54 protein-coding genes (2 of these 54 only partly in view) are annotated in these 57,671 nt (G+C 38.3%); 17 read left to right on the top strand and 37 right to left on the bottom strand.

The window, feature by feature from the left end:
- The 6 genes from ACI3ES_RS04770 to ACI3ES_RS04745 form a co-directional block, all read right to left on the bottom strand.
- On the bottom strand, positions 1–614 hold the 5' portion of the coding sequence (locus tag ACI3ES_RS04770; protein WP_114667562.1) for an ABC transporter ATP-binding protein. Its footprint begins 19 nt before the window's first position; the window shows 614 of its 633 coding nt (coding positions 1–614); the start codon lies at positions 612–614; the stop codon falls past the left edge of the window.
- 2 nt (positions 615–616) lie between these two features.
- Positions 617–1,231, bottom strand: a complete 615-nt coding sequence (locus ACI3ES_RS04765; protein ID WP_114667561.1) for a hypothetical protein — start codon at positions 1,229–1,231, stop codon at positions 617–619.
- Entirely contained in the window at positions 1,228–1,929 is a 702-nt protein-coding gene (locus ACI3ES_RS04760) for a hypothetical protein (protein WP_142511462.1), read from the bottom strand. The genes ACI3ES_RS04765 and ACI3ES_RS04760 overlap by 4 nt, the downstream gene beginning before the upstream one ends.
- Complete coding sequence (locus tag ACI3ES_RS04755) at positions 1,926–2,672, bottom strand: hypothetical protein (RefSeq protein WP_407632033.1); 747 nt, start codon at positions 2,670–2,672, stop codon at positions 1,926–1,928. Before ACI3ES_RS04755 ends, ACI3ES_RS04760 begins: the two co-directional genes overlap by 4 nt.
- A 70-nt stretch (positions 2,673–2,742) precedes the next feature.
- A complete protein-coding gene (locus ACI3ES_RS04750) occupies positions 2,743–3,171 on the bottom strand; it encodes a DUF2712 domain-containing protein (RefSeq protein ID WP_242029774.1) in 429 nt (142 codons plus the stop codon).
- Between the two features lie 243 nt (positions 3,172–3,414).
- Positions 3,415–4,011 (bottom strand): histidine phosphatase family protein, encoded by a 597-nt coding sequence (locus tag ACI3ES_RS04745; RefSeq protein WP_142511464.1) that lies wholly within the window; start codon positions 4,009–4,011, stop codon positions 3,415–3,417.
- 347 nt (positions 4,012–4,358) lie between these two features.
- On the opposite strand from ACI3ES_RS04745, the gene ACI3ES_RS04740 reads away from it, so the two are divergent.
- Together ACI3ES_RS04740 and ACI3ES_RS04735 are read left to right on the top strand one after the other, a co-directional pair.
- Complete coding sequence (locus tag ACI3ES_RS04740; RefSeq protein ID WP_185912962.1) at positions 4,359–4,616, top strand: hypothetical protein; 258 nt, start codon at positions 4,359–4,361, stop codon at positions 4,614–4,616.
- A gap of 22 nt (positions 4,617–4,638) precedes the next feature.
- Positions 4,639–5,226, top strand: a complete 588-nt coding sequence (locus ACI3ES_RS04735; RefSeq protein ID WP_220149539.1) for a DJ-1/PfpI family protein — start codon at positions 4,639–4,641, stop codon at positions 5,224–5,226.
- A 211-nt stretch (positions 5,227–5,437) separates the two neighbouring features.
- Here the strand turns inward: ACI3ES_RS04735 and ACI3ES_RS04730 are convergent, their stop codons facing one another.
- Complete coding sequence (locus ACI3ES_RS04730) at positions 5,438–6,028, bottom strand: helix-turn-helix transcriptional regulator (RefSeq protein ID WP_181809852.1); 591 nt, start codon at positions 6,026–6,028, stop codon at positions 5,438–5,440.
- An 86-nt stretch (positions 6,029–6,114) separates the two neighbouring features.
- Here ACI3ES_RS04730 and ACI3ES_RS04725 point away from each other — a divergent pair, with 86 nt between their 5' ends.
- Positions 6,115–6,729: a flavin reductase family protein gene (locus tag ACI3ES_RS04725; protein WP_142511465.1), complete on the top strand. Its 615-nt coding sequence runs from the start codon at positions 6,115–6,117 to the stop codon at positions 6,727–6,729.
- Between the two features lie 25 nt (positions 6,730–6,754).
- Here the strand turns inward: ACI3ES_RS04725 and ACI3ES_RS04720 are convergent, their stop codons facing one another.
- The 5 genes from ACI3ES_RS04720 to ACI3ES_RS04700 all read right to left on the bottom strand — a co-directional run bounded on the left by ACI3ES_RS04720 (position 6,755) and on the right by ACI3ES_RS04700 (position 12,191).
- Positions 6,755–7,576, bottom strand: a complete 822-nt coding sequence (locus tag ACI3ES_RS04720; RefSeq protein ID WP_142511466.1) for an oxidoreductase — start codon at positions 7,574–7,576, stop codon at positions 6,755–6,757.
- Between the two features lie 129 nt (positions 7,577–7,705).
- Complete coding sequence (locus ACI3ES_RS04715) at positions 7,706–9,670, bottom strand: FtsX-like permease family protein (protein ID WP_260377977.1); 1,965 nt, start codon at positions 9,668–9,670, stop codon at positions 7,706–7,708.
- 1 nt (position 9,671) lies between these two features.
- Positions 9,672–10,427, bottom strand: a complete 756-nt coding sequence (locus ACI3ES_RS04710) for an ABC transporter ATP-binding protein (RefSeq protein ID WP_114667255.1) — start codon at positions 10,425–10,427, stop codon at positions 9,672–9,674.
- 62 nt (positions 10,428–10,489) lie between these two features.
- The gene (locus ACI3ES_RS04705) at positions 10,490–11,416 is read right to left on the bottom strand and encodes a sensor histidine kinase (protein ID WP_242029748.1); all 927 of its coding nucleotides are present in this window, start codon (positions 11,414–11,416) and stop codon (positions 10,490–10,492) included.
- Between the two features lie 97 nt (positions 11,417–11,513).
- Positions 11,514–12,191 (bottom strand): response regulator transcription factor, encoded by a 678-nt coding sequence (locus tag ACI3ES_RS04700; RefSeq protein ID WP_317211139.1) that lies wholly within the window; start codon positions 12,189–12,191, stop codon positions 11,514–11,516.
- A 190-nt stretch (positions 12,192–12,381) separates the two neighbouring features.
- On the opposite strand from ACI3ES_RS04700, the gene ACI3ES_RS04695 reads away from it, so the two are divergent.
- Positions 12,382–12,921, top strand: a complete 540-nt coding sequence (locus ACI3ES_RS04695) for a GNAT family N-acetyltransferase (RefSeq protein ID WP_142511468.1) — start codon at positions 12,382–12,384, stop codon at positions 12,919–12,921.
- A gap of 82 nt (positions 12,922–13,003) precedes the next feature.
- Here the strand turns inward: ACI3ES_RS04695 and ACI3ES_RS04690 are convergent, their stop codons facing one another.
- Positions 13,004–15,034 (bottom strand): KUP/HAK/KT family potassium transporter, encoded by a 2,031-nt coding sequence (locus tag ACI3ES_RS04690; RefSeq protein WP_317211141.1) that lies wholly within the window; start codon positions 15,032–15,034, stop codon positions 13,004–13,006.
- 251 nt (positions 15,035–15,285) lie between these two features.
- Here ACI3ES_RS04690 and ACI3ES_RS04685 point away from each other — a divergent pair, with 251 nt between their 5' ends.
- The 3 genes from ACI3ES_RS04685 (at position 15,286) to ACI3ES_RS04675 (ending at position 17,877) form a co-directional block, all read left to right on the top strand.
- Complete coding sequence (locus ACI3ES_RS04685; RefSeq protein ID WP_114667259.1) at positions 15,286–15,828, top strand: NADPH-dependent FMN reductase; 543 nt, start codon at positions 15,286–15,288, stop codon at positions 15,826–15,828.
- 188 nt (positions 15,829–16,016) lie between these two features.
- Positions 16,017–16,796, top strand: coding sequence for an SDR family oxidoreductase (locus ACI3ES_RS04680; protein WP_142511470.1), 780 nt, complete (start codon positions 16,017–16,019; stop codon positions 16,794–16,796).
- Positions 16,797–16,896: 100 nt separating this feature from the next.
- Complete coding sequence (locus tag ACI3ES_RS04675) at positions 16,897–17,877, top strand: LacI family DNA-binding transcriptional regulator (protein WP_407632032.1); 981 nt, start codon at positions 16,897–16,899, stop codon at positions 17,875–17,877.
- A gap of 134 nt (positions 17,878–18,011) precedes the next feature.
- Here the strand turns inward: ACI3ES_RS04675 and ACI3ES_RS04670 are convergent, their stop codons facing one another.
- The 4 genes from ACI3ES_RS04670 to ACI3ES_RS04655 form a co-directional block, all read right to left on the bottom strand.
- Positions 18,012–18,572 (bottom strand): hypothetical protein, encoded by a 561-nt coding sequence (locus tag ACI3ES_RS04670; protein ID WP_317211145.1) that lies wholly within the window; start codon positions 18,570–18,572, stop codon positions 18,012–18,014.
- A 21-nt stretch (positions 18,573–18,593) separates the two neighbouring features.
- Positions 18,594–18,728: a hypothetical protein gene (locus ACI3ES_RS04665; RefSeq protein ID WP_258552127.1), complete on the bottom strand. Its 135-nt coding sequence runs from the start codon at positions 18,726–18,728 to the stop codon at positions 18,594–18,596.
- A 186-nt stretch (positions 18,729–18,914) separates the two neighbouring features.
- Positions 18,915–20,177, bottom strand: a complete 1,263-nt coding sequence (locus ACI3ES_RS04660; RefSeq protein ID WP_260353831.1) for a glycoside hydrolase family 32 protein — start codon at positions 20,175–20,177, stop codon at positions 18,915–18,917.
- A gap of 16 nt (positions 20,178–20,193) precedes the next feature.
- The gene (locus tag ACI3ES_RS04655) at positions 20,194–22,140 is read right to left on the bottom strand and encodes a sucrose-specific PTS transporter subunit IIBC (RefSeq protein WP_142511473.1); all 1,947 of its coding nucleotides are present in this window, start codon (positions 22,138–22,140) and stop codon (positions 20,194–20,196) included.
- 159 nt (positions 22,141–22,299) lie between these two features.
- Between ACI3ES_RS04655 and ACI3ES_RS04650 the strand changes: the two genes are divergently transcribed.
- Positions 22,300–23,271: a LacI family DNA-binding transcriptional regulator gene (locus ACI3ES_RS04650; RefSeq protein WP_114667265.1), complete on the top strand. Its 972-nt coding sequence runs from the start codon at positions 22,300–22,302 to the stop codon at positions 23,269–23,271.
- A gap of 63 nt (positions 23,272–23,334) precedes the next feature.
- On the opposite strand, the gene ACI3ES_RS04645 is transcribed toward ACI3ES_RS04650, so the two are convergent.
- The 7 genes from ACI3ES_RS04645 to ACI3ES_RS04615 all read right to left on the bottom strand — a co-directional run bounded on the left by ACI3ES_RS04645 (position 23,335) and on the right by ACI3ES_RS04615 (position 36,197).
- Positions 23,335–24,069 carry a GntR family transcriptional regulator gene (locus ACI3ES_RS04645; protein WP_114667266.1) on the bottom strand — a complete coding sequence of 245 codons (735 nt, stop codon included), beginning with the start codon at positions 24,067–24,069 and terminating at the stop codon, positions 23,335–23,337.
- Positions 24,070–24,191: 122 nt separating this feature from the next.
- Positions 24,192–25,625, bottom strand: a complete 1,434-nt coding sequence (locus ACI3ES_RS04640) for a 6-phospho-beta-glucosidase (RefSeq protein WP_142511474.1) — start codon at positions 25,623–25,625, stop codon at positions 24,192–24,194.
- Between the two features lie 13 nt (positions 25,626–25,638).
- Positions 25,639–26,994 carry a PTS cellobiose transporter subunit IIC gene (celB, locus tag ACI3ES_RS04635; protein ID WP_114667268.1) on the bottom strand — a complete coding sequence of 452 codons (1,356 nt, stop codon included), beginning with the start codon at positions 26,992–26,994 and terminating at the stop codon, positions 25,639–25,641.
- Positions 26,995–27,018: 24 nt separating this feature from the next.
- The gene (locus ACI3ES_RS04630) at positions 27,019–27,510 is read right to left on the bottom strand and encodes a PTS cellobiose transporter subunit IIC (protein WP_114667269.1); all 492 of its coding nucleotides are present in this window, start codon (positions 27,508–27,510) and stop codon (positions 27,019–27,021) included.
- Between the two features lie 257 nt (positions 27,511–27,767).
- A complete protein-coding gene (locus tag ACI3ES_RS04625) occupies positions 27,768–33,176 on the bottom strand; it encodes a S8 family serine peptidase (RefSeq protein WP_317211151.1) in 5,409 nt (1,802 codons plus the stop codon).
- Between the two features lie 259 nt (positions 33,177–33,435).
- Positions 33,436–33,921 carry an Rrf2 family transcriptional regulator gene (locus tag ACI3ES_RS04620; RefSeq protein ID WP_004913506.1) on the bottom strand — a complete coding sequence of 162 codons (486 nt, stop codon included), beginning with the start codon at positions 33,919–33,921 and terminating at the stop codon, positions 33,436–33,438.
- Positions 33,922–33,980: 59 nt separating this feature from the next.
- A complete protein-coding gene (locus ACI3ES_RS04615; protein WP_142511476.1) occupies positions 33,981–36,197 on the bottom strand; it encodes a YhgE/Pip domain-containing protein in 2,217 nt (738 codons plus the stop codon).
- A 216-nt stretch (positions 36,198–36,413) separates the two neighbouring features.
- Here ACI3ES_RS04615 and ACI3ES_RS04610 point away from each other — a divergent pair, with 216 nt between their 5' ends.
- The 3 genes from ACI3ES_RS04610 (at position 36,414) to ACI3ES_RS04600 (ending at position 40,222) form a co-directional block, all read left to right on the top strand.
- The gene (locus ACI3ES_RS04610) at positions 36,414–37,697 is read left to right on the top strand and encodes an MFS transporter (RefSeq protein WP_142511477.1); all 1,284 of its coding nucleotides are present in this window, start codon (positions 36,414–36,416) and stop codon (positions 37,695–37,697) included.
- 36 nt (positions 37,698–37,733) lie between these two features.
- Positions 37,734–39,143 carry a glycoside hydrolase family 32 protein gene (locus ACI3ES_RS04605; protein ID WP_317211157.1) on the top strand — a complete coding sequence of 470 codons (1,410 nt, stop codon included), beginning with the start codon at positions 37,734–37,736 and terminating at the stop codon, positions 39,141–39,143.
- A gap of 116 nt (positions 39,144–39,259) precedes the next feature.
- Complete coding sequence (locus ACI3ES_RS04600) at positions 39,260–40,222, top strand: LacI family DNA-binding transcriptional regulator (RefSeq protein WP_142511479.1); 963 nt, start codon at positions 39,260–39,262, stop codon at positions 40,220–40,222.
- Positions 40,223–40,240: 18 nt separating this feature from the next.
- Here ACI3ES_RS04600 and ACI3ES_RS04595 read toward each other — a convergent pair whose 3' ends face one another.
- The 5 genes from ACI3ES_RS04595 to ACI3ES_RS04575 form a co-directional block, all read right to left on the bottom strand.
- Complete coding sequence (locus ACI3ES_RS04595; RefSeq protein WP_142511480.1) at positions 40,241–40,720, bottom strand: glutathione peroxidase; 480 nt, start codon at positions 40,718–40,720, stop codon at positions 40,241–40,243.
- Between the two features lie 75 nt (positions 40,721–40,795).
- A complete protein-coding gene (locus tag ACI3ES_RS04590; RefSeq protein WP_317211160.1) occupies positions 40,796–41,539 on the bottom strand; it encodes a fructosamine kinase family protein in 744 nt (247 codons plus the stop codon).
- 198 nt (positions 41,540–41,737) lie between these two features.
- Positions 41,738–41,872 carry a hypothetical protein gene (locus tag ACI3ES_RS04585; RefSeq protein ID WP_004913524.1) on the bottom strand — a complete coding sequence of 45 codons (135 nt, stop codon included), beginning with the start codon at positions 41,870–41,872 and terminating at the stop codon, positions 41,738–41,740.
- A 266-nt stretch (positions 41,873–42,138) separates the two neighbouring features.
- Entirely contained in the window at positions 42,139–42,780 is a 642-nt protein-coding gene (locus tag ACI3ES_RS04580; protein WP_142511482.1) for an RNA polymerase, read from the bottom strand.
- Between the two features lie 196 nt (positions 42,781–42,976).
- Positions 42,977–43,225, bottom strand: a complete 249-nt coding sequence (locus ACI3ES_RS04575; RefSeq protein ID WP_080519323.1) for a GlsB/YeaQ/YmgE family stress response membrane protein — start codon at positions 43,223–43,225, stop codon at positions 42,977–42,979.
- Between the two features lie 311 nt (positions 43,226–43,536).
- On the opposite strand from ACI3ES_RS04575, the gene kdsA reads away from it, so the two are divergent.
- Complete coding sequence (kdsA, locus tag ACI3ES_RS04570) at positions 43,537–44,388, top strand: 3-deoxy-8-phosphooctulonate synthase (RefSeq protein WP_004913534.1); 852 nt, start codon at positions 43,537–43,539, stop codon at positions 44,386–44,388.
- Complete coding sequence (locus ACI3ES_RS04565) at positions 44,372–45,328, top strand: SIS domain-containing protein (RefSeq protein ID WP_004913537.1); 957 nt, start codon at positions 44,372–44,374, stop codon at positions 45,326–45,328. Before kdsA ends, ACI3ES_RS04565 begins: the two co-directional genes overlap by 17 nt.
- A 48-nt stretch (positions 45,329–45,376) precedes the next feature.
- On the opposite strand, the gene ACI3ES_RS04560 is transcribed toward ACI3ES_RS04565, so the two are convergent.
- From ACI3ES_RS04560 to ACI3ES_RS04535, 6 genes are all read right to left on the bottom strand, one after another.
- The gene (locus ACI3ES_RS04560) at positions 45,377–47,047 is read right to left on the bottom strand and encodes a glycerophosphodiester phosphodiesterase family protein (RefSeq protein ID WP_407632031.1); all 1,671 of its coding nucleotides are present in this window, start codon (positions 47,045–47,047) and stop codon (positions 45,377–45,379) included.
- 14 nt (positions 47,048–47,061) lie between these two features.
- Positions 47,062–48,363: a chloride channel protein gene (locus ACI3ES_RS04555; protein WP_375792851.1), complete on the bottom strand. Its 1,302-nt coding sequence runs from the start codon at positions 48,361–48,363 to the stop codon at positions 47,062–47,064.
- Positions 48,364–48,562: 199 nt separating this feature from the next.
- Positions 48,563–49,042 carry a DUF1440 domain-containing protein gene (locus tag ACI3ES_RS04550; RefSeq protein WP_142511485.1) on the bottom strand — a complete coding sequence of 160 codons (480 nt, stop codon included), beginning with the start codon at positions 49,040–49,042 and terminating at the stop codon, positions 48,563–48,565.
- Between the two features lie 157 nt (positions 49,043–49,199).
- Entirely contained in the window at positions 49,200–50,159 is a 960-nt protein-coding gene (locus tag ACI3ES_RS04545) for a nucleoside hydrolase (protein WP_407632030.1), read from the bottom strand.
- 1 nt (position 50,160) lies between these two features.
- Positions 50,161–51,093 (bottom strand): ribonucleoside hydrolase RihC, encoded by a 933-nt coding sequence (gene rihC, locus ACI3ES_RS04540; RefSeq protein ID WP_114667288.1) that lies wholly within the window; start codon positions 51,091–51,093, stop codon positions 50,161–50,163.
- Between the two features lie 20 nt (positions 51,094–51,113).
- On the bottom strand, positions 51,114–52,337 hold the full coding sequence (locus ACI3ES_RS04535) for a NupC/NupG family nucleoside CNT transporter (RefSeq protein WP_080519320.1): 1,224 nt from the start codon (positions 52,335–52,337) through the stop codon (positions 51,114–51,116).
- Positions 52,338–52,482: 145 nt separating this feature from the next.
- On the opposite strand from ACI3ES_RS04535, the gene rbsR reads away from it, so the two are divergent.
- The 4 genes from rbsR (at position 52,483) to ACI3ES_RS04515 (ending at position 56,187) form a co-directional block, all read left to right on the top strand.
- Positions 52,483–53,481 carry a ribose utilization transcriptional repressor RbsR gene (gene rbsR / locus ACI3ES_RS04530; RefSeq protein WP_142511488.1) on the top strand — a complete coding sequence of 333 codons (999 nt, stop codon included), beginning with the start codon at positions 52,483–52,485 and terminating at the stop codon, positions 53,479–53,481.
- Positions 53,482–53,630: 149 nt separating this feature from the next.
- Positions 53,631–54,578 (top strand): ribokinase, encoded by a 948-nt coding sequence (rbsK, locus tag ACI3ES_RS04525; protein WP_142511489.1) that lies wholly within the window; start codon positions 53,631–53,633, stop codon positions 54,576–54,578.
- A 2-nt stretch (positions 54,579–54,580) separates the two neighbouring features.
- Positions 54,581–55,273, top strand: coding sequence for a ribose-5-phosphate isomerase RpiA (gene rpiA, locus ACI3ES_RS04520; protein WP_205435082.1), 693 nt, complete (start codon positions 54,581–54,583; stop codon positions 55,271–55,273).
- Positions 55,273–56,187 (top strand): DMT family transporter, encoded by a 915-nt coding sequence (locus tag ACI3ES_RS04515; protein ID WP_317211170.1) that lies wholly within the window; start codon positions 55,273–55,275, stop codon positions 56,185–56,187. Before rpiA ends, ACI3ES_RS04515 begins: the two co-directional genes overlap by 1 nt.
- A 51-nt stretch (positions 56,188–56,238) precedes the next feature.
- Here the strand turns inward: ACI3ES_RS04515 and ACI3ES_RS04510 are convergent, their stop codons facing one another.
- Together ACI3ES_RS04510 and ACI3ES_RS04505 are read right to left on the bottom strand one after the other, a co-directional pair.
- Positions 56,239–57,435 carry a cyclopropane-fatty-acyl-phospholipid synthase family protein gene (locus ACI3ES_RS04510; RefSeq protein WP_004913167.1) on the bottom strand — a complete coding sequence of 399 codons (1,197 nt, stop codon included), beginning with the start codon at positions 57,433–57,435 and terminating at the stop codon, positions 56,239–56,241.
- Positions 57,436–57,643: 208 nt separating this feature from the next.
- A protein-coding gene (locus ACI3ES_RS04505) for a cation transporter (protein ID WP_142511493.1) crosses the window boundary here: on the bottom strand, positions 57,644–57,671 show its final stretch. 884 nt of this gene lie beyond the right edge of the window; 28 of the gene's 912 nt are visible here — the last part of the coding sequence; its start codon lies beyond the right edge, outside the window — the gene reads right to left on this strand; its stop codon occupies positions 57,644–57,646.

Here is a 57,671-nt window from a genome sequence, read left to right as displayed (position 1 = left end):
CTCCCTTCTGCCATGACAATAATTTCATCAGCTAAGACATTCAGGTCTTCTGGATTATGACTAGCCAAAATAATACTAGCCCCTCGCTTTTTTTCCAACTCAAATATCTTGCGCATTTCTCTGACACCTTCCACATCAATAGCATTAGTTGGCTCATCTAATAAAATTAAATCTGGTTTTTCAAAAATGGCTTGCGCAATGGCAGCTCGTTGTTTCATGCCCAATGAAAATTGCCGAACTTTGCGTTTGTCATTAGGATTGAGCCCTACTCTTAAGATTGCATCGTCAATCATTTCATCAGTCGCAATTTTTTTAATTTTTGCCAATAATTGTAAGTTTTTCTTCAAAGTGAAGTCTGGTAAAACATTGTTATTTTCAATTAAAATACCTAAACTTTTAGGGAATGATATTTCTTTCCTAATTTGCTGATTGTTCACTAGTATGCGACCCGAATCTAATTTAATCAATCCAGCAATTGCTCTAAGTAGCATTGTTTTGCCGGCACCATTGCGACCACGAAGGCCATAAATTGTACCCTCTTTAAAATTTAGATTAACATCTTTTAACACAGTATTCCTACCAATTTTCTTAGTAGCTTGCTCGATTACAATCATGTCTAAATTCCTTTACCGTAAAATTCTTTTTGCTTTAACAATTGCCAAAACACTGTTACCAAAGTCATTGTCATGCATACTGTGAGCATTGTCTGATGGATGCATGTATCAGGTTGAAATACAAGTGTACCTAATATTGATAGCTTGATTTTACCTAATGCGATAAACAACAAAAGAGCACACATTGACAATACAGCTACAGTACTACTAAATAATAATTCAAATACCATATAGATCGATGTATAAAACATATAGCTAACAAATAAGTTAAAAACACCTTCTTCCGTACCATTAACACCTGTCATCAATGTATTGATTAACAAACTAACAAATACAATACCAAAAACACGTAATATGTTTATAAAATAGATGTTTATGACCAAACTGTATAATTTTACAGTTCTAACTAGCTGATTGAGGTACGATCCATTATGCCATTTGTCAATAGTTCCAACAATGCACAATAATGGCGCGCAAATTAAACCAAACCATGTAACTTTTGCTACTAAAGAACTCGTAGCATCTTCAATAAAATAACCTAAGGTATTATTTTTCTGTAAAAGAAAATTCAACATCACTACTACTGCTACAATGCAAATAAATATACTTTTTTTCATTTGTACCACTCTAACTTCCAAATATTCTGACCGATAATTAGTCGAAAAATCGGCAAAAGGACAGACATAAGCAAAGCAGTGCTGACAAACTTCACCACACCGGATTGATAGTTATTATTTCGGATCATTGCTGTAACTTGGGTGTCTGCAAATAAAGATTGATTCAAAGGCCATACATGCAACAATAGAACAATAATAATAAGAACTGACAATCCAGTTAAGATAATGTTTTTCTGCAAATATATGTGCACAATCAATACCAGTTGAAACACTAAAACTTCCCAGAAAACTGAAATGATTACTTGACAACTCCAACAAATAGAAAATAGAACAAATTGTTTCAAAGTCGTTTCATATACGATTATTCTGCAGAAAGGTATTGCCCAATATATAAAACCAAAAACGCCTGAAATTCCAAGTATTCTATTCATTAACATTTGACCAACTTGTTTATGTGTTTCTAAGCGCATCATCTTTTGCACCGGAATTTCATAATTGACAAGCCAGTAGAGTAAAAATGCAACGCTCAATACGACTTGCCAAGACCAGTTTTGAAAATAATTACCACTATTAAGCACCTCCAAACTTAACCAATCATCATAGTTTATTGCTTCCCAACTCATATTTAAAACAAAAAAAAAAATAAAGAAAAAAAGCAAAGCACAAGTAGAAAACCAAAATTTTCTTTCGTTAATCATGCTAACTCACCATGACAACGCCAAAGAAAAATCAAGCTATTAAATACTACAAATGCCGCGATAAGACACAACCAACTAAATAACCAATTCTGCCACGTAATTAGTTGGGCAAAAGATTGTAACATTTTGCCAATATCGAACATTTGACTGCCCAATAATATCGTACCTAAGCTAACCAGAGTTAAAATTTGATAAAAATTGCCAAACACTAAACTAATAGCAACCATAAACATCGTCGTTACAAAAGTTGATATCAAAAACACAAATAAGTAAGCCACAAATGTTAGTGCTGGATTTTCTAATTGCCACCAGACAAAGTGATATTTATCTACGTTAGGTAAACGTGATTTGTCAATTAATAACATCATTTGCCCATCAAATGTTTTTAGAGGACATAAGCGTATGAGCCAAATGACAATTAAATTCAATAACAAAGGTACTGCAAAAAGAATAGTTCCTGCTAAACCAGCAGCAATAAATTGACTGCTTAAATATTTTGCAATACCGACTCGACTCACAACGTTATATGATTGTCCTGTTTTAAAATCTTTCAATATGGAGAAACCTGCTCCTAGTAACAACCATATCGGGTATAAGCCAAGAAGAAAAGTAGTTAACATGTGTCCATACATGCCACCAAGACTGCTTGCCATAAAGGTGTTTAACCACATCGATTTAGCTAGTGAAAATCCGTTCAGCATCATTACATGCAGAATAGCATCAAAAATGGTGATAACAGACATGATAAACATTATGGTTAAAAATTGTTTCGTTTGTATAATACGATTCAGACTGTAGTTTAACATGACTTAATTACCAAGTCTCTTCATCCCAAGCACCAGTGATATATGGCGCAATTTTATTTGTCCATTCCGGGTTAAACATTACTAGCCTGACATTCGTTTTATTGGCATTTGCTTTTGCAGTTGTATAGACATAAGGATAACGGGGTCCTGTATAAACAGTTGCAAATGGTGAGGCCGCAGCACGATTTTTTTGTCCCATCAAATATGCTCTATAATAAGATCCGTTACCTTCCGCTGAGGTATAAACACCTACTTTCCAAGGATTTGCGTTCGAAGCTGTTTGGCGATAATGGTATCCCGTTGATGCTTCTTCTTGATACATACCTAATTTCATTTGAAAACCGTATAGATCATCAGATGCAATTACCGGTACAACAAGACTACCAGTTACCGTCCAAGCGATTGCAAATGCAATCAATATTTTTTTGAAGTTCATAATATCTCCCCCTGAGAAAAATTTTCTAATAGCCCCTTCAAGACTATTCAACAATATTATCATTTATCACTTTGACCATCTATCATTTTTAATAACATAATATTCTATTTTTGATAAAATTGTAGAAAAATAGGTTAGTTAACAACATAATGTCCAATCATAACAATGCTTTTCAGCGACACATTGTTTTTTTGATAACAAACAAAAAAGAGACATTAGCGTCTCTTTTTACAATATAATGGGCTAATCCAGCCCTTTAGATTTATCGATCACCAACACTTCATTTTGAGCAATGACTTTTTGATTTGTGCCAAATGTCACTTTCAAAATATACGGCGTGAACATCTCCAATCGTTTAAAATTTTGATAACCAAATTTATCATCGTAAAAATTGAGAATGGCGCTTAATGCTGCACCGTGAGTTGAAAACAGTATTGTTTGCCCAATATGCTGTGATAATATATCGGTTAATGCACTTATATTACGTTTTTGTAGACTATTCATTGATTCACCCAGTGGTTCATGAAAGTCAAAGTCCAACCAGCGTTGTCGCTGCAATTCATCCCCCTGATTTCCTAGTTCCCCCCTTACTCTTTCTTTTAATCTTTCATCTATTTTTAATGTTAACTTTTTTTGGTCACATATTGGTTTAATTGTTTGCCTTGTACGCATATAAGGACTGGAAATACAGAAATCAAAAGAAACATCTTTCAATACTTCTGCCACAACAACGGCATCTGCTTCTCCTTCAACTGTCAGTGGCATACTTCTGTCATCTTCCCAACTATAATCTGGTCGCGCATGTTGTACAAAATAAACTGTTGTTAGTTCTTCACTCATTGCAATGCAAACCCCCTTTGACTTTTTTAAAACAAAACACTTAAACTAGCACTCATAACGATAATTAAATATCATTATCAATCAAATCATCTACCATTGCAAGTGGCAATGAATGATCATGTTGATATCTAACTTATCTTATATCTTAATTTCATTTTTCCATCTATTAAATAGTCAACAATATTGTTGCCAATATGTCGTTAGTGCAAAAAAATAAACTCTTTGTATAAAAATAAGATTAAGTGCGTTATAATTTAGATTAAAATTATAATAGTGTATAGAAAGTGGGACACATCTTGTTCTTAACAATTTTAGTAAAAGTGATTATTTGCCTGTACGCATTTTTGATGGCTTTTGCGTCAATTAAAGAAATCAACTCTTCAGCACGCATCCCTAATTTGCTCAACATCATTTGTGCCATTATCTTATTGATTGCCTGTTTTCAAACAATTGATTGGTTCAAAAACACAGCTGTCATTGTGTTAGTCGTATTTCAACTCACTGCTATCACAAATGGTCTCAAAAATAAAAGTTTTCATTTTCAACATCATATTTTCCGTCTCATTTTAACAGCAATTCTAATCTTCTTTGTTTTTCTAACTTAAACGTAATATTTACAGGAGGCTTATGATGGATATCAATATCTTATTGTTTGACGAATTCGAACCCCTAGATGTTTTTGGTCCGGCGGAGGTTTTTCTACATGCAGAAAAGTTTAACGTTCAATATTTTACTTTGTCGAATAAGCGTGCAACTACTAGTTATGGTTTGCCTATTGTTGACCTACTATCTGATGAAGAAATTGACACGAGTGGTGTTCTTTTAATTCCTGGTGGGCCTGGTACGAGGCGCTTAGTCAATGACAAAAATTTTATTGAAAAACTGAAAATTTTAATTGATAAATCAACCTACTGCTTGTCCGTTTGCACAGGTTCAGCACTGTTGGCAATGACAACCATGCTTGATCAGAAACGCGCAACGTCTAATAAATTAGCATTTAATTGGGTAACCAGTTTAAATGCTAAAATTTTATGGCAACGACACGCACGTTGGACAGTGGATGATAAATTTTACACCTCATCTGGTGTTTCGGCTGGCATTGATATGAGCTTTGCTTTTCTAGAACATGTCACAACACGTGATTTTGCTGACAATGTCGCTCGCGACATTGAATATGTTCGAATTAGAGATAGTCAGTCTGATCCTTTTTCATAGGAAAAGGTATTGACTCAATTAAAAAACAACCTGCCACTAATTTCAGTCCCCCAAAGTTACTTTAACTTTCGGCATTGTTAGCAGGTTGTTTTTTATTCAACAAAATCACCAGAAACGCGTCTATTTTTGTTTAATTCATCCCACATCATTTCACCTTTACTTGTAACAGTTAGATGACGATCTTCGCTATTTCTCTTCACTAATCCTTCTGCTAAACATTTGTCCAAAAGCAGCCTTCCCAGTCGACCAGATAAGTGAAAACGGCGTTCTGTCCAATCCAAACATGGTTTAATAAAATTCGCGTCTTTTTTTCTTTTGAAATATCAATGCCTAATGATTGAAAAAATTCTTGCCCATTACTCGTTAATTGTAATTCATCTTGAAATCCCACCAGGAAACCGGAATTGATTAAGTAGTCATAGCAATCAACCCCCACCTTGCCTGCCATATGATTATAACAACTTCTGCAATAAGCAATTTTATTAAGAGCCACTCTTTGATGATATGATTGTGTCAATTTTTTAGGGCTAATCACCATTAATTGTTCAATTAAATGTGCAATATCTAAATTACTCAACTGATAATAAACGAACTTACCGCGTTTATAATAGTCCAACCAGCCTTCATTATAAAATTTCTTTAAATGATAAGAAGCTGTTTGATCCTTTATCGTGGCAACTTTGGCGATTTCATGAACTGTGTGAAATCGGCCATCCATGAGAAATGTTAGGATCGTTAGACTTGATTGATCAGCAAGTAACTTAGTCACATCAATCATATTTGGTAATCCTTGTTCTGTCATAAAATTCCTTTCAAAAACATATCGATGCGCATCGAACAATCTTTCATATAAAATAACTGTATCATATCGAAAAGGATGACAGCAAAATGTTCAAACAAATTCACAAAGACAGCCTCTACTATGGATTTCCAGTCACAATTTTAGCAACACAAAGTATTGATGGCAAAGATAATATTTCGCCTATCAGCTCCTCTTGGACGCTAAACAACCATGTTGTGCTGGGCATTAGTTTAGAGGGGCAAGCCTATAAAAACATACTGATAACGAAAGAGGCAACTATCAACGTTGCCGACAGTAAAATATGGGCCAATATCGAGCGTATCGCAAGAACAACTGGGAAATCACATATTGATCGTAATAAAAAAATGATGGGTTATCAATACTGTTCTGACAAATTCCAGCTTGGTGGTTTTACTAAAATTCCCAGCGCAACCGTCAAAACAGCTGCTATACGTGAATGCCCAATTCGAATTGAAGTAGCCATTGAAAATATTGCGCCTCAGGATGATTTTGCCATCATTATTTGCAAAATTAAAAGCATTTTCGTTGACACATCAATCCTATACGACAATAATCACATCGATGTCACCAAGTGGCAGCCCCTTCTTTATCAATTCCGATCATACACAACAACCTCCGCTAGTTTAGGACAAAATTTTCGATTTGAAGAATACTTGGATGCCACTAAACCAGACAACTAATCCGTAAAAGATATTGATGACACTATCAAACAAGTTTTTGAATGATCTTGTCAAACGCGCGTGTTGGCAAAATAGTATGTAACGCAACTAATGCCTTGGCACCGTAACCAACTAAATATCTTGCTTTTGTGCGTTTATTGATGACAGACTTCACAATTGTATCTGCTATCACTTCTGGGTTAGTTAGCTTATCTGATGAATAAAGTTGTCTCATACGTTCTGATGCCGCTAAAGCATGTTCTTGGTAAGCTGTTCCTTGAGACGTTTTTTTAAGATTATCAGCCGCTATTATACCCCAATTCGTTTTAATACCACCGGGTTCAATGAGCACGACATCAATGCCAAAAGGCTTTACTTCCATTCTCAGCGCATCACTAAATCCTTCTAGCGCATATTTTGTGGCATGATACCAAGCACCCATATAAGTTGTCATTCTACCAGCCATCGAGGAAACATTGATAATACGACCAGACTGTTGCGCTCTCATGTAAGGTAAGACTAGTTGTGTCAATTTGGCTAATCCAAATAAATTAGTGTCAAATTGTTTTTTAGCCTCCGAAATAGGCACGTTTTCAATGGCACCATAGGATCCGTACCCAGCATTGTTGATTAAAACATCAATTCGCCCAGACACCTCAATAATGTGTGCCACTGCTTTAGTAATTGCCTCATCATCGGTGATATCCATGTAAATTGGTGAGACACCTAGCTGAACCAATGGTGCCAGCCTGTCTACACGTCGAGCCGCACCATAGACTTTGAACTGTTGAGCCGCTAATTTTTTAGCTGTTTGATAACCAATACCACTGCTAGCTCCTGTAATCAAAACCACTTTTTGTGCTACCATCGTTTTTATCCTCCGCTTACTTGCCTTAGATTTTAGCATGTTTTGACAGACATAAAAAGCCACGACTCAGTGTTAACCTCATCATGACTAAAAATGAAAAATAATTTAAATGGCGTGTTTCATTACGATTTAATATTTTCGTGCTACTTGTTTAAAGTATGTTTTTGATGTCTTCAGATAGATACCAAAATATATTAGCACGACCCCAGCAATCGTAAGACCCATTGTTGTATAAACCACTGGCCCTACCGTAACACCGAATAGTTGCAGTATTTTGATTATCATTGGCATTGCAAAGCATAGGTGCGCAATTGCAACCACGACCGGCAATCCAAATACCCATACAACTTGTGATTTGACCGTATGTTTCACCTCGCTGTGAGACATACCTACTTTTTGCAAAATGTCAAACTGCTTCTTATCTGAACGTCCCTCAGAAATTTGCTTATAGTAAATAATTAGTCCTGTCGCCATGATGAAACTAATTGAAAAAATCAAACCAATAAAGAAGAATCCCCCATAGAAACTTTTTAACACAGACATGGTTTCTGATTTACTGTCAACAATAATATTTTGTTCACCCTTAAATGTTTTTAAGAACTTGTCTTTTTGCTTGTCTGAGCCTTTGATATCAAATAAAAGTTGGTTAGTATACGAAATAGATTGTTTATTCTCACCCAAATCATTGAATGCTGAACCAATTTTGTCTGTCACAGTCTTAGACGGTATCACAATAATCATTGAGTGAGTCATGCTAGCTTGCATACTTGGCACGCCATCGATTTTAGATAAATGTTTTTTGACATGATAGCTTTGATTCAAGAATTTGATCGTATTATTCTTAAATGTACCTTGCCTATCATAAGCATAGACTTCGTTTGCCGCTAATGTCTCACCATGTTGATTTGTCAACTGATTAAATTGTTGGATCGTCATAAATAGAAAGTCTGACAAATTATCAGCTCTTGTAACTGTTGTACCACTTAACGGCATTGCATGACCGCTGCTGGTTAAATAGCCCATGATTGGATTACTAATTTCCATGTGATACATTTTACTGAGCGCCACATCATTATCAGCAGCAGCTTGTTTCACCTTATTTTCCGATATGCTTTGATTAGCCACATTAGTCATCATAACATCACGTGGAAATTGTTTATTGACATAATCTTGCTGTCCTACAAACATTGATACGGTCGTGACAATCACAACTAATGCCATGGTAGTGAGCAACGAAATACTTGCCAAGCCGGTGGCATTTTGTCTCATTCGAAACAACATATTAGAAACAGTAATGAAATGATCTGTTTGATAATAGTAATTGGTGTGCCTTTTCATTGTTTTTAGCACAATAGTAGATGCCACAATAAATAGCAAATATGTCGCTATCACAACCATGATTACAGCTAAGAAAAACATTCTCATTGCCTTTAATGGCGAGTCCACAGTCAATGAAATATAGTATCCCCATGCCAACAGTAAAATGCCTAAACCAAATAATAACCAATGACTTTTAGGTTCACGCTCGACCTTTTGTGACGCTTGTAAGAGCGATATTGTTTTCAAACGCCATACGACCCAAATATCACTCAACAGCAGTAGCATGAATCCTAAGGCAAAAAATATCATCACAAAAATGATTGCACCCCAAGCAATGTTGAGTTGAAAGTTATTGCCCCCAACTAATTTAATAAACAGCAATAATAATAGTTTACTAAACAGCACGCCAGTTACAAGCCCAATCACTGTGACAATCATGTAGTTGATCAATTGTTGTCGCCAACTAATTTTGATGAGATCTCTTTTTTGCATCCCCAAAATACTGAACAGGCCGAATTCCGATTGTTTACGTTTATTCAAGAAGCTATATGTATATAGCAAAAAAATGACAGACAATAGACCAATAACAACTTGTCCAAACATGAGCAGCTCAATGACTGAGCTGCTAGCTCTTAGTGTTTGAACACCTTTTGAATAAATCAATAATTGAATGACCAAGTTCAAAGCCACCGCAGCAGTACCAGCCAACATAAAAGGTAAATATTCTAACTTATTTTTGATAATTGATTGCCAAGCTAATTTCCAATATAACATGTCACATTGCTCCCCCAAACAAATTTGTTGTGGCGTCATTAATCGTGATTAACATTTCTTGATCATTACGATTACCACGATAAATTTGATGAAAAACCATACCATCCTTGATAAATAAAACGCGCTTGGCACAACTGGCTGCTAAAGCTGAATGTGTGACCATCAGAATTGTCTGATTACTTTCATTGTACTTCCTAAACAGTGACAAAATTTCAGCCGCATTTTTTGAATCGAGTGCCCCAGTTGGCTCGTCCCCGAGTAAAATATCTGGATTGGTAATCAAAGCACGGCCAATCGCCACTCGCTGCATTTGTCCGCCTGATAATTCAAATGGATATTTGTTAAGCAAACCTTGAATGCCTAATTGCTCGGCTAATCGGTGCAGTTTTTCTGATTTATCTTTTGTCCTTTTTGCCAAAACGAGTGGTAAATAAATATTGTCTCTGACTGACATTGTGTCTAGTAAGTTAAAATCTTGAAAAACGAAACCCAAGTGATCACGTCGATAGCTTGCCAATGCCTTATCAGATAAATTGGTTAGATCCTCATCGTTAAGCATGATTGTCCCTGTTGTTGGCTTGTCTAATGTTGCAATACAATTTAATAGCGTCGATTTTCCAGAACCAGATTCGCCCATGATTGCAATAAACTCACCAGCTTCAACTTCAAAATTGACGTCAGCCAATGCCGTAACCGTATTGTTTTTAAATTTACCTCGATACTCTTTTTTGAGATGCTCAACTTTTAGTAATGTCATAAAATGAATTTCCCCTTTGTTATGTCTATATTCATTTTAAATGAAAAAAGAGGTGAGTTGCCTTACACCTCGTCACTAAAGCTTACAGTTTCGTAAGCTTGTGTTTTTGTCTGCTTAAAATCAATTGTTACCGTGGTGCCGCTCCCCACCACCGACGCAATTTTGATATCATGTCCAAGCTCACTTAAAATTTGCTTCACCATGAACAGCCCCAAACCACTACTGTTATTTTCAAGACGACCATTTAGTCCCGTATAACCTTTGTCAAATAATCTTGGTAAATCACTGGCTGCAATGCCAATACCAGTATCTTTAATCACTACTTGATGATGATTTTCAAATATAACCTGAATGCAACCTTGTGATGTATACTTAATCGCATTGAAAATAATTTGTTCTAATACAAATTGAATCCATTTAGGATCACTCACAACTGTAAAATCTTCGCCCGTAATTAAAACTGATAGATTTTGGCGAATGAAAAACAATTTGTAGGATTTAATCACATCACGCACAATTGCCTGCACATAGATAGGTTTGAACGTCAAGTCTTGATGTAAATTCTTGAGGCGAATAAATTGCAACATCATGTTCAAATATTGATTCACAATGAGCAATTGATTACTCGTTTCATATTTTTCAATCGTATTGGTTTGATTCATCAAATCTAACACAGACAGTGGCACTTTAATTTGATGTGCCCACATGGCATAGTAATCTTGAATGTCTTGCATGGCGTTAGCCTGATTGGCTAACACTTTTTTATGCTCAAGCGTTTGTTGCTTAAGCAAATTTTGATACAAGTGAGCCACGGAAGAAGTCGCTGGCAAGCTTAAATTATCGACTGACAATCGCTCATCGGATAAAACATTTTTTAAAATTTTTCGTGTTTGGAACCATCGCCAAAACAATAACAATGTCATGCCAAATAAAAAATACAAGCCCACATAAAGTGCATCGATTACAGCATCAATATCTAGAGAGCGCATCACAACGCTCCAAAATAAAGCGCCAAAAATGAAGACAAAAATCAGGTAAAAATACCAATAATCCATCAAAAATAACCAGATTGATTGCAGACATTTTTTAATCATTTAACGATAGCCCTTTCCCTTTAACCGTGACCAAAAACTTTGCAAATCCAATTGAGTCTGTTTTTTGACGTAAGCGTGCTAAAGTCACCGACAATGTATTACGATCAATAAAGATATCATTGTCCCACAAATTTGACATAATATCTTCGCGAGAAACCACTTGATATTGATGACTAAACAACAAGTGTAACAACTTGGTTTCATTTCTGGTCAAAGTTACTGAGCGTGTTCCCGTTTTGAGTTGATCATCAATAATATCTAGACTAAAATCTTGAAATTTTAGAACGCTTCGATCAGACACAAACGTATATTCACGACGCAAAAGCGCATTAATTTTGACAATCAACAATTCAATATTAAATGGTTTGGTGACATAGTCATCACCGCCAAAGTTCATTGCTAAAATTTGATCTGTGTTGTCATCACGACTTGATAAAAATATAATTGGAACCACACTATCCTTTCGGATTGCTTGTGTCCAAAAAAAGCCATTATGATAAGGTAAATTAATGTCCATTAAAATTAAATGCGGTGCAAAATGATCTACTTCTGTTTTGACGTGATTGAAATCATGGCACGCTTCAATTAAAAATCCCCAACTTGATAATGATTTTTTTAACAAATTCACAATTTCATGATTATCCTCGACTACAAATATTTTAAAAGCCATGACACCCTCTTTTTTCATCTTATTTCAAAACACTGAGCTTGTATTTCACCAACATTATTGTTATGTTATAGTTATTGATTTTCACTATACCTATTGTAATATATGATATACCAAATTGTTGCCTTTCAGGTCATCCGTTAGTTATCATTTATCACAAGTAACCCATATCACAGGAGAAATTATCCAAAGTATGATACCCATTGTAACAGAACGACTGATTCTTAAACCATTGCAAATAGATGACTACGAAAGTTGGTTTAATGGTTTTTCTAATCGCTACCCTGCCCAAACCCCTTATGATGAGGGCAAACTAGACATGAGCATTTGTACAGCAGATTGGTTTGCCAACTTAGTTGGTAAGCATAATCGGTTACGTGAAACTGACGATATTTTGATTTTGGCTATCTTTGATAAAAATCACAATCACATCGGCATGATTGATGTTGCAACGCTTGCTAGAACCAATATGGCGTGGGGAGAATTAGGCTACTTTATCCATAATCAACTATGGCGTCAAGGTTTTGCCTTTGAGGCTTTATCTGCGCTCATGACCTACCTTGCTGGCAACGCAGGATTTCATCGTATTGAAGCTCATGTCGCTTTGGAAAATTATGCTTCCCAAAACTTACTCAAAAAGCTTGGCTTCTCATTTGAAACAGTTCGAAAAGGATTCATGTTAGAAAATAATAAATGGACCGATAAAGCAGTTTTTTATCGTAATCTCAATTAAAAAGCGAGTGACACATTGAATGTGTCCCTCGCTTTTTGAGGATTGTAGAACTACCATTCAGTTTTTAGCGAATTAAATTGATTCAGTCATTGTCTTTTTTGACGACGTTTTTCAAATCACTTTGAATTAATTTAACCCTTTTATTATTATCCAAAAATAATGGTACAGTTTCTTCGATAACATCACTCAACTCAAGCCCATAAAAGCTACTTGGTTTGACAGTGTGACCTTGCAACCATAACCGCCCACCAATCAGGAAACGATCCCAAGGATGAATATTGGGCAAACGCAATAAATCAGCTGAATATTGATTAGCAATAACATACTTAAAATCACTCACACTACCGTGCTTATCAATCGCATATCTTGGGAACTGAGGTTTTAGAACTTCTTTTTTAATTAAGTCATTAGCAATTTGTTTGATATACAGATGAATTTGCGGCTCAACTTTAAAACCTAATCTGAACGTGACATGCACCATATGCGTTGTCCCCATCATATCAACTGAATAGCTTTTCTCATAGGGATCAGTTGCATCACGAACGGTGACAAACCAGTAAACAGCTGCACGCTTGGGCTTTGATCCTATCAATGAGTAAATAACGGATCGCTTCAACATGTAATTTTGATGGACGTTAGCAATATAAATAAGATTTGTTGCAAATAGCGGCTCATTTTCATCTTCAGATAAGTTGACTAATTGTTTACGATAATCTCGCAAAGACAAATAATCATCTTTTTTGGCAATTTGTTCACGACGTTTATTACCATAAAACCAAACGGTCATCATTAGCAAAATAGCCAACATGATAATCAGGGTGGCATAACCACCGTGTAAAAACTTACCAAGACTAGCAATCAAAAAGACAACTTCAATGAAACCAAACACGATCGCAAATACACTTGCCACAAGGCCTGACTGATATTTTTTCACAAATTCAAATAGTAGCACTGTTGTCATCAACATGGTAATCGTAATTGACAGACCATAAGCTGCCTCCATGTTGTGTGAAGTTTGAAACACCCACACAATGATTAAGCCTATCGCACACAAAATCCAGTTTACAGTTGCAATATACATTTGTCCTCGTTCATCACTTGGATAAAATGTCCTTAGCCTTGGAATCACTTTGAGATTAATGGCCTCACTAACCAGAGTATAGGCACCAGAAATCAACGCTTGCGATGCAATTACTGCCGCTAAAGTTGCTAATATAACCCCGACAAGCCGCCAAGAATGAGGTAAAATTTCGAAAAAAGGATTTGAGGCCTGCTTCAAAAGGTTTGCCTGACTGCTATGGGTCATCATCCATGCGCCTTGTCCCATATAATTCAGAATTAGCATTGTATAAACAAACGGCCAACTAATATAGATGTTATGTTTGCCGACGTGACCCATATCTGAATAAAGCGCCTCAGCACCAGTGGTAGCCAAGAAAACACTTCCTAAAATAAAGATACCGGTTTTATTTTCCGGACTTAAAAGTACCTGTATCGCATAAATAGGTGAAAGTGCTTTCAAAATTGATAAATCACTAAAAATATTAATCAACCCAAAGAAGCCAATAAAAAGGAACCAAACTAACATAACCGGTCCAAATAAATTACCGATCTTCTTGGTACCAGCCCGCTGAAAAGCAAAAATAACCACCAAAATCGCTGTTACCGTAATCATGACAACAAATTGATCATTTGGAAAGGACAAAAATCCAATTCCTTGACCTTTCAATCCCTCAATCGCTGTCGTTACGGTAACAGCAGGCGTTAGCGTCCCATCTGCTAACAAAGCTGATCCACCAATCAAAGCTGGGATCAGCAACCATTTTTTATTGATACTTTGAACACGACTATAAAGCGCAAAAATACCACCCTCTCCATGATTATCCGCGCGTAATGCAATCAAAACATATTTAATGGTAGTAATCAACATCAACGTCCAAAATACCAAAGAAACCGAACCAATAACAAACTCATTCAAATGTTGGGTACTTCTTGCACTATTTAAAATAGAATTCATCGTATATAGTGGCGATGTACCAATATCCCCATAAACGATACCCAAAGCGATTAGCGCACCAGCAGACGACCATTTAGTCTTTTTTTCTAAATCCATGTGTGATTCCCCTCTTCATTATGGATACTTTACTAATTGATGATTTGTCAATATTATAACAGTATTTATGATGTGAACACCAATGTCATTATCATGGCAAAATATGTCAGTTATCATTTCTTAATTTCAAACCACAAAAGTCAATTATTGTCCTTCTAACGCGTATGTCATTAAAATAACGAGAAAATGCTTGCAAAATCTTATTACAAGTTTTATACTTACTTTTAGTAATTAGAAAGAGGTAAAAAACCATGACAAAATTTGGTGTTGTAATTGGTTCAATTCGCAAAAATTCTTATTCAAAAGGTGTCGCGGACGCCCTTGTCGCTGGACTGCCAGAGGATGCAGACGTTACTTATTTGAATATCAGTAATCTGCCCATTTATAATCAAGATTATGATGAGAATTCACCCGAAGTTTACACAGCATTTAGAGAACAAGTGGCGGCGCAAGACGCATTCATCTTTGTAACGCCAGAACATAATCGGAGCATTCCAGCCGCATTGAAAAACGCATTGGATATTGCATCACGTCCTTGGGGACAAAATTCGTGGGCGGGTAAGCCTGCATTAGTCGCCTCACAATCAATTGGTGGCACCGCCGGTGTTTTAGCGCATCATGTCTTACGCCAATCATTAGTATTTTTGGATATGCCAACATTACAACAACCAGAACTTTACATTGGTAACACAGGCAATTTAGCCGATGAAACTGGTCAAATTACAAATGATGATACCAAAGCTTTCCTAGCAGATGCTGCCCAAAAGTTTGTGGCATTCGCTGAAAAGTTTTAATGGTCCCATCAAGCTAAGCAAAAACTAATCCTACAAGGGTTAGTTTTTTTGTCACTGCAAAACGATACACTCGTCCAAATCAATCACTTGAATAATAATTAACATCATAGTATGATTTGTGTATAAGTTTTACGTAAGCGTTTACGTAACTACAATTAGCTGTTACTTGATTAAAAAGGAGAATAGTTATGCATACAAAAGATTTTTCACTCGATGCCTTTAGCCTTGCTGGTAAAACTGCCTTAGTTACTGGTGGTGCATCTGGACTGGGCCGTTATTATACTGAGGCACTTAGTGCAGCAGGTGCCAATATCTTAGTCATTTCTCACAGTGAAAATGGTTGGTCTGAAACCAAAGAAGTTGTTGAATCCAAAGGGCAAACCGTTCACTTTCTCAAGCTCGATATTACAAGCAAAAATGTTGGGGATGCAGTGACAAAATTTGTTCATGATCACGGTGGTAAGTTAGATATTTTAGTTAACAACGCTGGTCTTCAAATACGACACGAGTGGCAAGCATTTCCTGACGATGATTGGGACGCTGTCATCAACTTAAACCTCAACGCAATGTATCATATTTCAAAAGCTGCTGCATTGATAATGGCAAAAGCCGGTGGTGGTAAAATAATCAATATTGGTTCAATGCAATCATATCGTGCTGGTAAATTTATTTTTCCTTATACTGCCAGTAAACACGGTGTGATTGGGTTAACAAAAGCATACGCAGATGCTTTGGCTCCGGATAATATTCAGGTCAATGCCATTGCACCCGGATATATTGACACACCAATGACCAAGGCTTTGCAAGAAGATAAAACACGAAATGAAGAAATTTTGAATCACATTCCTGCAGGTCACTGGGCCAATCCCAAAGAATTAATGGGAACAGTTGTCTTTTTGGCCAGCCATGCATCCGATTATGTAACCGGTGTCACACTGCCAGTCGACGGTGGTTATCTGCTCCGTTAATTTTGAATAATACTTGTCAAAGTTATCACAACGTTATGGTAAACTTAAAAAAGCAATACATTGTCTGTGTATTGCTTTTTTTAAGACGGAGATTATTTTTATGACAAATCAACAAAAACTGACCATTAGCGACATTGCCAAACTGGCTAATGTGTCGATTGCAACTGTTAGTCGATACCTCAATGGTCAACTGAATCAAATGTCTGAAGCTACGGCTCAAAAAATCAAAAAAATAATTACTGAAACTGACTATATTAGAAACTCGGCTGCAGTTCAACTCGCAAAAAAGCGATCAAACTTAGTCGCTGTTGTTGCTTCTAATATTGATGAGTATTTTTCGTCTGAATATTTTAAAGGCATTGTTTCAATTTTAAGCGCTTTTGGATATATTGGTGTCTTGCTTGATTCTGATTCCAATCTAAAAACAGAAAAAGCACACTTAGAGTCCGTCTATAACCAAAATTTTGCTGGGATTATTTTACAACCACTGACAACAGACAGTGCAGTGATTCGTAAATTTTTGAATCATAATATGCCAATTGTCCTAATTGATCGTGAGCTTGATGATTTAGAAATGAGCTCGGTAACAACCAATAACTTTGAGATCGCGAAATACGCCATGGCACAACTTTCTCCCGATTCTTTTTCTAGTGTGACTGTGATTACCGAACCAGTTAAAAAACTGTCGACACGTGTAGCGCGTGTTGCTGGTATTAAAACCGTGTTTGATCAAGTTAATGTCATTGAAACACGTTCTGAGCATTTTGATGTTAATCAACTCGCGACCACAGTTGATTTAAACAATCCCAAAAATTTACTAGTGGTTTTGAAGGAACGCTTATTGATTCAGTTATTGACACACCCTTCTTTTTTGATGCAAGCGCATCAGACGCAAAATATAACTGGCTTCATTGACACTGCGATGCCCCGTTACCTTGCACCGAATTTCAAATTCATTCAGCAATCACCCTATTTGATGGGGGCTTCTGCTGCGGAAATACTCATCAAACATTTGTCATCGGCGAACAACGATTACCAGCAGAATATTCAAAATATTATCGTTCCCTCACACTACAAATAGAGAAATATCAGGTGTCGAAGCAAAATATTTTCACCCATCAATCCGAGACAGTTCATTAATGATTTATTGCTTATGTTCAGGGCATTTTTTATGCGTAAAAAAGCTACCAGAAGGCTTTCTTTGATTAAAGATTACTACACGCGAGCGTTACTACCAACTATTTGTAACGGCATGAAGAATTTCGTGTCTTTGGCCAACTCTTCAAACAATTGATTGTCTAACTCATCTAATTGTGCCAAATGCTTCATTAAATTCATCTCATCGACGAGATGAATTTTTTTCAAATTTAAAGATGAAACTAATTTACCCAACGCTTGAATATCATCATTTAACATAAAAAATGGTTTTTCATTGGCTACTAAGTGAACATAAAGCGTATAACGAGAAGATAACAGTGCTAAAGGCGCAGTCCGAACTGCGGAACGGTAAATATCTATTTCCAAAAATGTAATCTGATCTATTGAAAAAGTTGCAAAGACATGCTTGGTTTCATCGCCAATCTTAATCTCATCATTTTTCAATTCAAGTAATCGGATTGGGAATGGATTAGAAGCTAACACTTTTGAAAATAAGCTATTTGATTGTGGCTGTTTCGGAAATAATTCACTATCTATATTGAAATCAATAAATGTTAATTTTTTGTCAATATTATTGCCTATGTCCAACATTGTTACCTGTTGCATAGTAGGTGTCATGTGTTTTCTCCCTGATAGCCATTACTTATTGTGACGATTACGCCATGCACTGATTCCTATCATCACGATTGCCACTAAAAAAGCAGCCAACAAAAAATAACGCATTAATTGGCCAACCCGAAAGCCTTCCTCGTATGCACTCACCAAAAATAACATAATGTTTCTCCTTTTCTCTCATTAAAATATCACCAATAATGATATTTTAAGACATATAATATCAACTCCACTTCAATTATGTAATCGTTTTCATAAAATGTCAAGATATTCTTGTACACATTGTATAGTTAAAAAGGACATCAGTTCTCATTTGAGCCGATGTCCTTTTATTAATAATGCTAATCGTTAAAAATACCGCGCCGTCAACGTTAGTTTATCGTTATCCGTGTAAACCTCAATAATGTCTTTGTCAACTACCAACAGCACTTCATCCAAATTACCGGTCACCTCACGACTTTCATATTGGTCACTTTCCCATTGCTTACGCGTCATGGTTAATCGATTTTCTTGACGTGATAAGATTAAATCATCACCGAAATTTATCAACCAGTCAGCTTGTGTGTTCAACGCGTATGCACCCACACCACTAACGTCTTCTGGATTTACAGATAGCGGTTGCACTAATTCAGCGATTGGTGCTTGAGTTAATTTGTTGTCATCAGTAATGTGTAAAACTCTTGGTAATGACAAGACATGAACCCAGTTGTCCTCTGCGATTGTCGGCACCTTGCTTTCACGCTCCGGGGTCATCATCCCTGCCCATCCCCACATAATACGACGGCCATCTGGGGCATTTAAGGTTTGAGGCGCATAAAACTCAAATCCACGATCGACTTCTTCGAATGGTGTTTCAGGTGTGAAATGAGCCGTTTTTTCATCAAAATGCCCCACCACATAACCAGTGTTATGAATATTTTCGTACCGGTGATTAATTTTATCCGGCGCAAGACCCTGTGGCGAGAACATGAGCACTTGTTTGCCATCAACTTCAATTAAATCAGGACACTCAAGCATGTAACCACGAACCTCAGCCAATTCACCGGTAATCAATGAGCCTCTAAATTGCCAGTTTTCAAAATCAGTTGATTCGTAAACAATAATGTCACCGATATTATTATCAGGACGTGCACCTAATATCATGAAAAAGTGTCCATTTTGACCTTGCCAAACCATTGGATCACGTACATCTTTTGTAAATCCTTCAGGATGAGGAAACAATTGACCTAATTTAGTGAAATTAAGCCCATCATCACTCACCGCCCACATTTGATGTGAGGCGACACTATGTCCAGCTTCATCACGTACATTGCCGGTATAAAAAACATATAATCGGTCATCTTTAACAAATGCTGTACCAGAATAGATGCCAGCAGCATCTTCAGCCAATGAGGGTTTCAAAGCTGTTTCAACGCGTTCCCAAGTGATTAAATCTTTAGAAACAAAGTGCCCCCATTCTTTATACTTGTGATTGCAAGCCTTGGGATTCCATTGAAAGAAAACATGATATTTTCCTTTGAAATAAACCAAGCCATTGGGATCATTTAGTAATCCCTGTGTTGGATATAAATGAAATTCCTCTCGGGAAATTGTATCGTTCTTTACTAACATTGAAACCTTCCTTTTGTTATTGTGCCTTAGGTACGATTGTCAAAATATCATCTGTCGTAATCACTTGATTTCCATATGGTGCATCAACGATTACCTGCTCAAAATTATTTGTGTTTGTCACTAAGACCATTGTCGTTACGGGATAGCCAGCGTCTTTAATAATAGCTGCATCAAACGTTCCTAGTTTATCACCTTTCGAGACAGTTTGTCCTTGTTTGACAAAGCTCTCAAAGCCCTTACCATCTAAATTAACGGTATCGATACCAATATGAATTAAAATTTCAACCCCATCTGCTGTGGTTAAGCCATAGGCATGTTTGGTGGCATAAGCAACAGTAATTGTACCATCTGCCGGTGCCACTATTGTCCCATCAGCTGGTTCAATCGCAGCACCTTTGCCCATCATACCACCGGCAAAAACAGGATCATTGACAGTCGCCAAATCAACTAATTGACCAGAAACTGGGGCACTAATTTCAAAACCATCAACAGTTGAAGCATCAGCCGAAACATCTGCGGTTGTTTGTGATGCACCATTATTTTGATTTGGCATGTGTGACTTACCATACGTTAATGTCACAACAAACGATACAATGAAAGCAACTGCTACTGCTAAGAAGAAACCAACCCATTTATTAGCTGGAATAGCAATAAAACCAATCAAGCCGGCAGGACCAAGTGATGATGACATCACGTGGAATAATCCCATAACCAAAGCCGCAATTCCTGACGAGCCTAACGCAATAAAGAATGGGAACTTATACTTCAAATTGACACCAAACATCGCAGGTTCAGTAATCCCAAGCATTGCCGAAGCACCTGCTGATGAAGACAACGCACGAACTTTTTCATTTCCTTTACTCAAGAAGTAAATGGCGAATGTAGCAGCGCCTTGCGCGACGTTTGCCACAGTAGCAATTGGGAAAATAAAGTCGCCACCCGTTTTTGCAACGTTAGCCAACAACTGCGTCTCAATTGCCGGGAAACTCTGATGAAGTCCTGTAATCACGATAGCTGAGTAGAATGAACCAAAGACACCATAGCCAATAAAGCCAAATGTTGTCACTAACCACGTCAATCCGTCTGTAATACCGTTAGATACTGTCCGTAAAACTGGACCAAGCACAATAAAAGTGATAAACCCTGTAATAATTAAGGCTAACATTGGCGTGAATGTAAAATCAATTGCGCCTTTCAAGTGCTTATGGAAAAACTTTTCCAATGTAGCCAGAATGAAAGCAACACCAATCACTGGCAACACTTGCCCTTGATAGCCTGCCTGTGCGACAGATAAACCAAACAAGTCCCAAGTTGGCATTTTTCCTGTCGCAACTGCTTCAGCAACATTATAACCATTAACCAGACTTGGCATCACCAACATCATGCCGGCAGCGGCACCCAGAATTTCGTTACCACCAAATCGGCGTGTCGCCGTGATACCAATCAAAATTGGTAAAAATGCAAATGGCGCTGAAGCCATCAAGTTGACCATCTCAGACAATCCCGTAATGCTTGGATACATACCCACCAATGATTTTGGGCCAAACATATTGGGCTGCGTTAAAATGTTGTTCAAGGCCATCAATAAACCACCAGCCACCAAGGCTGGAATCAATGGCACGAAAATATCAGATAAGACCTTAACCAAATCCATTAAAGGATTCTTTTTACCAGAAGCCACAGCTATTTTTTTAAGATCGTCAGTTGAAGCCTGCTTAACACCAGTTAATTTAACAAATTCATCATAAACACCATTAACATCTCCTGGTCCAACGATGATTTGATATTGACCATTGGCGTTATATGTTCCTTTTAAATCTGGATCATTATCCAAAGCAGCTTGGTCAATATTTTTAACATCCTTCACTACCAAACGTAGTCTCGTCGCACAATGTGCTGCGGCTACGATATTGTCCTTCTTGACTGCTTGCGCGACACGCTCAGCCACTTTCCTATAATCCATATTCTACTCCTTTTTTCAAATACTGATGAGATATTTGGAACCGTTTCCATTTCCTTAACAATTACATTGTAACCGCTTTCAAAAAATAATGCAATCTTTTTTTAAAATTAATTTTTAGAACTGAAATATTGTCTTGTGTATTTATGGTACGATAACCTTATGGAAAAAAAGATTACAATTGCAGACATCGCCAGAATGGCTAACGTCGCTAAAAGCACTGTTTCACGTTACTTAAATGGTGGCTCTGTCAGTGAGAAAACACGTCGCAAAATCGATACAATTGTTTCAGATTATAATTATCAGCCTAATGCCTTGGCTCAAAATTTGAAATTAAAAATTAACCACACGGTTGGTGTCATTGTCCCTCGTTTAGATTCAACAGCACAGGTGGAAATGCTGCGTGGCTTGGATGCTGTCAATGATGAGGACACTTTTTTGATTGTCAACACTTATCAATCTGTCGCGCGCGAGTTAGCAGCGATCGAAAAGTTGCGTAACCAGCATGTCAGTGGTCTAATCATTTTAACCGCTAATATCACTGATGACATTCGTGACGCACTGAAAGCTTTTGATGTGCCAGTCGTCATTCAGGGTCAAGATGAAGGTGATTTTCATCGCGTCTTAATGAATGATCGTCAAGCCGGTGACATCGTTGGGCAGTATGCCGTGTCTTTAACCCCGAAAAAAGTATTATTGCTGACAATACCTGAACAACAAGATTGGTCAATTGGTCATGACCGTTTTACGGGGATTTATCATGCTTTAGCAGACTACGACGTCACCACTATTCATACCAAATTTAGCATTGACGAAGCTAGAAATGATGCGTTACGTGTCATGTCCCAGAATACGTTTGATTTGGTGATTGGTGCCACTGATCGAATGACAATTGGTGCACTACAAGCGGGTATTGCCACTCATCAATCAGCCAAATATATTGGATTTGGAAAATCCGATTTAAGTACGACTGTCACCCCTCATCTCACTAGCTTTGAATATGACTTCTATGAAACAGGAAAACTCATGTATAATCTTCTAAAAAATGTTCGTGAAAATAACCCTTCAGAAAAGCAACGTCTTGTGTTTGATGGACAGTTAGTTGAACGTGAATCAACACAAAATTTTTATTGATTATTGCAACAAAAAAATGCTATGCACAAATCATGGTTTGCGCATAGCATTTTTTTGTATTCATTAAATCTTTTTAAATAAAAATAATTTAGTGTCTCGAGCATCATACCCTAACTTTGAAAAGGCAAAAAGTTGTCCAGAACTCAAATAAGAATCATCTCGCACACTCAATGTAGGACTTTTTTCAGCCATATCAAAAAATTCTGCCATTTCTTGACTCATTGATCCCGCTTCAATAATAGTATCTTGAAATCCGACTTTTAACGCATCATTTTTTTCTACAAAATTAAATAATGAGCCGTAAAGCGCTGTTTCAGGAATTTGATTAACAATGTTTCGCAAATAATAAGACTGTTCAAAAATAAATGGTTTATCATCAGCATATCTAAATCGTCGCACACTCCACAGCGGTGTGTTCGAATCTAATTGGGTGCCGATGGGTAGAAAAGCAGCTTCTGCAACTGTCGTGGCCTGTATCGTGGCATGCTTAGTTGTTAAATGACGCCCTTGGCGCGCCATTTCATCAGTCATCCCAACTGGATTTTGTAATGAAATGGCATGATTATTCATTCGTGGTCTCACAAATGTTCCAATACCATGCGCTTGGAAAGTATAACCCATTTGACTCAGATTTTTCAGCGCCTGTCTTAGTGTATACCTTGTGACTTGATAGGTTGCCATTAATTCGGGCTCTGGTGGCAATTGCATTGTGCCGGAACCGGTTGGTAACTGTTGAATATCATCCATTATTTTTTTTACTAATGTGTCTGTTGCAACAGAACGCTCTCCCTTTGCCATAAAGTTTCTTTCCCTTCCAGATTTCGTATTTTCTGACGCACTATCATCCATTATGCCTGAATTTAGCGTAAAACAAAAGACCTATTGCTCGGAAAGGCCGCCACAACAAGTCTTTGCTCAACTTAATTCAGATTATCACCATTTGTTGTAATCACCTGATTAAACCATGCGAAGGAATCTTTTTTCAATCGTTTTAAGCTACCCTCGCCAGCATCATTTTTATCAACATAAATCATGCCATATCGCTTATCCATTTGTCCGGTCCCAGCTGATACCAAATCGATGAAGCCCCATGGCGTGTAGCCAATCAGATTAACACCATCAACATTGATAGCCAACGCCATCTGCTCAATATGTTGACGGAGGTAGTCAATACGATAGTCGTCGTGAATTTGACCATCTTCAACCTTATCAAATGCACCCAATCCGTTCTCAACAATAAAGAGTGGCAATTCATAACGATCAGTCAGCCAATTTAGCATATACCGCAAACCGATTGGATCAATCATCCAACCCCAATCTGAAGCAGCCAAGGTTGTATTTGGAATTTCTGTTTTTTCATCTCGTGTTGTAAAATCGACACGCTCATCAGCGACTGCTTGCACAACATGGGAAGCATAATATGAAAAGCCAAGGTAATCCACTGTACCAGCCTGTAAGACATCTAAATCAGTTAATGTGATATCTAAATCAAACTGTCGTTGTTTGAAATACTGACGTAGCCAAGCAGGATAGCGCCCTTTTATTTGAACATCAGCATACCAAGTATTGACTTGCATCGCACGTTCTGCCTTCATGATGTCTTTTGGATCAGGACTAGCCGGATAGGCTGGCCCAAGTGCCAACATCGCACCAATTTGGAAATTAGGATTAATATCATGGCCAATTTGAACGGCCAATGCACTCGCAACCACTTCATAGTGACTAGCTTGATACATCACACGCTCGACATCCTCATCCGGTTTTACCACAATACCAGAATTTGTAAACAGTGACCATTCATTCATCATTGCTGATTGGTTATTGATCTCATTAAATGTCATCCAGTATTTAACCTTGTTACGGTAGCGTTGGAAAACCACACTAGCAAATTTTGTGAAGAAATCAATCATCTTGCGATTACGCCAGCCGCCATATTCAGTCACAAGATGATAAGGCATTTCAAAGTGAGACAAAGTAATAACAGGTTCAATGCCCTTACTTAATAATTCATCAAATAAGTCATCGTAAAATTGAAGTCCCGCTTCATTGGGTTCATCTTCGTCACCATTAGGGAAAATTCGTGTCCAAGCAATACTGGTACGGAATGCCTTTAAGCCAAGTTCGGCAAATAAAGCAACATCCTCTTTATAGTGATGATAGAAATCAATTGCCTCATGATTAGGGTAGTTTTCATCAGGCAAAATGCCATCTGTAATCCGTCGTTTGGTCTGATTATCGCCAGCCGTCATGACATCAGCTATGCTAACGCCCTTGCCATCTGCTTGCCAACCACCTTCAAATTGATGCGCCGCCACGGCACCGCCCCACAAAAAATCTTTTGGAAATGTACTCACAATTATCCTCCTATTAAGCATTCACTGCGTTTGTTTGTTCATCACGTACTAACTTACCATCATAAAACTTGATAAATGGATACCAAATAACAAATGCTACTATGACACAAACTAGTGCTAAGACGGCTGCCCGCCAATCACCACCTGATCCAATAAATCCTGACAAACCACCCGGCGTTGGCCAAGCAACCTGCGCAATCGGTGGATTAACCAGATGGAATTTGATAGCAAAGTATGCGACTGACATTGACGCCATTGGTGCTAAGAAAAACGGAATAGCTGTATAAGGGTTATACACGACCGGCATACCAAACAAAATTGGTTCGTTAATATTGAAGAATGACGGCACAATGGCAGCTTTACCAAGCGCACCTAGTTGTGCTGATTTGGCAAAGAAAGCAATGAATATTACCATACCTAGTGTCGCACCAGATCCGCCAATGGTAACAAACGAGTTATTAAATTCACCGGCAAAAGGAATATTAGCCCCAGCTTGGTTGGCTGCCATATTTGACAAGACAATTGGTGTCAAAAATGACGTGACAATTGTCGCACCATGAATACCAACAATCCAAAGTGCGTGCATCAAGAAGTAAATGACTAACAAACCAATCCATGTGTTCGTTAGATTCGTCACGAAACTAAATGGTACGGCAATGACTTTGAAAATATCAGTATTCAAAGCAACCAGTATACCGTTAATAATAATGACTGTGAATGCAATTAGTGCAGTTGGAATTAATGCCATGAATGAATTAACAACACCTGTTGGCACAGTATCTGGCATTTTAATCGTCCAATTTTTCTTCACACAGAACGTATAAATTTTCACAGCAATGATTGACATGATAATAGCTGTGAAGATACCAGTCGTACCCAAACGGGTGACACCACCACCCATTTCCCAGCCATCAATAATTTTGCTGTTTTTGCTAACAACATTAACTAATGTCATTGCACCATCCTTGAAAATAATTTCAGGGACACACATTATAAATGCCATCAGCGATAGTAGTACACCGTTTAGTGGATTAACATTAACCTTTTCTTCTTGTGCTTGAATTCTTGTGTATTCATAACCAAAAACAATACAGAAGTAAAGGGCTAAAATTCCCATCGTTGCTGTGTTAGCAATCATGTACAAGCTTGTTAATTTGTCAAATGACGCCGACCAAATGCCTGCTAAAGCAGGAAAGCTTTGGGGGATAATACTTACAATCAAAAACATTGAGCCAACAATTGTAAACGGAATGGACGCCATACCTGCCGCCATAACACCACGAACAATTCTCAACTGTGCTAACTTACCCATCGGTCCCATCAAATGCTTACTTAGAAACTGGAACATTTTGTTATCACTGTTATCCATGATTCACTCTCTTTTCTATTAAACTCATTGCAAACTTACTTTAAAGTCTTGAAGTAGCTTAAAATACTTATCTTGGTCTTGTGAAATTAAACGTGCCCGCCATTCCAATAACAGGCATAAGCCCATACCAACCAGTAAAATAATTAAAATAACTGATTGGCTTTGATCATTGATAAATGGCCAAAATGTACGGTTAAATCCAAATAACATCACCATCACTAGTGACATATTGCTTGCCAATTGAATCCAATATCCCGTCATGGTGAGGGTCAATTTGTGATTGGGTCGCCAATATTTACCCGTCTGTTCCACAGCAACCGCAATATCTACCAATAGCAACGCTGCAGGCAGTAACCAGTAAAGTCCAGTTCTACCAAACAATAAGAACATCCAGTACATATTGGTGAAAAAGAAACCTGCTGTCACATATCGAAAAATTAAAAAACGATTGAAAGCCATGCTTTTGATGCTTAGATTTTTTCGGCCACGATCCACCATTTCTGACATATCTTTCACAGTCAATCTCCTTTCGAAAAATACTTTAGCTATTCACTGACATTAAAAATTGTCATCACCGTATCCCCCAGTAAGTTAACTCATTCGAACGACTTAATTATAACATCAGTAATTAAAAATGTAAACGCTTTCTTTTCTTTTAAATCAGCTTTAAACACAAAAAAACACCTAATCGGAAACGCTGATTACCAGCGACATCCGATTAGATGAATTTTCTATTTTTTATAATTACCGTAAAGAATTAATACTGACAGAACTTAGTCATGTTTACGCTTAATTGTCACTACTGTCATAAAGATTAACGAAATAACCACACCTGCTGCTATAACAGACAAAGTAATCAATCCAGCTGTGTCTGGTAAAGCAGCCTTGCCAACATTATTGGCTTTTTTAGCCGTTAATGCGGTTGCGGATGCTGAACTTGTTGAATTGAACGGTGTCAAATCAGAACCAGTATTATGATTACCAGATACTTTGCCATTTTGACTCTCGCTGCTGCCGTTTGAACCTGAACCAGAACTATTACCATTGCTCGACGGTTTTTGATTTCCGGAAGGCTTTGCGCCATTATCAGCAAACAACGTCACCGTCATAACGCGACCAATATTACCAGCCTTATCAACTGTTCTTGCTTGAACAACTTGTTTTTTAGCAATAGTCAATGGCTTCTGATAAGCTTGCCAAGTTTTACCTTCGTCCAAACTATATTGAAGTGAAGTGCCCGCAACATCAGGATTAGGCAATTGATCCGTCATTCCTAATGATACAACAGCTGTCTTATGCGCAGCATCATATCGTGTTGAGATGGTAGCTTGTGATTCAACTTGAGGTACGATGTTGGTTACAGCTGTTGTAATAACTGCTGACTCATTTCCATAATCGTCCACAGATTTAAATTCAACCTTAGTATTTGCACCAATTGCAACATGATCGTTGTATTTTATCCAAGATTTGCCCTGATCGAGACTATATTCTGTATGAATATTATCATCGTTTGGGGCATCTGTTGTCAACTTTGCCGCTTCAGCTGTCAATGATACCGACTTGTTTGTTGGCGCTGTTGTGCTTGCACTGATAATCGGCTGGTCTAATGTTGCTTTATAATAGCGAACATTGACTTTTTTACTGGTTTGATTACCAACAGCATCACTAACCGTAATATCAGCGATATTGTCACCAGTCGTCAAATCTAACGGTACATTAAACTGACTCATCTGCCCGTTGTTACCTTTACTAAAGATAAATGAAAACTTTTGATTTTCAATCATATCGCCATTGATGTTAATTGCGAAACCATCATAATTATCATTAGCACTACCACTTAACTGATATGGTGACTGATTGGTTTTGATTTGATATGAGCCATCTGAAAGTCGTTGTAACGAGCTCTCATCAAACAAACTCAAATCAGGTAATGTTGTATCAATATAGAATTGCAGACTATTATCGACAATATTTTGTCCCTGATATTTCACCTGTACAGGTACAGATACTTTTGTATTTGGCGCTGCTTTTATCTTGGTCTCAAAAGTTAATGTTTTCGGATCATAGTTGACCACTGTACGCTTAGGTCCCGCAGTCTCACCAATCATCAAACCATTATCATCAACTGCGTGTTTCAAATGGCCACTAATTGTCAACGTCTGTGTATTTTTATCGTATGAACTCGTTGTTGATGACACAACATTCAAACCATAATTCAAATCATTGTCAAACGATATGACAGAACTTGGATCACTCATAAATTGTGCATCAGCTGAACTATTCACCGTAAATTTAACGACATCATCAACGTTACCATCTTTATCAGCTGCTTGTGCAACGAGTGTGTTATCACCAAACTGTAATGGCACATCGGCAGAAAATGAGCCTTTGTTGTCGCCAGTACTCTTAACATCCTTGGTAATGTTAGTAATCTGATTGGTAGACAAGTTACCTACTACCAAAGTGTCTAGCGAATCTAGATCGTCTAGAGTACCACTCATATTAAAGGTTGTTTGGTCGGTTGACAATTTTTCATTCGCATGATCTAAGTGAATGACTGGTTCAGTTACCGAAATTCTTGTTTGAACAACTCGAATCACATTTTTCCCAGCTTCATCCGTACTGAATATAAATTTACCATCTTCTGGCAACGGAATACCATTCTTGCTATCTGTCATATCAAACACTTGAGTCTGTGGGTCAACCTCAACCAGCTTACCATTGACATAAAAGTTTGAAGGATATGATCCCATTAAGGTTATCGTGTTGTAACGACGATGATAGATGGCTGAATTAGTTGTAATGACTTCATTATCATTTAGATCATAAAGAACGAGACCATAAGTTGTTTTATCCGGTGCTTGTACAAGTTCTTCAGCATCCCCAAAGTTACCGGCGTTGTCATAAGCAGCAATTTGAATACTATTTTTACCAGCTTGAAGCGCAGAAACTTGATCAGACTTCAATGTCACATCAATTGCTTGTTTCAATGTATGACTGTTTGACAATGGTTGATCATAAGTTGCACTAACACCGTTTATTGCGACAACAACTTTACCAAATGAAGCAATACCACTCAACTCATCTTTTAAAGTCGCCTTTAAATGATATGTGCCATCGCTGTCAACTGACAAACTAGATTTGTCAAAATCAATGGTTGGTGCAACCGTGTCTAACTTGATTGGCAAGGTCTGCGACTGTTTGTCAGTACTTCCCGATTCCGATTCAGCGGAAATTTTATAATAATACTGACCATCAGTTGCTGTATCGTACTGACCTGTTTTAGCGTTCCAAACTGTACCATCCCAACCCAAACTATTTCCTGTATAACTGGTGTAGCTTCCGGTAGATGTATTATAGTAAGTTTTAGTTACCTCAGGATCAATATAGAGGGTTCTAATTGGATTTTGGTTCGCGTTTTTATCATCATCCGGATCATTTTTATAGATTTGCGCCGTCAGATTTTTTGCATTACGCCACAAGCTCACAATAGGCGTCGCTGTATCTTGACTGTCATCAAAATTTGGTGAAAATGCGATATTACTTGGGGTAATATTATCACCTTTGGCGTTCAAACCTAAAATATTTTTTTCACCATCCATGAAATAGGAAGTACCATAGTAAGAATTTCCCGTCCAAATAGGATCATCAAATATTTTTTGACTATTCCATTGTCCATAATAACCAAGATATGGCACAACTAAGTTTTGAGCGCTTTTCGTCACACCATTATTTTCGGCTTGGAAGCCAATGTAACCTTCCACATAAGAATTCGTGGTTTGTTGTGGCAAAGTGAGTTTTATTTTAACAGTCACTGTATCACTTGCTGCAACAGTAATTTTTTGATTGCTATCTAAAACATTTGCACCTTTGCGATTAGTAGCTGACGCCAAATTAATGGCAGCGCCGCTTAACTTATCATCATAAGCATTTTGTTGACTAGTAGCACTATTTGTCCAAACACCACCATATTTATTGAAGGAATAAGTGGCCTTATCTTTACCATTGTTAGTTAATTGAACCGTCATAGTCTGTGTGTTACTAGTGATTTCTTTCAACGAAATCGACGCATCACCAGACGTAGTCGTCGCAAATACTTTGTTATCGACTGCTTTGTCAACTTGCACTAATCCCGCACCTTGACGACGTGGCGAGACAATTGCGTCAGGATGGTCCTTATCATAGAGCGGCACAGCTGTGTTCATCAAATCAGTTTTCACATATTGATTAATATTACTTGCTGCAACGCTTCCTGAAAGTGATTGTGTTACCAATGCAGAAACACCAGCTGTAAATGGCGACGCCATTGATGTGCCACTCATTTCTTGGTAACTATTATTATTTGCAGTTGACCAAATTTGACCTCCTGGTGCAGTAACATCAGGTTTTAATGTCAAATCAGGCGTTGGCCCATATGAACTGAAAGTAGACATTTTGCCAGTGCTAGCATTTGGTGTTGTCAAATTTTTAACTGCAAAATTATAAGTTTGATTACTATGGTCCTTAACGTAGGCTAACAGTGATTGCCCACCGTTATATAAAATAGCCATTGTTGTAATTGATGTGTTCATTGAAAAATTAAGCGCCGTTTCATCAGGTTTATTATTAATAATAATTAAACCTGCTGCCCCAGCATTTAGTGCATTTTCCTGCTTTTCGGTGAAGGCAATACTGCCTCGCATGACAACAGCTACCTTGCCTTTGACACCACTATCAAAGTCTTTAGCGTTACCAACACCAGGTAAACCGTCACTACCGTTTTTAGCCAAATAAAGGGCTTTGCCGTTCAGTTTAGTTAGATCAGCTTTATCTGAAAGCTGCGTGACAAGCGGATCTTTTAGTGTTTGCGCGCCAGATGCTGTCGTCAAATCTAACCAAGGTGAGACCATTGTTGTATTTTCTGATGACGCTACCGTAATTGCATCAGCCGCAACACCCGGCGACCCGACTGTACCATTATCATTTGTCAAACTAGTTGATTGATTATTCGTAGCATCAGCGGATGTCGACAAACCATTGTTTCCAGCTGAAATAACTGGTACAACGCCTTCTTTTGCTGCTTGATTAACTGCTTCTTGTTCTGGATCGTCTTGATCTTGGTTGCCACCAACTGAACCTAAGGACATGTTGATAACATTAGCCCCTAATTTAACTGAATCCTCGATTGCCGACACAATGTCATCACTATATGCCCCACCACCATTGTTAGAAAAAACTTTCATGTCTAGCAATTGTGCATTTGGTGCAACACCGACCACATATTTAGTGGTATCAGAACCAGTCTCAGCAGTTGACTTACCATTTGCTGCCGCGATACCCGCTACGTGCATGCCGTGCATTTCTGAGGCACCAGTATCGTAAACTGTATCACTAGTCCCATCAGCATAATTATATGCGAATGGCACTTTGTCAGAGTACCATTTACCATATCCAAATTTTTGGATGGCTGCACTCGATTCAGACTGCGTTAATTTTTCAGAACTATTATTATCCAACGTCAAATCTTTGTGCGTTGGGTCAATGCCTGAATCGATGATGGCAATCAATGTGCCCTCACCTTTTAACTTATACTTTGACCAAACTTGTGGTACGTTAGCAATTTCATTTGCCGATTGATCTTGTGGGGCATACACATTAGCAGGTGTGACAGCTTTAACCCCTTTAATCGCTTGAATGGCACTAATGTCACTCACCTTAGCATTGATTGAAAAACCATTCAGCAAATAGCCAAAGGTTTTTTTCGGCTTATTGCCTGTCAATGTTGCCACTTGATCACGAACTGGTTTCTGGGCCTGAATTGTCGATTGCGTGGCCTTATCAATCAGATTGATTGACTTGGTCGATCCCGTTGGCGATGCCGTTGACTGACTTGCCGCTTTTTTATCCAGTTCAACGATTACCGTGACAGTTTTGTTCTGCAATTCAGATGAGGAACTAGGAACTGTTAATCCTTTTGCTTTTAATTGTGCTTTGACTTTTTCCTCAAAAGTCGTTTTCTGATTCTTTTTTGCTTCCGACGCTGCGCTGTCTAGTGTCTTTTTAAGTTTGGCCTTTGAAACTTTATCAGTCAATCCTTTCGTCACATCACCAAAAACAGTGACGGATTGTGGATTAACAACAAATGAACTTAAAATTGTGCTCACTAAAAACAGCGAAGTCGTTTTCTTTCTTACAACTCCCATTACGCTCCCTTTCTTAAATGAAAATTAAATATAAAGTATATGTTATATTAAAAAAAGAATAATTTCAATTAGAAAAGGCGCCTGAACGGCGTATATTTTAATCTTTGTTTATTATGAACCATTCTATTGGTCATCTAAATTAGTAAATATGGGAAAATAATTATTTTCCAAAAATGAATATACTAAAAAACTACTCATGAACAATACAAATTCATGAGTAGCCGTTCAAATATAATTTTATTTGATTACTTTAGATTCATCACACAAAAGCCGTTTGATTTTGTGGTTCGTAATTACGCCAATCAATGCCATCGCTACCATCTTCGCGCAACTTCAGCAAGTCGAGAATTGAATACTGCTTCAATCGCTTTTTGAAATCTTGCTCAGCATCAAATATGATTGATAGGACTTCCTGTGTACCTGTTTCAACCGCTTTTTTGGCTGGGAATACTCTATCAGCTAGCTGTGTAGAATGAACAAAACTGTCCTTTCCCTCAATTGCTTCATAAACGTCCAACAACGTGATTGACTTTGTGGCACGTGCCAAACGAAAGCCACCCTCTTTGCTGGCAATTGCTTCTACAATATTGGCAACAACCAATTTTCGCATGGTCTTTTTTAAATATGAATCTGAAACTTCAAGATGCTTACTCAAAACGTGGCTCTTAACCGGCAAGCCATCTTTTTGTAGTCCCAACATGACTAATACAACTAAACTTTGCTCAACAGCACTAGACATTTTCATGGTGATATTTCTCCCATCTTTTTATGTACAAAGCCCCACGAATGAGGTTTATGAGTCATTTATTCCGCAGTTGATGATTGTGGAAATGATAATTGATTATGCCTTAATTTCACTTCGTAAACGCCCCAAGTTAAAATCATGGAGACAATACCCAAGCTCAATAATACGGTTAGATCCAATGCCACGCTGCCACCAATTGAAATTGTTTCACGTAGCGCGTGAACTGAATAAGTCATTGGCATCCATGGGTGAATCGCATTAAAGAAGCCATTTGAGAGTTCAATTGGATAAGTTCCAGCACTGGCACTCAATTGCAAAACCATTAGAATTAACATTATACCAGATCCCAGTTTGCCAAATGCAACATTGAACAAAATCACAAATTGATTAAAGGCAAACGATGCTACCAAAGCTACTATGAATGTCATGACTGGCTTTTGAGTTTGCATACCGTCAACGATAAAGAGCAATGCCGTCATCAACAGTGCTTGCGCAATCCAGACCGGTGCATTAACTGTTTGCTTGTCAGCCCACCAGAGGAAACCATTTTTCGGTTTCTTGCCAACAGTCATGAAATCAAATATCGCACTAAATGCAACCATACCAACAAACAGACCGACCGACATCATATATGGTGCCATACCAGTACCATTGTTAGCAACTTTAGATAAATCAGAATTATCTTTTTTAACTGGTTTTGACAATGCAGTCACATTAGATTTTTGATTATGAATGCTTGATAATTTAACAGCGCCATCAGCTAATTTTTGTGACAACGTTTGCGCGCCTGTGTTAGCTTGCCCAAGAGCAACGATTGCCTGATTTTCACCTTCTAGTAACTGTGTGGTGCCAGAATTGAGCTGCGAAGCGCCTTGATTAAGGGTGCCACTATTAGCATTTAGTTGACTCAATCCGGCATTCAATTGACTCGCACCTTGTGCTAATTGTTGTGCTCCCGGAACAGCTTGCGTAGCGATACCGTTGCTAACTTCAGTTAGACTCGCATTGAGGGTTTTGATGGCTTGTTGCGCACCCTTAGTTGCTTGCGTACCTTTAGACAGAGCTTTCAGTTCAGGAAGTTGGGCTTGTAATTTTTTTAGCTCTGGTAATGCTGCAATTAAGGGCTTCAAATCTTTGTTAATGTTTTGCGCTGCTAGACCACTTGCGGTTGCCGAAGTACCACTAACTTGTAGATTAGTATTTAAATCCTGAAGATTCTTCATTACTGTTTGCACACTTGGATCCGTTTTTAGTTGTGGGTTCTGTGCAATCAACTTTGATAAGCTATCAGATATATTTTTTACATTCTCCCCAGATTTTGTAAGACTTCCTCCTAATTGTTCCAGGTTGGTCGTCAAACTTTGTGCATTACTATTAATGTCATCAGAATTTACATTGATATTGGGTGCATCAATCTCTCCCAATTTTTCTAATCCCTGCGTCAGCTCCGTCAATCCAGCATCCAACTTTGCCAAATCAGATGCCTTTGCTTGTTGCTTTGCATTAATTTCATCACTGACTTTTTGAAGTTGTGTGGCGAGTTGTTGCGCACCTGCCACTAACTGGGTAGAACCAGAATTAGCTGATGAAACACCACTTGTATACTGCGACAAACCAGTTACAAGTTGGGCAGAACCACTTTGCAATGCGGTCGTGCCTGTTTGTAATTGCTTTGTGCCATCTTGCAATTGGGAGATACCACTACTCAATTTACTTGCACCCTCAGAACCAGTATTAAAACCATCCTTGGAAGCAGTCGTAGCGGTTACAAGTGTTTGACTATACACTTTTTGTAACGACTGTGACACTTTGGTTTGTAATTTCTCGGCTGCTGATGTTGTCATTTTTTCAGCAATAAATCCTTGACCTGTGTTGTGAGCAATTTTGATTTCTGGTTGCACAGGATTACTACTCAAAAGTGTGCCAGAATTCTCAGTGAAGTCACTAGGAATTGTGATGGTCATGTAATATTTACCACTTTTCAAACCTGATGCGGCTTGAGATTTAGTGGTTTTAATAATTTTTAGTTGCTTACCATCTACCAAATTTTTGGTGAGATTATTTCCTAAATGTTGCGTCTTACCGTTAATCTTTGCAGCGCGATCTTGGTTGACAATTGCCACTGGTAACTTGTTGACATTACCATACGCGTCCCACAATGATGACAAAAAGATAACCGCATAAAGGCTTGGAATGAGTGCAATTCCAATTAGTAATAATGGCAAACCGCGTATTTTTCGAACACGTTGCCACTCCGTACTTTTCCAAAATTTCATGAACTTTCCCGTTTCCTTTTTTTATCTATGGATAAATTATATAGCCGAAAGGAAGAATATGCAAGCTCTTTATTTTATTTGTAATATATCAAAAAACAAACATTCAAAAAATAAAACTGCCAATCGGTTGACATACTAAAAAATTGCAATTATAATCACTTATGTAAACGTTTACATTTTGGAACGCCATTTTAAGAAAGGTTAATGGACCAGCTAATGAATCATAATCAAAAAGGCACGCGCACCTTTAAAAACGCGTCTTATTTACAAAGTTCAACTAGCATGTTGTTGTTCTTTGCGTCATGGGGTATTTGGTGGAGCTTCTACCAACTATGGTTGACTTCCGACACAAATGGTCTGGGCCTATCTGGAAGTCAAGTTGGCACTATTTTTTCCGTCAATTCATTGATCAGTTTAATTTTGATGTTTGTTTATGGCACAATTCAAGACAAACTATTCATCAAGCGACACTTACTTATTTTTAACGCTGTTATATCTACGCTAATTGGTCCATTTTTTATTTGGGTCTATGCCCCTCTCCTCGTCAATCATTTTGCTATCGGTATGTGGGTCGGTGCTATCGTGCTATCGACAGGTTTTTTATCGGCAGTTGGCATACTAGAAGCGGTCACAGAACGATTTAGTCGTGTATTCTCATTTGAATATGGTCAAGCTCGTGCTTGGGGATCATTCGGATACGCTATTGTGGCCCTACTTGCCGGTGTTTTGTTTGTGATTAACCCTCATTTAAATTTCTGGTTTGGTTCATTATTTGGTGTGCTACTATTATTGGTTCTTATATTCTGGGTGCCAAAAGAAGAGCGTGATGCCAATCATGCTGTCGAAACGTTAGCCCGCGAAGATTCAGTACCAAAGCTGTCAGATATGTTACGTCTTTTAAAAATGTCTGAATTATGGCAGGTGATTATTTTCATCATGTTCACTTGGACTTTTTATAATATTTTTGATTCACAAATGTTTCCTGATTTCTATACAAAGTTATTCTCAAGTGTAGCAGTTGGCCAACAGACATACGGCACGCTCAACAGTATTCAAGTATTCTTTGAAGCGCTAATGTTAGGTATCGTACCAATTGTGATGCAAAAAGTTGGTGTCAAACGGACACTCATGATTGGCGTCGCTATTATGTTCTTGCGAATTGGCCTTTGCGGATTTAACGCCAATCCATACGCCGTTTCCGCCATTAAAATGCTGCACTCTCTCGAAGTACCTATGTTTACGCTATCAATTTTCAGATACTTTACCCTTCACTTCAACACCAAACTTTCGGCTTCTCTATATATGATTGGTTTCCAGATTGCAGCCCAAATTGGTCAGGTTATTTTATCAACGCCATTGGGCATTCTCAGAGATCGTGTAGGCTATCAAAATACATTCCATGTCATTTCTGTCATTGTCTTGATTGCTGGTGTTTACGCGTTCTTCATTCTCAAAAAAGATACACAACACGTCGACGGAACCCCTTTGGCTAAGTCGTAACGCCGCAACATCCAAAACATACTTTAAGGAGACAATATGTCACACACACTCGAAAAAAAATTCTCAACGGTAACCAATGATCGCTACCGCCCTGAATTTCATTTAGCACCAACCTATGGCTGGATGAATGACCCTAATGGTTTTGTATACTTTCAAGGCTATTATCATATTTTCTATCAAAACTATCCCTACAAACCTGAATGGGGACCAATGCATTGGGGGCACGCACGAAGCAGTGATTTAATGCACTGGGAAGACTTACCAATTGCATTAACCCCTGGTGATGATGAAGATACAGACGGTGTGTTTTCGGGAAGCGCCATTGTCAAAGATGGTCGCCTTTGGCTGATTTATACGGGTCATCATTACTACGGCGACAATGATCCCGAACATTTTTGGCAAAATCAAAATCTAGCTTATAGTGATGACGGTGTTCATTTTACAAAGTATGAGCACAACCCTATTATTGCTGAAGCGCCGTCTGATAGCACCCACCACTTCCGTGATCCTAAAATTTGGGAATATGATGGCAATTACTACGTCATTTTAGGTAACCAATCACAAGATGGACTCGGTCGTGCCTTAATCTATCAATCCGAAAATCTCTTTGATTGGCAATATCTAGGTGAGCTCGACAAATCACGAGCTGTCGCAACCGAAGGTGACATGTGGGAATGCCCTGATTTTTTCACCCTCAACGGTCGTCATATCCTACTCACCTCACCTATGAAAATTGAAACCCAGCCCCAAAAATTCCGTAATCTCTATCAAACAGGTTACTTTGTAGGCCATTACGATTACGCCAAAAATCAATTTGACCGTGGCGAGTTTCAAGAATTAGATAATGGTCATAACTTTTACGCCTCACAAACCCTTTTGGCACCGGACGGTCGCCGAATCGTTATTGGCTGGGCGGATATGTGGGAAAGCGAATTTCCTGAAAAAGCAGATGGCTGGGCAGGTATGCTCACATTACCTCGCGAACTTATCCTAGCCAATGACCGTTTATTGATGCGTCCAGTCACCGAAGTACGCTCTTTACGTGGACAAGTACTAAGCAGCGGCAGTTTGTCATCAGTACAAACGTTATTAAATGGTCATTCAGCAACTGTTGAAGTTCAGCTCAATCTCACCGCCCAAGATTTTAACTTACACTTTCAAAATAGCCAACAACAAGATATTATCGCGCTCAATTTTGATAATGCTAACCAGCAATTCCAATTAACACATCAGGATCATCCTCAAGATGATCGGTTTGCAACAATTGAACAATCATCACAAATAACACTTTCCTTATATATTGATAAAAGTGTCGTTGAAATATTCGTTCAAAACGGTGAAAAAGTATTCACAGAACGATTCTATACTGATGAGGCACCTACAATCAAAATTGACGGCAAGAATTTGTTAGGTCAGTTCACAACCTATCAACTCGAAACAAACTAAACAACATTCTCCCAGCAACATTATCAAAGTTTATCATCACTTGTAGTATACTTATAATTAGTTTTATAATGCTTATCAAATTAGGATAAGCATTTTTATTTTGTTTAGGTGATGTGATGAATTACAAATTAGAAGATGTTGCTGAAATTGCCGGTGTATCAAAAACGACAGTCTCTCGTGTTATCAATAAACGCGGCTATTTGAGCCAAGCCACAATTGATAAAGTACACGACGCGATGGCTGAACTGAACTATCAGCCAAATGCGGCAGCGCAACAATTGCAAAAGAAAAAAACAAATATCGTTGGTCTGCTTTTCCCGTCAATTGCTAACCCTTTTTTTGGCGAACTCGTCGAAACACTGGAAAAGAAATTATATCAAAAGGGCTATACAGTCATTGTCGGCGATGCAACTCAAGATGCCAAAAAAGAAGAGCATTATTTAAAACAATTACTCTCCCGTCAAGTTGATGGTTTAATTGTGGGAACGCATAACTTTAATATTCAAACTTACAATAAATACCACGGCTTACCAATTGTCTCAATTGAACGCATTCTTAATGATGAAATTCCTACGATTGCCGTGAATAATTATCAAGGTGGTGTGTTAGCAACGGAATTTCTGATTAAACAAGGCGCAAAGAAAATTATTCATACCACAGATCCGTTTTCCAACAATATGCCAAGTGACCAACGACATCAAGGTTATTTGGATACCATGGCAAAGCACCACTTAACACCCATTACATGGCAAATTGATTTTGAAATGAGCTATGCACAAAAAACAGCCAATTTCACCAAAATGCTGCAACAGCATAACGACGTTGACGCTATTTTTGCAAGTAATGATGTTGAAGCAACGCAAATGCTACCCTTAGTATCAAAAATGCCATCAAAACCTATCGTAGTAGGTTTTGATGGCACGCAACTCATTCAAGCTATCTTTCCAAACATGCCAACCATTGTGCAACCAATTGAACAGTTGGCTAGTGTCGCTATTGAAGTTCTTGAGAAAAGAATTGCTGGTGAAGCAACTAAGACAAAGTACTTACTTGACGTTACACTTTCAACCCAACGCTGATTGACCACAAAATAAAAATTAAGCACCAAGCAATTTTTCAATATCTGGAATCATTTCTTTAGGTGAAGTGTTTGGGGCAAAACGTCCAACCACTTCACCTTTTTGATTAACCAGAAATTTGGTGAAATTCCATTTAATTGCCGATCCAAAAGTACCTTTCGTGTTGTCCTTTAAGTACTTAAACAATGGATCGGTATTTTTGCCGTTAACAGAAATCAAGTGGTGCATGGGAAACGTCACGCCGTATGTCAAGCGACACGCTTCAGCGGCTTCATGACTCGAGTCCACTTCCTGTTTGAATTGATTAGACGGAAAGCCCAAAACGACTAAACCTTGGTCTTGATAAGTTTTATAAAGCGATTCTAATTCTTCAAACTGCGGGGCATAACCACATTTTGTAGCCGTATTAACAATGATAACGGGGCGCCCTTTTAAACTGTCTAATGAGTATGTTTCCCCATTTTCTTTGATCGCTTGAAACTGGTATATATTAGCCATAATTTCTCCTTCAATCATATTTTTTATTAACGTCATTATAGCATTAGATAAGTCAAACTAAATGATAGGCGCTCACTAGTCAGATTGTTGATTGATACTGACTAATTTTTGCTGTACTTGTGCCAAGTATCCGGCACCAAACTGTGACAGATGGAACATCAGATAATACAGTTGATAAAACAATATGCGTCTTTCATAACCCGAAGTCAATGGGTAAGTTGCTTGATAACCACGGTAAAACGCATCGGAAAAGCCACCAAAAACGGTTGTAATCCCAATATCAAATTCACGATCACCATAAAATACTGCGGGATCAATTAGAATGGGTTCACCATTTAACCCAAACATATAATTTCCTGACCAAAGATCGCCGTGTAATAGTGAGGGTTGCGCTTGATAATCCATCATCAAACGTTCAAATTGCTTGATAGCTGCTTGAAACGATAAATCTAACTCTTCTGGCCACAAGCCTTGATCTCGAACCATTTTTCGCAATGGCAATAAACGTTGCTGCACAAAAAATGTTGACCAACTTTTTTGCCAAGAATTATCAGCTGTGTAAGTCCCCATTGTGAATGATTCATCAAATCCAAATTGGCCTTGAGGACTAGTTTGCTGATGTATTCTCGCCAAAGCAGTGCCTAATGCAAAAGCATCCCCTTGCGATTGATGCGCTAAATAAGACAAAACGAGATAAGCATTATTACCCCACTCTCCTATCCGCAGGACTTGTGGCGTTTTAACAAAAGGTGCTAAACATGCTAGGCCATTGACTTCATGAGTAAAGAATTCTTTTTTATGATCCGGTTGCAGTAGCAAAAATATGGCCCCGTACTGCTTTCTAAACGAAACGCTTGATTGATATCACCGCCCCCAACAGGTGTGACTTTTGAAATTGTTCCCAAATTAAGATGTGATAAAAACGCTGCATCCATACAAACCCCTCTTTTCAATTAAAAAATAGCAATAGCCACAATCATTAACGGCTATCACTATTAAAATTTTATAGTATCAAAATCAACCATGTATTTTGTCTTCTAATTCATCACCTAACTCATCAATTCCCTTGGCGGCAAAAATTGTACCGCCAACAATCAAGCCACTGACAATCAGCGTGGAAGCAAGCATGAACTTCAAGATAGATTTCAACATTGTGAGTCTCCTTTTATAAAAAATGTGTTTGCACGGCACCTTAGGTAGTGTTTACGACTTTGTGCGCGATTGCTTAATTTCATGATAAAGGCTGAATAACAGTTGACCAACAGCCAACAAAATTGATAATTTACTCCAAAATCCTGTACTCTTTTTTACTTTTGCCATACTGAATCCTCCTAGGAATGGAATTTTGGTATTACTAACATTACGATTATTATACTTCCGTTTATTGACCAATGCAAAAAATATGCTCTCCCAACGATTTATTTTCCTTCACGAATGGCTTGGAGTCTGGCCGGTGTCACAACTCGCTGGGCGATTTGGTCCGTGACAGAACGGTGTTGTTCATCGTAGTAAGTCGCAACAGATGTGTTTAAAGATGTTGTAAATGGTTCTGAAATTGGTCTGGTAACTTGGATTTGGTCGCCATTGATATTAATTTTTGCTGACAAAATATCCGATATCCCAGCAAAACTGTCTGTTTGCGGTACATAACGCTGAATTTCGCCGTCATTTACACTGCCCGTCATTGCCCAGTAATTTTGTGTGAAATCAAATTGGGTATTTGGCTTGCCATTCTGACCAGCAAATGCAGCTTGTATCAAAATCGCAATTTGGTGCGTTAAATCCAGTGATGCCCAATTTGTCACGATACTACTGCTTTCGGCACTACTAGAACTACTAGAACTTACGCTATTACTGCTCGATGATGTTGTACTTGAACTCTCAGTGCTAGTTGATGATTGAGAATGATGGCTTGTTGACGTTGATTTGCTTGACTGGTGCGCTGATTGCGATTTTTGTATCGTGTGTGATTGGCTGTAAGCATACACGCCAATGCTGGCCATTATAACGACCAAAATTGCAGCAATAACTGCACCAATATATTTAGTATGTGATTTCATCCTCTCCCCTTTTTTTCATATAAAATTAACTTTAACTACATTTGTTACTCTCTCATCTAAAACATAATAATCTTTATAATATATGATACGCTTTGAAATCAAAATTGCTTATTATTTTGCTTGCGTAATTGCTGATAAACAAAAAAAGAGACTTTTCCTAAAAAGTCTCTTTTATCATGGTTTAGAAAGTTTTACCTTATTTATTAGCTCTGCCAACTAACCATGAAACAATTAGCACTAGAATAACAGCGCCAATGATTGATGGAATTAGTGCCATGCCGGCCAAGCTTGGTCCCCAAGAACCCAGCAAACTTTCACCCAACCATGAGCCAATTAAACCAGCAATAATATTACTGATCCAACCCATTGCTGCGCCACGACTAGTGATAGCACCAGCTACTGCACCAATGATTGCACCAACAATTAGTGTCCAAATTAATCCCATTTCTATATCCCTCTTTCTCATTATTTAATACCAAAAGGCGCGACTAACTTTCTAAGAAATGTCAATCAAACCCCTTGGTTAATGCCTTAAGAATAACAAATATAATATTTTATTGCAAATATTATGCTCACACTATTTGAAACGAAAATGTTAGATTGTCATTAGAAACCAATCGTTTTTGGACATGCTTTTCACAAACTCATGCTATAATATCCGTAATATTAATTAAGTATGGATAAGGCTACCCCAGACTCATAAATTAATAGCAAACACCCAACAAGAATTTGATTAAACTTAGGAGACAGAAAATTATGCCACAAATTAGTGATGTATTTCAAGATTACGGCTTTAAAAACGATCGCCTCACACTCCTCGCCGGTCCATGTGCCATTGAATCATATGAAACATGTGCTGAAGTAGCTGAGACGCTAAAACAAATTACTGATGAACTTGGGATAAATTACGTTTTCAAATCATCCTTTGATAAAGCAAATCGTAGTTCTATTGATTCGGAACGAGGCGCCGGTATGGCATCGGGCCTGAAAGTTTTAGCCAAAATTAAAGAGAACTATCATGTTCCAATTGTCACTGACGTTCATGAACCTTACCAATGTGAACCGGTGGCTGAAGTCGCAGACGTGTTACAAATTCCCGCTTACCTAAGCCGACAAACTGACCTGCTGTTAGCAGCTGGAAAAACTGGTCGCGTTGTCAATATTAAAAAAGCGCAGTTTATGGCACCAGAAGATATTCAAACAGCTGTGGATAAAGTAGCGACAAGCAATCCACATATTTTGGTAACTGAACGCGGCACTATGTTCGGCTATCATCAACTTGTTGTCGATATGACAAGTCTTATTCAGATGCGCGAAACAGGCTATCCCGTCATTTTTGACGCGACCCATTCTGTTCAAGTGCCAAGTGGTTATGGTAATCATTCAGGTGGCAATCGTGATTATGCCTTTCCTCTGATGCGCGCGGCACTAGCCATTGGTATTGATGGCATTTTTGCTGAAGTCCACCCAAATCCGCCAAAGGCAATTTCCGACCAAGATAGTCAATTATACTTGTCAAAAATTCGTCCTATCCTTGAAAATGCGAATCGGTTATTTCACGAACATCTTGAAATGAAGGCGGTGTATGCCCATGACGACTTACTTTGATGATGCAAAGCACACGTTCAACACTGAAATTGACGCGTTGAAATCAGTCCGAGATACTTTAGACACGAATTTTGATAGCGTAGTGGCAGCGATTTTACAGACCAAGGGACGTCTCATTTTTATTGCGATTGGTAAATCTGGTATTATTGCTGACAAAATTGCAGCCTCTTTTTCATCTGTCGGCGTTCCAAGTTTTTACATTGATGCTGGTACAGCCTATCACGGTGATCTTGGTCGCGTTGCCAGTGACGATTTAGCCATTTTCATTTCTAATAGTGGCGAAACTCAAGAAGTCATTCAAACACTAATTGCTTTGCAAGTGATTCACCACAATAAGCTCAAAACTGTGGCCATCACTGGTTCAGAAGATTCGTCATTAGCTAATAGCACCGATTTACTTTTAAAAGTTGATGTCGCTGAAGAAGCAGACCCTACTAAATTAGCGCCGACAAGCTCAACGACGGCAACACTAGTTATGGGCGATGCTTTGTTAATTGCGATTGAAAAAGAAAAATCATTCAAACGAGAAAACTTCGCCTTGTATCACCCCGGTGGCTCCATTGGCAAGTTGTTATTACAAAATGTTAAAAATGCCATGCACACAAAAATTCCTTATGTGCATACCACAACGCCAATCAATGATGTTATTTATCGTATCAGTGATTTTGCCGTTGGCATGACACTTGTTAAAAATGATGATGAAAAAGTTATTGGTATTGTTACCGATGGTGATATTCGTAAAAAGTTTTTGAATATTAGCCAAGTCAAAAACTCCACTGCCAAAGATTATATGACAGAAGGATTTATCAGCATTAACCAAGAAGCCCGCAATGGCGCTGCTTGGAAGAAAATGGCTGCACATAATATTTCCAACTTAGTTGTCCTTGATGATAATGAAGAAGTTGTCGGTATTATCACTATTCATGATGTTTTAGATTAGAAAATTAAAGCAGATATCACTCATTGTTGCATAAGTGATACCTGCTTTTTAAATCGCTGACTTTTGAAAGAATAATATACCGCGCAATGCATCACTATACGTCGGCTGCTTCACCAATTGTTTTAACTGCGTCCGCACCTGTTTTGGATGATCAGTGATGAAACCGCGAACGCCCATCACATAAGCACTGGCAACATCCGCTGAATCATTTACTGTCCAAACATATAAATCTTTTTTGTGCTGATTAATCGAACGTACCAACGTTTGATCGACGGCTGAATACTCAATCGCGTAAAATTGATTCGTTTTAGTATTATCAATCGTATTCTTAACTGGTGATAACAATCCGGTCCTGACTTTCAAATAGCGGCTTGCTCTTTTTAGGGCGTTCTGATTTAACGATTGAATTTCTGAATGATTCTTTTGAATTAATGGACCATACTGCGTCTCAAATTTTTGCAATTGCTCATTGGTAATTGTGTCATTAATTTTCAACTCAATTAGTAATTTCTGATGATACAAATTGGCTGTTTTAAGATAATCTTCAAACGACGACAGCTTGAATGTATGCCCTGCTTCTTTTATTTTTAAGGACTTTAAAGTTGACCATTTTGTCTGATTAATTTTGTAAGACTTACCACTTGTAGTCGTAACTTTTGTATTATGACTCAAAATATAAACATCATCTTTTGTTGGCTGAATGTCCATTTCAACGTAATCTGGTTTAGTTGCACTTACTTTTTTCAAGTTCTCAACGACATTTGGTGTTTGATTTAGGCTACTAATACCTTTGTGAGCAATCACTAAGTAACGACCACTCGGTTGATCTATCCATTTACCAGACAACCAAACGCTCAAAATGCTAACCACACACAAAATCAATAGGTTTTCCCAATGCCATGCCTCAGTTTGCAAATTTGTTGGCCGTTTTGAATGATTGGGTTGGGCATAATCAGCTAGTAGGTTAACAAATTTTGCGGTAATGACATAAAAAATGCCTGTCATCACCACAATCAATACATTAGCACCAACGTGCCTTATCGCGACCGACGTGTATGAATCCAATAAATGTTGAGCATAAATGCTCCCAAACAAACTAATAACAAGAATGATTACAACCAACAATAAATCGCGGTAAAACTTCAAATTAAACTGACTACGACGCCAACTATTTTTAAAACTTAATCCAACACGATCATGTCTAATGACTGTTTGGTGAATCAAAAATCTCATTTTCACAACCAACAGAAAATAGAGTACGTACACCACAACACCAATAGCCAACGCCCATTGACTATTCAAACTATCAAGAAAAATTTTAGGAATAGTCAAGTAATAAGACAACGGGAACTTAAAGCCAAATTGATTTAAAGGAATTGTCAAAATTAACAACAATGCAGCATATAAATGAACGCGTCCCTTTAACAAACCAGAGCAAAATTGTGACCATGTGATGTTTTCCCAAAGCCACAAGAACGCACCCAAACACAACCCAACGTACGCAAACCACAGGAATAGATAGACCAAACCGGTGATAGCATAATTAACCCAATAGTCACCAATATAGTTAAGTAACCTTGTCCAATCATTGGTCGGTATTTGATAGGTTTTAGGCTGATAACCTTGTACCCAATTAATTAGAAATTGCGCAACAACATTAAAGATAAAAATGATACTCACGATTATAATTGTTTGACGTGATATTTTTTTACTGTTCATAGTCAAATCCCCTTTCATTTAGGAACTGGTACTGTTTTGAATTGAACTTTGGTGTTGTATTTTTTTAATGTTTGACGAGAAATTACCATTGCAATTGCCACTCCAATTGCCATTGGCCAGAACACTGAGTAATTGAGGTGACAAATTTCAAGAATCATAAACATTGCCATGAAAGGTGCTTGTTGGGAGGCTGATAACAAAGTTACGGCGCCTAAAACAGCGCACTGCCAAATCACAAGATTAGGCCATATCTGTGATAAACCGATACCGATAATTGCGCCCATCGCTGCACCGATGGCAATGGCTGGTGTTAATGTACCGCCAGCTGCACCAAAACGGATTGTCAACACTGTCACAACAGCTTTTAAAATACCAACAGCAATCAAAAGCCACAGAAGTTGTGAGCTTTTGGTCCACATTGCCGTCTGTGCAAGTGCCCGGCCGTTGCCCATAATTTCCGGAAAGAAATACGCGACCACACCAGTTAAGAAAGCTACCAAAGGCAACTGCCACAAAATTGGCGATTTCTTAACTTGATTTTTTTCAGCCCATTGACAGATCACACGGAATAGCGCACCAGCAAATCCTGTAAATGGTGCAATAATAATAACTAAAATCAAACTGATCATCGAAAAATGCGCATCCCCAACTAAATAGTACGGGTGAAATCCTTTTATTAAAGATCCCATTAACATGGCTATCATTGACATCGTCAGACTCACTAACACGTTGCGTAATGATAATTTTTTTAACAATATTTCAACACAAAATAGCATACCTGTGATAGGGGCAATATAAATGCCGGCAAAACCAGCACCAGCCGCCGCTGCTATCAATAAACGACGATCATCATCAGTTAAATCTGCTAGTCCCAAATGTGATTGAAAGCGTATCCAAGTTTGGGCAAGCATAGCACCTGCTTCACGAGGCGCTAACTCTCGGCCAATTGATCCACCGGTACCAACATAAACAATTTGCGTGCAAACATGGACAATTGTTTGTAATACTGGCATTTTTTGACCATCCAACGCTTTTTTAATGCCAACCGTTGGTTGCGTTTTATTTCTCAAAAAGTACCACACAATAGCCACCAAAAGGCCACCAACTGTGACAGACAGAAGCCTGTGCAAAGGGCCAGCCGTTGGCACTGGTGATTGTGCTGTTTCCAAATAATTTAGAAATATTTTTTCGACAAATTCTAGTAATAGACTTAAACATATCGCGCTAAATCCAACAATCACACCCAATATAACGGTAGCAATCATTAATGATATATTCTCTCGTGTTGTCGATGATGATCCACTATTCTTCTTCATGGCACTAGTATCCATTTTATCTCTCACTTTTATAACTATTTTAACAGGCAATAACATACTCTAGATTACCACTCACTCTGCTAGTGCACAATGTAACATGGTTTTCCAAAAAACAAATAAAAAACGCGATTGCTTTAAATTCATCACGTTTTTGTAAAATGCCAGCCATTGGCACTTGAGCGTTATCAGTCACATGAACTTAACCTATCAATGCCACCATCACCAGATAAATACTCCATCCCCAGACGATATGTCCAAAAAATTCTGAAAAGTGCTCTGCAAATGGTTGCTTGGCAGGTGACGGAATCGTTTTTAGTAGTGGCAGTAGCACAATATGAAAAATGAACCAAACGACAATCCCATATACTGTTCCCTGCCCAATCGTGACAACATGATTAAATGCCTGTAAAAAAGTAAACAGCGCAGCAAATGTAATCGAAAACCCAAAATGCATGAATAGCGCCACAAAGTATATCCGTTGATCTGTGGCATAGGTCCAATAAGCATGCGTAAACGCTCTAGAAAACCCAAGTTGTTGTAAGAGCTGTTGGGGTGGATTAGTCTCATCTCTAGCTTGACTTCTAGGTGGCAAAATTGCTTCCCAACCAATTTTCACCATGCCAGATAGTAAACCAGCAATAATACCAACAAAAACCGTGTCTCCTATGATATGCGACATCTTCTCTCTACCACCTTTAAAAAATTACGTTATCAATATTCATTTTTAATTATAGCATAACCGTTACAATTCCCTGTTTTTGATACTTCTTTAGCTGGCGTGCTAGTCGAAACGAACGCAATAAAAAAGTACGGACGGGTCCGTACTTGAAAAGGTTTTAATCATTTAAAACAGCAATCATAAAGTCCATGAAGTCTCTGACAAAACGTTCAGTCTTGACACCAACTGCCACTTGCGTTGTTGTGTCTTCAAGCAAACGCTCTCGATCACCGATTGTGCGACCGTAATCACCTGATTCTTGATCGTATGTCACCCTCATATTCAATGGAATAGTCAAGACATAGCTAGGATCAATCGCGACCGCCACAGCGAGTGGATCATGTAAAGCAGCACCACGATGGTCAATGCCAAGTTGATCATAAGCTTCAATGTAATAATCCATCAAATCAGCATATATTATACCTGCTTTAGTGCCCAAATCACGCCATTTTTGAGTGTGCTTTTTCGTCAACAATGTCCGTAAGGTTACATCTAGGCCAACCATTGTCAAACGTGCTTGCTCTCTAAACACATGATCTGCAGCTTCTGGATCTTGATGAATATTAGCTTCAGTAAATGGCGTCACATTTCCTGGCACTGTCAGCGCACCACCCATTAAGGTTGTGTTACCAATTAGGTGAGCAATTTCTGAATCGATTGTCAACGCTTTTGACAAATTAGTCAATGGACCAGTCGGTACATAGACCAATTCATCTTGATATTGGTGCGCCATCTTGATCAGAAAGTCTATTCCACTCGTTGTTTCAACTTGTCGTGGTGAACGCGTTATATCAATATTACCAACACCATTATCACCGTGAATTGCTTTAGAAATTGGCATCACATCAAAACTTTGTGTTGTTGAAGAATGAGATTCGCCCAAAAATACTGGCACATTGTCTGCACCTAATAAATGTAACAAATCCAATGTATTTTGTGCGGCTGTTTCAACTAATGTATTACCATAAGACGCGATCACACCAATCAGGTCAGTACGCGGATCACAGACAGCCCATGCCAATGCTAACGCGTCATCAACACCTGTGTCTAAATCTAAAATCATTTTGACAGAAGCCATGTCATTCTTCTCCTTCTAGTTGTTTATTCATATTTGGAATTTGCGCAACAAACCATTTTTCGAAAGCTGCTGCATCAATGTCCGTTGCAACATGGACATTTTTTCTACCTTGCGACCAGCGATTTTGCGTGTCAGCCACAGTAGCACCTGCCGCGGGCCCTTGAGTAATGACATCAACCCAATAATCTGTCAACGTGTAAAATTCTGGTGCCAATAAGTAGCAGATTGTATTCACATCATGCATTGGTTTACCATCAGCTTCAGTATCACCATAAGCAGTCATCAACTGATGTAACATTTTGCCGGACTCACCAAGTTTGGCAACATCGTCAATCGTTTGCAAAGACAGTAGTGCTTTTAACGTAACATCTAAACCAATCATCACAATGTCGATACCACTTTTAAAGACAATATCAGCCGCATCAGGGTCAGTAAAGACGTTAAATTCAGCCACTGAAGACACGTTACCACCAGATAATGAGCCACCCATCAGCACGAAGCGTTTAATATGTGATAAAGCTTCTGGATATTGTTGGATGAGCTGTGCAATATTAGTGTAAGATCCCGTCGCCACGACAGTGATCGGCTCTACGGAAGCCATTAACGTCTCAGCCATTGCACTCACTGCATCTTGTGCAATCGCCTGATTTTTTGGTGTTTCGAAATCATAACCTGGCATACCTGAAGCACCATGGATATACGAAGCATCAACAAACGCCTTCTTGAGAGGCTTTGATGCACCTTTGGCAACAGGTACTTCTTGTCGATTAAAGAATGTGGTTAGCTTGAGTAAATTAGCAGTTGTTTTATCAACACTGACATTGCCAGCCACACTAGTCAACAGCTTAATGTCAAAATTAGGATTAGTTAAGGCAATTGACAATGCCACTGCATCATCAATGCCAGGATCCATATCTAAAATAATCGGTATCATGATTTTTCCCCCTATGATGTTTACCAAATGAACAGTCCGGCTGTAGCAGCTGAAAGAAGCGATACTAAGATTCCAGAAATTAACATGTATGGTACTCGAGAACTAATATAATCATTCTTTTCTTTATTAACAAGTCCTTTAAAGGTACCAATAATCATACCCAATGTGCCAAAGTTAGCAAAGCTTGTTAAGAAAATTGTCAGTACGGCACGAGCATGTTCATTAGCGAAAACGCCTTTTCCTGCCATGATTGACTTTGAAACTTCACCCATAACAACAAATTCATTCGTTACTAATTTAGTACCCATGAAGCGTGCCAAACGGAAAGCATCTTCAGCGCTGAAACCAAGCAACCATGCAAAAGGAAACATGATAACACCAAAAATATTTTCAAGTGTCAACCAATGGAAGCCAGTCAAACTAAACAATTGGTTGATTAAGGCTGCCAGAGAAACAAAGGCAATCACAGTAGCAGTAATAATCAAAATCAACTTACCAGCACCCAAAATTGAATCACCTAAGAATGAGAAGAAAGGTTCTTTCTTTTCACCTTTTTCAGTAATGTTAACAATTACATCTTCTTCCGCAGTTACCTTAGTTGGATTTAGAATAGCAGCGACAATAATAGCACCAAGAATGTTCAATGGAATCGCAGTTAGTACATACTTTCCCGGCACCATTTGTGTGTAAGCACCAATGACAGCAGAAGTGACACAACTCATTGACATCATAGCCAACGTAAAATTACGACGGGCTGACATACTATCTAGTTGTGACTTTGAAACGGCCAACACTTCAGTGTTACCCAAAAACATCATTTCAATTGAGAAAAATGCTTCAAATTTTGGCTGCCCAGTGATAAAAGCCAGACCTTTACCAATCCATTTGATGAGCCAAGGTAAAAATCCAATATAAGTCAAAATATCGAACAAAGGTACAACTAACAAAATTGGCAACAATGCCGAAGTCACAAAGTTTGGTCCGCCATTGTTAGCTGTCAACCAATCTGGCAATGCAAAAGCGATTCCCTGTGATGCAACTGAAACTAACCAATTAAAGCCATCAGCTGCACTTTGAACCGCAACTTGACCAGCTTTAAATTGTGTGAAAAATCCGGCAAGTGCAATTTCAAGAATTAACACAATGCCAACGGACCGCCACTGAATATTCTTTCTGTCATTAGACAGAAGCGCTGCAATGGCAATGAAAACAAAAATGCCAAGTAAATTAACAATTAAAAACATAACCTATTCCTCTCTTGCAAAACAATAATTTTTAAGTAAAACGTTTAACCGAAAACAGTGTAACATATTTATTTTGAAATTGGAAGCGTTTTCAAAAAAATTACTGGTACAATAGATACTAAGTATGAGAACAAGGAATGAAAAGATGCATAAGATATCCATTAAGGACGTGGCCAAAAAGGCCAATGTCTCAATTACAGCTGTTTCACAAATCTTGAATAATAAGGGAGAACGCTTTTCAGAAGAAACTATCAAAAAAGTGTTACAAGCTCGTGATGAGCTGGGATATGTGCCAAACAGTGCCGCTCGTAATTTAAAGGTACGGCATAGTCGTTTGATTGGCATTATCGTCCCCTCATTTAGAATGCCTTTTTTTGCTGATATCATTCAAAGTATGCAGGACAACGCACCTGAAGACGTTAACCTTGTGTTCATCGGATCTACTGCTGATAACTTGCAAAGTTCAATTTATTCATTAGTGGAACGTGGCGTTCAGGCTTTGATTTTTGGCCGTCCAATACCTAATCGCGATGTTGTGAATGCTTTTTTAAAGAAGCGCCATATTCCTTATCTTGTATTAGATCAGAATGCCGATATCAACGCACAAGACATGGTACAAACCAATGAATTTACCGGTGGTAGCTTAGCAGCAAGCCATCTACTGTCGTTGGGCCACCGAGATATTGCCCTCATATTACCCAATGAATTAACCGATAATATGCGCCAGCGTCGCGCCGGATTTTTAGATACACTGTCAGCTGCTAACGTGACGCCTGTGTCAGTTATTTCATCAGCGCTCTCTAAACACGGCGGGTTGGCTGTCGTCCACCAATTAATACAAAGTCAGGCAACAGCTGCTTTTGTATTAAATGATGAAATGGCAATTGGTGTCTTGCGTGGTTTAACATGGCAAAATGTTAAAGTACCTGAAAATATGTCAATTGTTGGTTATGATGATACTGACTACGCTGAATTTATGGTGCCATCATTAACCACTATCGCGCAACCAGTTGCCGAAATTGGGCAATCAGCACTGAATATGATTTTGCAACGTCTCGCCCATCCTAATCTTCCTTACCAAACCGCGTTTTTCGACGTTAAACTAGTCGTGCGTGAATCTACTGCCAAACTATTATTGGACTAATCAAAACAAAAACATGTTATGTTTCCCCGAAATCTAAAGTAGTTTTCGGGGATTTTTATTTGCTTGACTTAAACATTTTTTTAATTTATAATAAAGTCCTAACTCAGGTAAAACGTTTAACCTCATTTTATCTTAAGGAGTAAACTATCATGACAAATAAAGTTGTGATCATTGGTAGTCTCAATATCGACACCATTCAAATGATTGAACGCATGCCACAACAAGGCGAAACAATTGCGGTTCAAAATCAAGCTAGTACCTTTGGTGGTAAAGGCGCCAATCAAGCTGTGGCAGCTGCACGTCAAGGGGCAGATGTTACTTTCATCGGCGCAGTCGGTGATGACGAACGTGGCCGTGCCTTTAAGCAATTATTAGATGACGAAGGTATCAGCACAAAGTATATTTTTACTAAAAAGCAACCAACTGGTTCAGCAACTATTATGCTGGAAAATGATGGTCATAACACAATCATGGTATACGGCGGTGCCAACATGGCCCTTAGCGTAGCTGATATTCAGCAAGCCAAAGAAGCTATTGCCGAAGCTGATGTTGTTGTCGCGCAATTAGAAGTACCCACTGCTGTTGTGGCTGAAGGGTTTGCCATTGCGAGAAAACATGGCGCACTGACTATTTTAAATCCAGCCCCAATTACGTCACATTTAGATGATACAATAATTCTAAACACTGATTTAATCATCCCTAATGAAACGGAGGCAGCAGCACTTGCGGGCACTGAATCAACAACCGCCCCTGAAAAATTACCTGCACTCGTTGACCAACTGAAAGCAAAGGGATTACACAACACCATCATCACGCTTGGGGGCGATGGCGTGTACTATAACGTCCATAATCAACACAATCAATTACCCATTTTCAAAGTCAAAGCTGTTGACACCACGGCAGCCGGAGATACTTTTATTGGTACGGTTGCCGCCAATATTTCTGCAAATATGACTGATTTAGATATGATTGTTACACGCAGTTGCTTCGCAAGTTCGTTGACAGTCAGTCGGTCAGGCGCAATTGTATCCATTCCCAACAAACAAGAAGTTGACGCAGGACTTGCTAACCAAGCAAAAGTGACGACTAGAGGCTAATAATGACTGATAAAAACTTACAAAAAAAGCAAGCTGCTGAAGCGGCCTTACAATATATTAAACCAAACATGATTGTCGGATTAGGCACAGGCTCGACTGTGTCATATTTCCTAGAAGCATTGGCAAAAGCAGATATCAATATTGTCGGCGTCACAACTTCACAAGTCACTAGCCAGCACTGTGCTGAGCTCAACATTCCCATTGTGGATATTGACGAAGTCGATCATATTGATGTGACTATCGATGGCGCTGATGAAGTTGATACATATTTGAATGGTATCAAAGGTGGCGGTGCTGCCCTTTTAATGGAAAAAATTGTCGCTAAAAACTCTAACGAAAATATTTGGATAGTTGACGAAAGTAAGGTTCACGCAACTTTAGGTAGTTTTCCGCTACCTATTGAAGTGATTCCTTACGGTAATGGCCAATTATTCCGTCAATTTACCGACCGAGGATTCTTTCCTAAATTAAGACGCCAAGCAAATGGTGACCCTTTAGTTACTGATGCGGGTCACTACATTATTGATTGCCATTTAAATAACATTAACAATCCTTATGCATTAGCGGAATATTTAGAAGGTCAAGTAGGCGTTGTCGAGCATGGCCTGTTCCTTAATATTTGTGATCGCGTCATTATTGGTGGTGAAACTGTGACAATCAAAGAACGTCAAAAGACGAATACGGAGCAAGTTTAATGTTATTTTTAATCATTGCTCTGGGCGCCGGATTAATTTTAGCCGCACAAAACGCTATCAATGCGGAGTTAAGCGCCTGCCTTAAATCCCCAATAGCCGCCAGTTTTCTAGGCTACATCGTTGGTACACTATTTCTATTCGTATTAACAATTATAATTGGTGACTTTGCTAAAATTGCTGATCTCTTTTCAGCACCATTGTGGTTACTCAGTGGTGGCTTGTTTGGCTTAATCTTTGTCACAAATTGTATCATACTTTTTCCAAAAATTGGTGCGGTTGAAACCGTCATGTTACCCACACTAGGTCAAATTGTCGCTGGTATGTTATTTGAAACAGTTGGCTGGTTCAACGTTGATATTATTCCCATGACGTTACTGCGTATTGTTGGTCTGATCGTGTTATTATTGGGAACTTACATTGCCGTTGTATTAGCCACTCAAAGGAAAACGCTCGCCAGCCGTACGCAAAACAATCAAACATCCTCACGCTTGGTCTTGCGTTTATGGGCGTTTGGTGCTGGTGTCTTATGTACTGTGCAATCAACTTTCAACGGACAACTCGGCAGCCTAATTGACAGCCCAACAGTAAGTGCACTCTGGGCGTTTGTGATTGGTCTCATTGTACTCGTTTTCCTCAAACCCAACACATGGCAAGTCTTCATTCGTGGCGTTAAAATGCCACAATCTTGGTCAGCCGGTGTTGCTGGTGGTACATTTGTGACCCTAATGTCACTCCTAATTCCTAAATTAGGTCCCGGTTTAACCGTCAGCATTTCAACACTAGGTGTTATGGTTGGTGCAATGTTAGTGCAACAATTCGGACTGTTCAAATCATCACGTCAAAATGTCTCAGTGACTCAGGTTATCGGCATATTGATTATGTTGAGCGGCATTATTTTAATAAAAATGTTTTAAAAAACTGTTCAATTTTAACGTTAGTGTCACGTTAAAATTGAACAGTTTTTATTATTTAACACCACTTGCTACATCTGCATGATAAATATAAGAACGTGTCATTGGTAAATTAGTGCTTGAGGCACCTTTCGTCAACAAATACTGAACAACGTCAATATTGCCTGATTCAAATGACGCAGCACAAGCTTGCAAATATAGATCCCACATACGATAGAAACGCTCACCGTATCGAGATATCACACTTTCACTGACATCGTGAAAGTTGTCGGTCCAAATTTCAAGCGTTTTTTGATAATGTCGGCGTAGCGGCTCCAAATCATCAACCTGCAAATGGGCGTCCATAATATGGTCAATATTCTCTGCCAAATTAGGAATATAACCGCCCGGGAAAATGTACTTATTGATCCATGCATCCACACCAGCACCTTTATGTTGGCCAGTGATACCATGAATCAAAGCAGTACCATTTTCAACAAGTAATTGGTCAATTTTTGAAAAATAGGCCGCTAGGTTTTCTTTACCAACATGTTCAAACATGCCAACTGAGGTAACATGATCGTATTGCTCTTTTAGCTCGCGATAATCTTCTAGATACACATTTACTTGACCCGTCAAACCTTCTGCTTTAATTTTGTCTGAGACAAAGTCATACTGTTGCTGACTTAGTGTTACACCAGTAGCTTTTAGACCGTACTCTTTGGCAGCTGTGAATAACAAAGTTCCCCAACCGCAACCAATGTCTAGTAGTGTTTCACCCTCTTGGGCATGCAACTTGTTGAGAATGTGACGTACTTTATTCATCTGTGCAGCTTCCAAAGTATCACTTTCACTGGCAAAATAAGCACAAGAATACGTCATGGTTTTATCCAACCACATCTCATAAAAATCATTACCAATGTCGTAGTGACTTTGCACATCATTTTTGCTGACTTTTTCAGAATGTGAGTGCTTAGGTATTAATTTAGAAAACTTGCTGTTATTGAAAAAGCTATCCTGTGAGCGGTAAGCCAACGTAACTAGTTCTTGCAAGTCACCTTGAATCTCGATTTTGCCATCCATGTAGGCTTCACCAAAAGTAAGTGAAGCATGGGCGACAATTTCCTTGATGGGAATGAGTTCATGCATAATGATTTTGGCAATTGATTCGCCTTCCCCAAAATGCACTGTTTCACCATCCCAAAATTCAACGTCGATTGGGGCGTCAAAACTGGACTTTAAAATTTGCTTGTAAATCGCTTTGTCAATCATAAATTCCCCTTTTCTAACATAAAGCTATTTTAGAAAAGCATGAATTCAAAGTCAAATCAAAACAATATCACAATACCAATTCTTAAAAATTAAGATATCAATAAATAATACAAAATTCGAAATTTTTCTGGCGTCCAGTCAGTCAAACACGGTTCATTACGATAAAAAATTCATTTTTTGTCAATAAATTAACAATGAGATCACGATGTTAACTGTCGTAAACTAAATCGAGATTC

It is taken from the genome of Leuconostoc falkenbergense (genome assembly GCF_045801155.1).
GTDB lineage: Bacteria > Bacillota > Bacilli > Lactobacillales > Lactobacillaceae > Leuconostoc > Leuconostoc falkenbergense.
Note: the sequence above shows the minus strand (reverse complement) of the source record. Positions and strands in the feature narration are given on the sequence as shown.

What these genes read in the sequence shown, in the direction of transcription:
- ACI3ES_RS04655 (WP_142511473.1), bottom strand. Translation starts at nt 22,140, where the DNA reads ATGGATTATAGGAAAGTGGCTGAGCGTGTCGCGCAAGCAGTCAAGAAG.
- ACI3ES_RS04710 (WP_114667255.1), bottom strand. Translation starts at nt 10,427, where the DNA reads ATGACATTACTAAAAGTTGAGCATCTCAAAAAAGAGTATCGAGGTAAA.
- rihC (WP_114667288.1), bottom strand. Translation starts at nt 51,093, where the DNA reads ATGATACCGATTATTTTAGATATGGATCCTGGCATTGATGATGCAGTG.
- ACI3ES_RS04725 (WP_142511465.1), top strand. Translation starts at nt 6,115, where the DNA reads ATGTTCAAACAAATTCACAAAGACAGCCTCTACTATGGATTTCCAGTC.
- ACI3ES_RS04730 (WP_181809852.1), bottom strand. Translation starts at nt 6,028, where the DNA reads ATGACAGAACAAGGATTACCAAATATGATTGATGTGACTAAGTTACTT.
- ACI3ES_RS04575 (WP_080519323.1), bottom strand. Translation starts at nt 43,225, where the DNA reads ATGGGATTAATTTGGACACTAATTGTTGGTGCAATCATTGGTGCAGTA.
- ACI3ES_RS04545 (WP_407632030.1), bottom strand. Translation starts at nt 50,159, where the DNA reads ATGGCTTCTGTCAAAATGATTTTAGATTTAGACACAGGTGTTGATGAC.
- ACI3ES_RS04705 (WP_242029748.1), bottom strand. Translation starts at nt 11,416, where the DNA reads ATGCGCTCTCTAGATATTGATGCTGTAATCGATGCACTTTATGTGGGC.
- ACI3ES_RS04565 (WP_004913537.1), top strand. Translation starts at nt 44,372, where the DNA reads ATGACGACTTACTTTGATGATGCAAAGCACACGTTCAACACTGAAATT.
- ACI3ES_RS04510 (WP_004913167.1), bottom strand. Translation starts at nt 57,435, where the DNA reads ATGATTGACAAAGCGATTTACAAGCAAATTTTAAAGTCCAGTTTTGAC.
- ACI3ES_RS04560 (WP_407632031.1), bottom strand. Translation starts at nt 47,047, where the DNA reads ATGAACAGTAAAAAAATATCACGTCAAACAATTATAATCGTGAGTATC.
- ACI3ES_RS04535 (WP_080519320.1), bottom strand. Translation starts at nt 52,337, where the DNA reads ATGTTTTTAATTGTTAATTTACTTGGCATTTTTGTTTTCATTGCCATT.
- ACI3ES_RS04600 (WP_142511479.1), top strand. Translation starts at nt 39,260, where the DNA reads ATGAATTACAAATTAGAAGATGTTGCTGAAATTGCCGGTGTATCAAAA.
- ACI3ES_RS04550 (WP_142511485.1), bottom strand. Translation starts at nt 49,042, where the DNA reads ATGTCGCATATCATAGGAGACACGGTTTTTGTTGGTATTATTGCTGGT.
- ACI3ES_RS04580 (WP_142511482.1), bottom strand. Translation starts at nt 42,780, where the DNA reads ATGAAATCACATACTAAATATATTGGTGCAGTTATTGCTGCAATTTTG.
- celB (WP_114667268.1), bottom strand. Translation starts at nt 26,994, where the DNA reads ATGGATAACAGTGATAACAAAATGTTCCAGTTTCTAAGTAAGCATTTG.
- ACI3ES_RS04555 (WP_375792851.1), bottom strand. Translation starts at nt 48,363, where the DNA reads ATGAAGAAGAATAGTGGATCATCATCGACAACACGAGAGAATATATCA.
- ACI3ES_RS04745 (WP_142511464.1), bottom strand. Translation starts at nt 4,011, where the DNA reads ATGAGTGAAGAACTAACAACAGTTTATTTTGTACAACATGCGCGACCA.
- rbsK (WP_142511489.1), top strand. Translation starts at nt 53,631, where the DNA reads ATGACAAATAAAGTTGTGATCATTGGTAGTCTCAATATCGACACCATT.
- ACI3ES_RS04645 (WP_114667266.1), bottom strand. Translation starts at nt 24,069, where the DNA reads ATGGCAAAGGGAGAGCGTTCTGTTGCAACAGACACATTAGTAAAAAAA.
- ACI3ES_RS04620 (WP_004913506.1), bottom strand. Translation starts at nt 33,921, where the DNA reads ATGAAAATGTCTAGTGCTGTTGAGCAAAGTTTAGTTGTATTAGTCATG.
- ACI3ES_RS04660 (WP_260353831.1), bottom strand. Translation starts at nt 20,177, where the DNA reads ATGTTAGTAAAGAACGATACAATTTCCCGAGAGGAATTTCATTTATAT.
- ACI3ES_RS04515 (WP_317211170.1), top strand. Translation starts at nt 55,273, where the DNA reads ATGTTATTTTTAATCATTGCTCTGGGCGCCGGATTAATTTTAGCCGCA.
- kdsA (WP_004913534.1), top strand. Translation starts at nt 43,537, where the DNA reads ATGCCACAAATTAGTGATGTATTTCAAGATTACGGCTTTAAAAACGAT.
- ACI3ES_RS04680 (WP_142511470.1), top strand. Translation starts at nt 16,017, where the DNA reads ATGCATACAAAAGATTTTTCACTCGATGCCTTTAGCCTTGCTGGTAAA.
- ACI3ES_RS04585 (WP_004913524.1), bottom strand. Translation starts at nt 41,872, where the DNA reads ATGTTGAAATCTATCTTGAAGTTCATGCTTGCTTCCACGCTGATTGTC.
- ACI3ES_RS04740 (WP_185912962.1), top strand. Translation starts at nt 4,359, where the DNA reads ATGGCTTTTGCGTCAATTAAAGAAATCAACTCTTCAGCACGCATCCCT.
- ACI3ES_RS04700 (WP_317211139.1), bottom strand. Translation starts at nt 12,191, where the DNA reads ATGGCTTTTAAAATATTTGTAGTCGAGGATAATCATGAAATTGTGAAT.
- ACI3ES_RS04610 (WP_142511477.1), top strand. Translation starts at nt 36,414, where the DNA reads ATGAATCATAATCAAAAAGGCACGCGCACCTTTAAAAACGCGTCTTAT.
- rbsR (WP_142511488.1), top strand. Translation starts at nt 52,483, where the DNA reads ATGCATAAGATATCCATTAAGGACGTGGCCAAAAAGGCCAATGTCTCA.
- ACI3ES_RS04755 (WP_407632033.1), bottom strand. Translation starts at nt 2,672, where the DNA reads ATGTCTGTTATCACCATTTTTGATGCTATTCTGCATGTAATGATGCTG.
- ACI3ES_RS04765 (WP_114667561.1), bottom strand. Translation starts at nt 1,231, where the DNA reads ATGAAAAAAAGTATATTTATTTGCATTGTAGCAGTAGTAGTGATGTTG.
- ACI3ES_RS04735 (WP_220149539.1), top strand. Translation starts at nt 4,639, where the DNA reads ATGATGGATATCAATATCTTATTGTTTGACGAATTCGAACCCCTAGAT.
- ACI3ES_RS04685 (WP_114667259.1), top strand. Translation starts at nt 15,286, where the DNA reads ATGACAAAATTTGGTGTTGTAATTGGTTCAATTCGCAAAAATTCTTAT.
- ACI3ES_RS04750 (WP_242029774.1), bottom strand. Translation starts at nt 3,171, where the DNA reads ATGAACTTCAAAAAAATATTGATTGCATTTGCAATCGCTTGGACGGTA.
- ACI3ES_RS04670 (WP_317211145.1), bottom strand. Translation starts at nt 18,572, where the DNA reads ATGACACCTACTATGCAACAGGTAACAATGTTGGACATAGGCAATAAT.
- ACI3ES_RS04615 (WP_142511476.1), bottom strand. Translation starts at nt 36,197, where the DNA reads ATGAAATTTTGGAAAAGTACGGAGTGGCAACGTGTTCGAAAAATACGC.
- ACI3ES_RS04695 (WP_142511468.1), top strand. Translation starts at nt 12,382, where the DNA reads ATGATACCCATTGTAACAGAACGACTGATTCTTAAACCATTGCAAATA.
- ACI3ES_RS04595 (WP_142511480.1), bottom strand. Translation starts at nt 40,720, where the DNA reads ATGGCTAATATATACCAGTTTCAAGCGATCAAAGAAAATGGGGAAACA.
- ACI3ES_RS04625 (WP_317211151.1), bottom strand. Translation starts at nt 33,176, where the DNA reads ATGGGAGTTGTAAGAAAGAAAACGACTTCGCTGTTTTTAGTGAGCACA.
- rpiA (WP_205435082.1), top strand. Translation starts at nt 54,581, where the DNA reads ATGACTGATAAAAACTTACAAAAAAAGCAAGCTGCTGAAGCGGCCTTA.
- ACI3ES_RS04760 (WP_142511462.1), bottom strand. Translation starts at nt 1,929, where the DNA reads ATGATTAACGAAAGAAAATTTTGGTTTTCTACTTGTGCTTTGCTTTTT.
- ACI3ES_RS04650 (WP_114667265.1), top strand. Translation starts at nt 22,300, where the DNA reads ATGGAAAAAAAGATTACAATTGCAGACATCGCCAGAATGGCTAACGTC.
- ACI3ES_RS04690 (WP_317211141.1), bottom strand. Translation starts at nt 15,034, where the DNA reads ATGGATTTAGAAAAAAAGACTAAATGGTCGTCTGCTGGTGCGCTAATC.
- ACI3ES_RS04605 (WP_317211157.1), top strand. Translation starts at nt 37,734, where the DNA reads ATGTCACACACACTCGAAAAAAAATTCTCAACGGTAACCAATGATCGC.
- ACI3ES_RS04715 (WP_260377977.1), bottom strand. Translation starts at nt 9,670, where the DNA reads ATGTTATATTGGAAATTAGCTTGGCAATCAATTATCAAAAATAAGTTA.
- ACI3ES_RS04665 (WP_258552127.1), bottom strand. Translation starts at nt 18,728, where the DNA reads ATGTTATTTTTGGTGAGTGCATACGAGGAAGGCTTTCGGGTTGGCCAA.
- ACI3ES_RS04675 (WP_407632032.1), top strand. Translation starts at nt 16,897, where the DNA reads ATGACAAATCAACAAAAACTGACCATTAGCGACATTGCCAAACTGGCT.
- ACI3ES_RS04720 (WP_142511466.1), bottom strand. Translation starts at nt 7,576, where the DNA reads ATGGTAGCACAAAAAGTGGTTTTGATTACAGGAGCTAGCAGTGGTATT.